The organism is Paenibacillus solani, assembly GCF_050475945.1.
Classification (GTDB): Bacteria; Bacillota; Bacilli; order Paenibacillales; family Paenibacillaceae; genus Paenibacillus_AQ; species Paenibacillus_AQ solani_A.
In genome coordinates this window covers 1-57,289 of the sequence record NZ_JBCMXJ010000020.1, presented here as the reverse complement: position 1 = coordinate 57,289, position 57,289 = coordinate 1, and the positions used below count along the sequence as shown (strand labels likewise).

At 48.1% G+C, this 57,289-nt stretch carries 61 protein-coding genes and 1 riboswitch (1 of these 62 cut by a window edge); of the genes, 50 read left to right on the top strand and 11 right to left on the bottom strand.

Translation table 11 applies throughout. The features are described 5' to 3' along the window. Together ABEQ74_RS25305 and ABEQ74_RS25300 are read left to right on the top strand one after the other, a co-directional pair. A protein-coding gene (locus tag ABEQ74_RS25305; protein ID WP_430124994.1) for a YcdB/YcdC domain-containing protein crosses the window boundary here: on the top strand, nt 1-1,661 show its 3' portion. It extends 715 nt beyond the left edge of the window; only the last 1,661 of its 2,376 coding nucleotides appear in the window; the start codon falls outside the window, past its left edge; its stop codon occupies nt 1,659-1,661. Between the two features lie 105 nt (nt 1,662-1,766). After that, the gene (locus tag ABEQ74_RS25300) at nt 1,767-2,909 is read left to right on the top strand and encodes a transglutaminase domain-containing protein (RefSeq protein ID WP_430124993.1); all 1,143 of its coding nucleotides are present in this window, start codon (nt 1,767-1,769) and stop codon (nt 2,907-2,909) included. Between the two features lie 80 nt (nt 2,910-2,989). On the opposite strand, the gene ABEQ74_RS25295 is transcribed toward ABEQ74_RS25300, so the two are convergent. Together ABEQ74_RS25295 and ABEQ74_RS25290 are read right to left on the bottom strand one after the other, a co-directional pair. Next, a complete protein-coding gene (locus ABEQ74_RS25295; RefSeq protein WP_430125134.1) occupies nt 2,990-4,381 on the bottom strand; it encodes an amino acid permease in 1,392 nt (463 codons plus the stop codon). Between the two features lie 173 nt (nt 4,382-4,554). Beyond that, nucleotides 4,555-4,733: riboswitch (Lysine riboswitch) on the bottom strand. Between the two features lie 113 nt (nt 4,734-4,846). Beyond that, complete coding sequence (locus ABEQ74_RS25290; RefSeq protein WP_430124991.1) at nt 4,847-5,977, bottom strand: virulence factor; 1,131 nt, start codon at nt 5,975-5,977, stop codon at nt 4,847-4,849. A gap of 357 nt (nt 5,978-6,334) precedes the next feature. Between ABEQ74_RS25290 and ABEQ74_RS25285 the strand changes: the two genes are divergently transcribed. From ABEQ74_RS25285 to ABEQ74_RS25265, 5 genes are all read left to right on the top strand, one after another. Further along, nucleotides 6,335-7,687, top strand: coding sequence for a cytochrome ubiquinol oxidase subunit I (locus ABEQ74_RS25285; protein ID WP_430124990.1), 1,353 nt, complete (start codon nt 6,335-6,337; stop codon nt 7,685-7,687). Continuing rightward, nucleotides 7,684-8,715, top strand: a complete 1,032-nt coding sequence (locus ABEQ74_RS25280; protein WP_430124989.1) for a cytochrome d ubiquinol oxidase subunit II — start codon at nt 7,684-7,686, stop codon at nt 8,713-8,715. The genes ABEQ74_RS25285 and ABEQ74_RS25280 overlap by 4 nt, the downstream gene beginning before the upstream one ends. 5 nt (nt 8,716-8,720) lie before the next feature. Then, nucleotides 8,721-8,822: a cytochrome bd oxidase small subunit CydS gene (gene cydS / locus ABEQ74_RS25275; protein WP_423212936.1), complete on the top strand. Its 102-nt coding sequence runs from the start codon at nt 8,721-8,723 to the stop codon at nt 8,820-8,822. Between the two features lie 129 nt (nt 8,823-8,951). Continuing rightward, nucleotides 8,952-9,983 carry an MBL fold metallo-hydrolase gene (locus ABEQ74_RS25270; protein WP_430124988.1) on the top strand — a complete coding sequence of 344 codons (1,032 nt, stop codon included), beginning with the start codon at nt 8,952-8,954 and terminating at the stop codon, nt 9,981-9,983. 172 nt (nt 9,984-10,155) lie between these two features. Next, nucleotides 10,156-11,781 carry an ABC-F family ATP-binding cassette domain-containing protein gene (locus ABEQ74_RS25265; protein WP_430124987.1) on the top strand — a complete coding sequence of 542 codons (1,626 nt, stop codon included), beginning with the start codon at nt 10,156-10,158 and terminating at the stop codon, nt 11,779-11,781. An 88-nt stretch (nt 11,782-11,869) separates the two neighbouring features. Here ABEQ74_RS25265 and ABEQ74_RS25260 read toward each other — a convergent pair whose 3' ends face one another. Then, complete coding sequence (locus ABEQ74_RS25260; RefSeq protein ID WP_430124986.1) at nt 11,870-12,058, bottom strand: hypothetical protein; 189 nt, start codon at nt 12,056-12,058, stop codon at nt 11,870-11,872. Nucleotides 12,059-12,285: 227 nt separating this feature from the next. On the opposite strand from ABEQ74_RS25260, the gene ABEQ74_RS25255 reads away from it, so the two are divergent. Then, entirely contained in the window at nt 12,286-13,155 is an 870-nt protein-coding gene (locus ABEQ74_RS25255) for a cation diffusion facilitator family transporter (protein WP_430125133.1), read from the top strand. Between the two features lie 123 nt (nt 13,156-13,278). On the opposite strand, the gene ABEQ74_RS25250 is transcribed toward ABEQ74_RS25255, so the two are convergent. After that, nucleotides 13,279-13,668, bottom strand: coding sequence for a hypothetical protein (locus ABEQ74_RS25250; RefSeq protein ID WP_430124985.1), 390 nt, complete (start codon nt 13,666-13,668; stop codon nt 13,279-13,281). Nucleotides 13,669-13,854: 186 nt separating this feature from the next. On the opposite strand from ABEQ74_RS25250, the gene ABEQ74_RS25245 reads away from it, so the two are divergent. From ABEQ74_RS25245 to ABEQ74_RS25235, 3 genes are all read left to right on the top strand, one after another. Next, a complete protein-coding gene (locus tag ABEQ74_RS25245; protein WP_430124984.1) occupies nt 13,855-14,433 on the top strand; it encodes a hypothetical protein in 579 nt (192 codons plus the stop codon). A 249-nt stretch (nt 14,434-14,682) separates the two neighbouring features. Further along, nucleotides 14,683-15,165, top strand: a complete 483-nt coding sequence (locus ABEQ74_RS25240) for a MarR family winged helix-turn-helix transcriptional regulator (protein ID WP_430124983.1) — start codon at nt 14,683-14,685, stop codon at nt 15,163-15,165. Nucleotides 15,166-15,196: 31 nt separating this feature from the next. Then, on the top strand, nt 15,197-16,702 hold the full coding sequence (locus ABEQ74_RS25235; RefSeq protein ID WP_430124982.1) for a DHA2 family efflux MFS transporter permease subunit: 1,506 nt from the start codon (nt 15,197-15,199) through the stop codon (nt 16,700-16,702). Between the two features lie 106 nt (nt 16,703-16,808). Here ABEQ74_RS25235 and ABEQ74_RS25230 read toward each other — a convergent pair whose 3' ends face one another. After that, the gene (locus ABEQ74_RS25230; RefSeq protein WP_082361058.1) at nt 16,809-16,973 is read right to left on the bottom strand and encodes a DUF1328 domain-containing protein; all 165 of its coding nucleotides are present in this window, start codon (nt 16,971-16,973) and stop codon (nt 16,809-16,811) included. A gap of 276 nt (nt 16,974-17,249) precedes the next feature. On the opposite strand from ABEQ74_RS25230, the gene ABEQ74_RS25225 reads away from it, so the two are divergent. From ABEQ74_RS25225 to ABEQ74_RS25175, 11 genes are all read left to right on the top strand, one after another. After that, on the top strand, nt 17,250-17,777 hold the full coding sequence (locus ABEQ74_RS25225) for a DUF948 domain-containing protein (RefSeq protein WP_430124981.1): 528 nt from the start codon (nt 17,250-17,252) through the stop codon (nt 17,775-17,777). 47 nt (nt 17,778-17,824) lie between these two features. Beyond that, nucleotides 17,825-18,358 (top strand): hypothetical protein, encoded by a 534-nt coding sequence (locus tag ABEQ74_RS25220; RefSeq protein ID WP_430124980.1) that lies wholly within the window; start codon nt 17,825-17,827, stop codon nt 18,356-18,358. Between the two features lie 88 nt (nt 18,359-18,446). After that, nucleotides 18,447-18,788 carry a general stress protein gene (locus ABEQ74_RS25215; RefSeq protein ID WP_430124979.1) on the top strand — a complete coding sequence of 114 codons (342 nt, stop codon included), beginning with the start codon at nt 18,447-18,449 and terminating at the stop codon, nt 18,786-18,788. Nucleotides 18,789-19,030: 242 nt separating this feature from the next. Next, nucleotides 19,031-20,206, top strand: coding sequence for a PP2C family protein-serine/threonine phosphatase (locus ABEQ74_RS25210; protein WP_430124978.1), 1,176 nt, complete (start codon nt 19,031-19,033; stop codon nt 20,204-20,206). Next, complete coding sequence (locus ABEQ74_RS25205; RefSeq protein WP_430124977.1) at nt 20,203-23,862, top strand: response regulator; 3,660 nt, start codon at nt 20,203-20,205, stop codon at nt 23,860-23,862. Before ABEQ74_RS25210 ends, ABEQ74_RS25205 begins: the two co-directional genes overlap by 4 nt. A gap of 59 nt (nt 23,863-23,921) precedes the next feature. Further along, nucleotides 23,922-24,797 (top strand): CheR family methyltransferase, encoded by an 876-nt coding sequence (locus ABEQ74_RS25200; RefSeq protein WP_430124976.1) that lies wholly within the window; start codon nt 23,922-23,924, stop codon nt 24,795-24,797. Between the two features lie 20 nt (nt 24,798-24,817). Then, nucleotides 24,818-26,497 carry a response regulator gene (locus tag ABEQ74_RS25195; RefSeq protein ID WP_430124975.1) on the top strand — a complete coding sequence of 560 codons (1,680 nt, stop codon included), beginning with the start codon at nt 24,818-24,820 and terminating at the stop codon, nt 26,495-26,497. A 108-nt stretch (nt 26,498-26,605) separates the two neighbouring features. After that, the gene (locus ABEQ74_RS25190) at nt 26,606-26,929 is read left to right on the top strand and encodes an STAS domain-containing protein (RefSeq protein ID WP_053491478.1); all 324 of its coding nucleotides are present in this window, start codon (nt 26,606-26,608) and stop codon (nt 26,927-26,929) included. 33 nt (nt 26,930-26,962) lie between these two features. Further along, nucleotides 26,963-27,412, top strand: coding sequence for an anti-sigma B factor RsbW (rsbW, locus tag ABEQ74_RS25185; RefSeq protein WP_430124974.1), 450 nt, complete (start codon nt 26,963-26,965; stop codon nt 27,410-27,412). Then, a complete protein-coding gene (locus ABEQ74_RS25180; RefSeq protein ID WP_430124973.1) occupies nt 27,409-28,179 on the top strand; it encodes a sigma-70 family RNA polymerase sigma factor in 771 nt (256 codons plus the stop codon). The genes rsbW and ABEQ74_RS25180 overlap by 4 nt, the downstream gene beginning before the upstream one ends. Nucleotides 28,180-28,301: 122 nt before the next feature. Beyond that, complete coding sequence (locus tag ABEQ74_RS25175) at nt 28,302-29,282, top strand: magnesium transporter CorA family protein (protein ID WP_430124972.1); 981 nt, start codon at nt 28,302-28,304, stop codon at nt 29,280-29,282. 76 nt (nt 29,283-29,358) lie between these two features. On the opposite strand, the gene ABEQ74_RS25170 is transcribed toward ABEQ74_RS25175, so the two are convergent. From ABEQ74_RS25170 to ABEQ74_RS25160, 3 genes are all read right to left on the bottom strand, one after another. Continuing rightward, nucleotides 29,359-29,799: a DUF5665 domain-containing protein gene (locus ABEQ74_RS25170; protein WP_430124970.1), complete on the bottom strand. Its 441-nt coding sequence runs from the start codon at nt 29,797-29,799 to the stop codon at nt 29,359-29,361. Between the two features lie 129 nt (nt 29,800-29,928). Next, entirely contained in the window at nt 29,929-30,339 is a 411-nt protein-coding gene (locus ABEQ74_RS25165) for a YtxH domain-containing protein (protein ID WP_430124969.1), read from the bottom strand. Nucleotides 30,340-30,388: 49 nt separating this feature from the next. Continuing rightward, entirely contained in the window at nt 30,389-30,646 is a 258-nt protein-coding gene (locus ABEQ74_RS25160; protein ID WP_053491484.1) for a GlsB/YeaQ/YmgE family stress response membrane protein, read from the bottom strand. Nucleotides 30,647-30,940: 294 nt separating this feature from the next. On the opposite strand from ABEQ74_RS25160, the gene ABEQ74_RS25155 reads away from it, so the two are divergent. Both ABEQ74_RS25155 and ABEQ74_RS25150 read left to right on the top strand, forming a co-directional pair. Then, nucleotides 30,941-31,945 (top strand): asparaginase, encoded by a 1,005-nt coding sequence (locus ABEQ74_RS25155; protein WP_430124968.1) that lies wholly within the window; start codon nt 30,941-30,943, stop codon nt 31,943-31,945. Between the two features lie 65 nt (nt 31,946-32,010). Then, complete coding sequence (locus ABEQ74_RS25150) at nt 32,011-32,730, top strand: pirin family protein (RefSeq protein ID WP_430124967.1); 720 nt, start codon at nt 32,011-32,013, stop codon at nt 32,728-32,730. A gap of 100 nt (nt 32,731-32,830) precedes the next feature. Here ABEQ74_RS25150 and ABEQ74_RS25145 read toward each other — a convergent pair whose 3' ends face one another. After that, a complete protein-coding gene (locus tag ABEQ74_RS25145) occupies nt 32,831-33,058 on the bottom strand; it encodes a DUF1128 domain-containing protein (protein WP_430125132.1) in 228 nt (75 codons plus the stop codon). Between the two features lie 180 nt (nt 33,059-33,238). On the opposite strand from ABEQ74_RS25145, the gene yyaC reads away from it, so the two are divergent. The 5 genes from yyaC to ABEQ74_RS25120 all read left to right on the top strand — a co-directional run bounded on the left by yyaC (nt 33,239) and on the right by ABEQ74_RS25120 (nt 39,512). Continuing rightward, nucleotides 33,239-33,778 carry a spore protease YyaC gene (gene yyaC / locus ABEQ74_RS25140; protein ID WP_430124966.1) on the top strand — a complete coding sequence of 180 codons (540 nt, stop codon included), beginning with the start codon at nt 33,239-33,241 and terminating at the stop codon, nt 33,776-33,778. Nucleotides 33,779-33,889: 111 nt separating this feature from the next. Beyond that, entirely contained in the window at nt 33,890-34,672 is a 783-nt protein-coding gene (locus ABEQ74_RS25135) for an alpha/beta fold hydrolase (RefSeq protein ID WP_430124965.1), read from the top strand. A gap of 314 nt (nt 34,673-34,986) precedes the next feature. Then, complete coding sequence (locus ABEQ74_RS25130) at nt 34,987-35,658, top strand: DUF6483 family protein (protein WP_430124964.1); 672 nt, start codon at nt 34,987-34,989, stop codon at nt 35,656-35,658. Nucleotides 35,659-35,703: 45 nt separating this feature from the next. Next, nucleotides 35,704-36,882, top strand: coding sequence for a class I SAM-dependent methyltransferase (locus ABEQ74_RS25125; RefSeq protein WP_430124963.1), 1,179 nt, complete (start codon nt 35,704-35,706; stop codon nt 36,880-36,882). Nucleotides 36,883-37,268: 386 nt separating this feature from the next. Beyond that, complete coding sequence (locus tag ABEQ74_RS25120) at nt 37,269-39,512, top strand: O-antigen ligase family protein (RefSeq protein WP_430124962.1); 2,244 nt, start codon at nt 37,269-37,271, stop codon at nt 39,510-39,512. Here the strand turns inward: ABEQ74_RS25120 and ABEQ74_RS25115 are convergent. Further along, on the bottom strand, nt 39,453-39,767 hold the full coding sequence (locus ABEQ74_RS25115; protein WP_430124961.1) for a hypothetical protein: 315 nt from the start codon (nt 39,765-39,767) through the stop codon (nt 39,453-39,455). The two genes, ABEQ74_RS25120 and ABEQ74_RS25115, sit on opposite strands and share 60 nt — an antisense overlap. Nucleotides 39,768-39,922: 155 nt before the next feature. On the opposite strand from ABEQ74_RS25115, the gene ABEQ74_RS25110 reads away from it, so the two are divergent. The 20 genes from ABEQ74_RS25110 to ABEQ74_RS25015 all read left to right on the top strand — a co-directional run bounded on the left by ABEQ74_RS25110 (nt 39,923) and on the right by ABEQ74_RS25015 (nt 55,293). After that, entirely contained in the window at nt 39,923-40,534 is a 612-nt protein-coding gene (locus tag ABEQ74_RS25110; RefSeq protein WP_430124960.1) for a DedA family protein, read from the top strand. Between the two features lie 3 nt (nt 40,535-40,537). Continuing rightward, nucleotides 40,538-41,104: a thioredoxin family protein gene (locus ABEQ74_RS25105; protein WP_430124959.1), complete on the top strand. Its 567-nt coding sequence runs from the start codon at nt 40,538-40,540 to the stop codon at nt 41,102-41,104. Between the two features lie 2 nt (nt 41,105-41,106). Beyond that, nucleotides 41,107-41,745, top strand: coding sequence for an MBL fold metallo-hydrolase (locus tag ABEQ74_RS25100; RefSeq protein ID WP_430124957.1), 639 nt, complete (start codon nt 41,107-41,109; stop codon nt 41,743-41,745). A gap of 175 nt (nt 41,746-41,920) precedes the next feature. Then, a complete protein-coding gene (locus tag ABEQ74_RS25095) occupies nt 41,921-42,112 on the top strand; it encodes a hypothetical protein (protein ID WP_430124956.1) in 192 nt (63 codons plus the stop codon). A 237-nt stretch (nt 42,113-42,349) separates the two neighbouring features. Next, entirely contained in the window at nt 42,350-42,907 is a 558-nt protein-coding gene (sigY, locus tag ABEQ74_RS25090) for an RNA polymerase sigma factor SigY (protein WP_430125131.1), read from the top strand. Beyond that, nucleotides 42,891-43,235 carry a YxlC family protein gene (locus ABEQ74_RS25085; protein WP_430124954.1) on the top strand — a complete coding sequence of 115 codons (345 nt, stop codon included), beginning with the start codon at nt 42,891-42,893 and terminating at the stop codon, nt 43,233-43,235. Before sigY ends, ABEQ74_RS25085 begins: the two co-directional genes overlap by 17 nt. Then, entirely contained in the window at nt 43,232-43,441 is a 210-nt protein-coding gene (locus ABEQ74_RS25080) for a hypothetical protein (protein WP_430124953.1), read from the top strand. Before ABEQ74_RS25085 ends, ABEQ74_RS25080 begins: the two co-directional genes overlap by 4 nt. Nucleotides 43,442-43,479: 38 nt before the next feature. Next, nucleotides 43,480-43,680, top strand: a complete 201-nt coding sequence (locus tag ABEQ74_RS25075; protein WP_423212937.1) for a PLDc N-terminal domain-containing protein — start codon at nt 43,480-43,482, stop codon at nt 43,678-43,680. Then, nucleotides 43,677-44,600, top strand: coding sequence for an ATP-binding cassette domain-containing protein (locus tag ABEQ74_RS25070; protein ID WP_430124952.1), 924 nt, complete (start codon nt 43,677-43,679; stop codon nt 44,598-44,600). Before ABEQ74_RS25075 ends, ABEQ74_RS25070 begins: the two co-directional genes overlap by 4 nt. Next, nucleotides 44,597-45,373: an ABC transporter permease gene (locus tag ABEQ74_RS25065; protein WP_430124951.1), complete on the top strand. Its 777-nt coding sequence runs from the start codon at nt 44,597-44,599 to the stop codon at nt 45,371-45,373. The genes ABEQ74_RS25070 and ABEQ74_RS25065 overlap by 4 nt, the downstream gene beginning before the upstream one ends. Before the next feature lie 176 nt (nt 45,374-45,549). Beyond that, the gene (locus tag ABEQ74_RS25060) at nt 45,550-45,930 is read left to right on the top strand and encodes a hypothetical protein (protein WP_053491503.1); all 381 of its coding nucleotides are present in this window, start codon (nt 45,550-45,552) and stop codon (nt 45,928-45,930) included. A 175-nt stretch (nt 45,931-46,105) separates the two neighbouring features. Continuing rightward, complete coding sequence (gene gatC / locus ABEQ74_RS25055; protein WP_430124950.1) at nt 46,106-46,393, top strand: Asp-tRNA(Asn)/Glu-tRNA(Gln) amidotransferase subunit GatC; 288 nt, start codon at nt 46,106-46,108, stop codon at nt 46,391-46,393. Nucleotides 46,394-46,413: 20 nt separating this feature from the next. After that, complete coding sequence (gatA, locus tag ABEQ74_RS25050) at nt 46,414-47,871, top strand: Asp-tRNA(Asn)/Glu-tRNA(Gln) amidotransferase subunit GatA (protein ID WP_430124949.1); 1,458 nt, start codon at nt 46,414-46,416, stop codon at nt 47,869-47,871. A 30-nt stretch (nt 47,872-47,901) separates the two neighbouring features. Next, complete coding sequence (gatB, locus tag ABEQ74_RS25045; protein ID WP_430124947.1) at nt 47,902-49,341, top strand: Asp-tRNA(Asn)/Glu-tRNA(Gln) amidotransferase subunit GatB; 1,440 nt, start codon at nt 47,902-47,904, stop codon at nt 49,339-49,341. A gap of 213 nt (nt 49,342-49,554) precedes the next feature. Beyond that, complete coding sequence (locus tag ABEQ74_RS25040; RefSeq protein ID WP_430124946.1) at nt 49,555-50,010, top strand: GNAT family N-acetyltransferase; 456 nt, start codon at nt 49,555-49,557, stop codon at nt 50,008-50,010. A gap of 54 nt (nt 50,011-50,064) precedes the next feature. Then, nucleotides 50,065-50,778 (top strand): MgtC/SapB family protein, encoded by a 714-nt coding sequence (locus ABEQ74_RS25035; protein ID WP_430124945.1) that lies wholly within the window; start codon nt 50,065-50,067, stop codon nt 50,776-50,778. A gap of 194 nt (nt 50,779-50,972) precedes the next feature. Continuing rightward, a complete protein-coding gene (locus ABEQ74_RS25030) occupies nt 50,973-51,581 on the top strand; it encodes a hypothetical protein (RefSeq protein ID WP_430124944.1) in 609 nt (202 codons plus the stop codon). A 54-nt stretch (nt 51,582-51,635) separates the two neighbouring features. Further along, nucleotides 51,636-52,955 (top strand): DUF4097 family beta strand repeat-containing protein, encoded by a 1,320-nt coding sequence (locus ABEQ74_RS25025; protein ID WP_430124943.1) that lies wholly within the window; start codon nt 51,636-51,638, stop codon nt 52,953-52,955. Nucleotides 52,956-53,042: 87 nt separating this feature from the next. After that, nucleotides 53,043-53,462, top strand: coding sequence for a peroxide-responsive transcriptional repressor PerR (gene perR, locus ABEQ74_RS25020; protein WP_053491511.1), 420 nt, complete (start codon nt 53,043-53,045; stop codon nt 53,460-53,462). A gap of 118 nt (nt 53,463-53,580) precedes the next feature. Further along, nucleotides 53,581-55,293, top strand: coding sequence for a glycosyl hydrolase family 18 protein (locus ABEQ74_RS25015; protein WP_430124941.1), 1,713 nt, complete (start codon nt 53,581-53,583; stop codon nt 55,291-55,293). Between the two features lie 245 nt (nt 55,294-55,538). Here the strand turns inward: ABEQ74_RS25015 and ABEQ74_RS25010 are convergent, their stop codons facing one another. Beyond that, a complete protein-coding gene (locus ABEQ74_RS25010; protein WP_053491513.1) occupies nt 55,539-55,904 on the bottom strand; it encodes a DUF2614 family zinc ribbon-containing protein in 366 nt (121 codons plus the stop codon). Between the two features lie 186 nt (nt 55,905-56,090). Here ABEQ74_RS25010 and ABEQ74_RS25005 point away from each other — a divergent pair, with 186 nt between their 5' ends. Continuing rightward, entirely contained in the window at nt 56,091-56,972 is an 882-nt protein-coding gene (locus ABEQ74_RS25005) for a nucleotidyltransferase-like protein (RefSeq protein WP_430124940.1), read from the top strand. Nucleotides 56,973-57,289 lie beyond the last annotated feature (317 nt).

Below are 57,289 nucleotides of genomic sequence, written 5' to 3'. Positions count from 1 at the left end.
AATTCCCTTCTTCTACCCCAAAATGGGATGAGGCCGCCATTCGTAAAGTGTTTGAAGAGCAGTTTAAAGTAACTCTGGCATATGTACCTGACAGTTTATATAACAACGCAAAGGGAAATTATTTCCTGGGATACATACCTAATGAGCAATCGGGTCTTTCTCTGGATGCCAATACAGGCAAATTTTTGAGCTTCTCAGGCGAGGATAGTGAAATTGTCTCGGTTGAGAATGGCGCGATTCCACCATCCTTGGAAGGTTTTAAGCCTAATGCCAGCTCAGCTGCGTCCGGTGAAGGGGCCGCCAAATTGGTGGAATCGCAGATCAAACTTCCCGCCGGCCTGAAGATAGAGTCTAAGATGCTGGGTACAAGATGGAATAACAGCGCGATTAAGACGTGGAATATAAGATGGGGCGAACCCAACCCTTCAGTCATGGGCGGAGGAGAGATGGTATCTGCTGAGGTAGATGCCAAGACTGGACAGATATATTCCTTCAACCGATATCGCTTTGATCGCAGCGTAGCAGCCGAGGTGAAGAATTCCATCTCGCAGCAGGATGCGCAAACACTGGCCTTTGAAACGGTGTCAAAACTGGTGCCAAATGCAGCGGAAGAATGGAAACTGACGTCGGTTGATAAGCTCGGCAAGAACGATCAACCTCTTCAGTATCAATTCACGTTCCAGCGGTATATCGGCGATATCCTCGTTATGGGTGATACATTGAGCCTTATGATTGAAGGGAATGGCCAAATCCTGAGCTTTAGTGTGAACTCAGATGCTGTCCCGTCCAAGCTGCCATCTGATGTGAAACCGGCGTTCAGCGCAGAGCAGGCGAGAAGTAAATATTTGCAAGAGATTGACTTGAAGCTGAAATACGGATACTACGGCACTTATTATGGTTCTTATTACGGGGGTTACGTATCGAGCGCTAGCGGAGATATGAAGCCTGAGATTAAATTAATTTATTATCCGACACATAAAAAAGGGGCGTTCGGCGGCATTTCGGTACCACTTGATGCCAAGAGCGGAGTATGGCGCGACATCTTACCGGAAATGAGAAATAAAGATATACCGGCAGTGATCGATACAGCAGGCCACCCGGCCGAGGCGGCTCTCAATGATCTGGTGAAATACCAGGTACTGGTTCCGGATAAGGATGGAAAGGTATATCCGGATCGTCAGATAACCCTTGGCGAATGGTATCAGTTTGTGGCTGCTTCGGTAAACCCATCCTATGAGCAAATATACGGGAGATCGACCATGGATCCCTATGCAGGACTGCAGCCGGACCATCCTTATTATCAAGCCGTTCAGACGCTGATTGCGCAGAACTGGATTCCATATGATCCGGAAAGCCCACTGCAGTTGGACCGTAAGCTGACAAGGGATGAGCTGGCAAGCTCGCTGACGCGTATTCTGAATTATGAGAAGCTCTCCAAAGCCTTTATTCTTCCGACGGATGTTCAGGGAGTATCCGATGCGGAGACTATTACGAACAAAGGTGCAGCATTGATTGCCCTCAAGCTGGGGCTTATCCCGGCAGTGGATGGCAAGTTCTTGCCGGAGCGCGAAGTAACACGTGCTGAAGCCGCAGAGGTTCTGGTCCGGATGTCGAAGCTGGCGGGAAGAAGCGATTCCTTCCTGTCCTCTTATTTTTACTAGTCGGTTATTCGTGCCCGGTCGACAAAACTAGAATGCTAAAGCCCTAAGGTTATATGTTACAATGGTGGTGCATACGGATGAGGAAGATGAAGGGCGGGTGTACCGATGAAACGAAGCCGAGGAAAGATCATTAAATTACTGTTCATAGGGACCTTGGCGGTAACCGTTGCAGCAGTACCTGAACCGGCTAATCTCAGTGATGTCTATGCCACTTCCAACAAAGCGGTTGTGAAGTCAGTGAGTGCGATACAGCAGAAACTGCTGACAGCGATGAGCGACAGACAATCGACGGTCCGTTTTGTTTATCAGGGCGAGACCAAGTCGCTGAAATCCCAACTGAAGGATGCGCTTGATCAGGCGATGGCCAGCGATCCTTATATTCACTATACGATCGCAAGTTATAGCTACGACTACCGTGGAACTTCCAGTTCTGCCAATGTCACCGTTCGGCTTAGTTACCGCGAAACTGCAGAACAGACCGATTATGTGAATCATCATACCGAGAGCATTCTAAAGCGAATCATCAAGCCATCCATGAACGATCATGAGAAGGTAAAAGCCATCCATGATTGGGTTGTCCTCAATCTGAAGTATGATACAACACTAACGAAATATACAGCCTACGACGGGCTTTACACCGGCAGCACGGTATGCCAGGGATATTCCCTTTTAACGTATAAGCTGCTCAAGGAAGCAGGAATCCAGAACAAGATTGTAGAGGGCACGGCGTATGCCTCTGACAATCCAAAGGGCCAGCAGCATGCTTGGAATCTGGTTCTCCTGGACGGCAAATGGTATCATTTGGACACCACATGGGATGATCCTGTACCGGATCGTGATAACGAGGTATCCTATACGTATTATCTACGAACGGATGAGCAGATGGGGCGCGATCATACCTGGATAAAGTCGTATCCGAAAGCAGATACCCTCTATCGAAACACGCTGGCTAATCTGGCTGTGAAAGACCGTGCCAGAGCTGGAATTTATGAAGAGATTAAGCGAGATCTGGAGTATCAACTGTATGACAGCCGGTCCATTGTCAGCTCTTATGGACAGCTCCAGCCGCTGGTCAAAGCAGCAAAGACAGCAGGCGATAAGAAGCTGGTGTTCAGATTTGACGGCAGTGAAAAAGAGCTCGTGAATGTGCTGCAGCAATTGCAGCTGAAGAGCAATCTGGGTGCCATTCAATACTATCACCAGGTATTTGAGAATACGGGCGATCTGAGAGTGCAGATCATATGGTAAACTCTTAAACGCATATCAAAAACAGCTTCCCCTGATGCCTGGGCATCCAAGGGAAGCTGTTTTATGTTTGACCGCGAGTTTTATTTGGAATTTGTACTCAAATCGCATTCGTTCAAAGGCACAACACGGCTTTTCTTTACCAACCGGTAGCCAAACCAGATGGAGAGGAACAGCGGAATGCTAATATAAGTGGCAATGATTGTTAACCAATCGATCTCCCCGCTGAAATTGCCTTGACCGATAATGGCCACAAGACAGAGTAGGAACGCAAAGAGGGGACCGAAGGGGAACCAGCGCGCACGAAACGGTAGATCCTTCAAGTCTTTGCCCTGGGCAACATAGGCTTTACGGAAGCGGTAGTGACTTACAGCAATCGCCAGCCAATTAATAAACCCACACATCCCGGAGGCATTCAGGAGCCAGACATAAACCACGCCATCTCCGAAGAAGGAGGCCAGGAATGCCAGCATACCTACGGCAGAGGTGACGATCAAGGCCGCAACGGGAACCCCGCGGCTATTCAGGCCACTCAGCCATTTCGGGGCCATTCCCTGCTTTGCCATGGCATAGAGCACACGAGTTGAGGCATACATTCCCGAGTTGCCCGCCGATAGCACGGAGCTAAGAATGACCGCATTCATGACGGAAGCGGCAAACGCTAGCCCGGCCTTCTCAAAGACAAGTGTGAAGGGACTGACTCCGATGTTATCGACCCCGGATTGAAGCAAGCTTGGGTGGGTGTATGGGATCAGCATACCGATGACAAAAATAGCAAAAATATAGAAGATCAAGATGCGCCAGAAGACCTGGCGAATGGCTTTGGGTACATGCTCTTTCGGATTCTCGCTTTCGCCTGCGGCAACCCCGATCAGCTCGGTTCCCTGGAAAGAGAAGCCCGCGGCCATAAACACGCCAACGAGTGCGAAGAATCCGCCATGCACGGGCCCATCGCCAAGGTTAAAGTTGCTGAAGCCGACGGCTTCGCCGCCCAGGATGCCGAATATCATCATGATGCCGATGATAAGGAAGATGATGACCGTTGCTACTTTAATGATGGCAAACCAATATTCCGATTCGCCGTATCCTTTGGCTGATAGAAAGTTTAAACCGAACATGATCCCCAGAAACAGCAAGCTCCATAAGAAAGACGGGCTGTCTGGAAACCAGAACTTAATAATAACTGTTGCAGCCGCAAGCTCAGCAGCGATGGTAACAGCCCAGTTATACCAGAAGTTCCAGCCGACAGCAAAACCGAAGGCCGGACTGATAAACCGTGATGCATAGGTACTAAATGAACCGGAATCCGGCAGATATGTGGCAAGCTCGCCCAAGCTGGTCATTAGGAAGTAAACCATAAGGCCTACGGCGGCATAGGCAATTAAGGCTCCGCCCGCACCCGCAGAGGCGATGGCGGTTCCGCTTGCCAGAAACAGACCTGTGCCAATCGACCCGCCAAGGGCGATCATCGTCATATGACGGGCTTTGAAGCTCTGTTTCAGAGAAGCGGCTGGTGCTTTTTTGCGATTCAAGATCGAACACTCCTTCTGTTGATTAAGAAATGAAATTTGTAATATATATCCTGCAGAAAAAAAGACCGCAGGTTTTGTACCTGCGGTCTTTATCTGTTAACCGCATCATTACCCTCCATGAAGATAGCTCAACACGGGAAGCTCCCGTGACAGTTCCGTCTCTTTCGACAACGGCCCCAGCACAGGATACAAGAGTATACCCTGCACTTCGGCATTCAAGCCTTTCATTGCGCTTCATCGGCTTCTCTTCGCCTTGGCACAATTACTGATCCTGTTTGCAACCTCTACCTCATCTTGGAATGATGAGGCTATCTGTATATTCAATTTAATAAGAGATTTTCCCAGTATAGAACACATGATAGGCCAGAAGCAATGGATAATTTTTACGGTTGCCCCGTTGAAATCGGATTAAGAGTGATTTCGTTTGGCCATCTGCTGCCATACGGTTCCAGCAGCCTCTTCGCCGGATTCGATACGTTCGAGCGCCATTCGAGCTTGCAGGCTAACCTCAAATTCCGGATCATTGGCCGCTTCTTCAAGAGCAGGCCGTGCTTCTTCGGTACCGACTTCGTACAGGAAGCGGGCGGCACGCCAGCGTACAATCTTGCTGCTGTCCTTCAAAGACTCCATCATCACCGGGGTAGCGGCGGCATCGCCGATATCGGACAGCGTATCGCCCGCCGTTCGGCGTACAGCAGGTGTTTCGTCACGCATCGCTTCATATAAGAGCTCCATCGCTTCCGGGGTGTGAAGATCGCCCAGGTATACGACGACGAGCCGGCGGATCTGCATCTTGGGATCATGAAGCGCTTGGCGCAGAAGCGGGATATGCCGCTCGGTAGGCTCCAAAGCATCCAATGCGGCATAGCGTACACGCCAATCCTCATCCTGCATCGCAGCTTCGGTTTCCTCGTCGGTCAGCTTGCGGCGCTGCTCCACGAAATCCTCATCGCTGGCACCGTGCGCTATCGCCTGGGCGACAACCTTATCGAGTCGCTCCTGTGGGAATGCCGCTTCCAGCTCTTGCTCTACATCCCTAGCAATGTCGGCCAGCTGGCCATAACGTACGCCGTACTCCTTGAGCTTGCGTTCTTTGATAAGCGACGAGGTACCCACGGCCGATATAGCTTTCGTGAAGCGCTCGGACAGGGCGATGCGCTCCTCCTGGTTTCCACTTTTAACACGAATTTGCATCGGAATATTACGGAAGTATTGTACGAATACTTGAGCCTCGCCAAACGGAAGATCACCCTCATTTTCTTTTAGACCCGTAGCAAGTCCTTCCTGACCGAATATTTCCTGTACTGCACCCAGAATGGAGGGCCAGTCCGCATTCCCTTTACGGTCAAGCGCGATAAAATCAAGGGTATGAAAGACGCTCTTCACGCCTGGAATATGGAGCAACTGCTTGATCCAGGGAGGAGCCGATCGTTCATTTTCTAACGTATATGTTCTGCGTATCCCGGACTCCAGGGTCTCATCAAGGTGAAGCATCATGGAGTTCGGGCTCGGGGTGGGTTCAATGAATGTAATTTTCATGATATTGTCTCGCCTCCTTATCCTCTTATTGTACCTCTTTTCCCGGAAGGAACAAACATGCTGTATAAGGATTCTCTTTAAAATAATCGGATGTTGGATAAAAAGGGGATCATATTGTAAAAACTGATAGTGGTTGGGTGGATTCTATGATGTAAAAGCACCGGATTCGCACCAAAAACGGCTCTCACCACAAGAATTGATAGACATAGGGAGGCTTCGCTATCAGATGTACAGGAAGCAGGAGACAAGGCTTGCAATCCTATGCTTTATTGCTGCGCTCATTATGCTGTACGGCGCCGTAAAAGGTTATCTGCGCTATGTTGAATATTTCGGATAAAACACCAAGGAGTGAACGTCATGTCTTCACTGGACCCGGTCCTTATGAGCCGGATGTTAACCGGCCTGACCCTGTTCGTACATATTGTTCTTGCAACGATCGGCGTTGGGATTCCGATTATGCTGGCTTTGGCAGAGTGGAGAGGAATCCGGACGGGAGATAACCATTATACATTGCTAGCCAGACGCTGGGCTCGAGGGTACGTGATTACGGTAGCCGTCGGTGTTGTGACAGGTACGGCTATCGGCTTGCAGCTCAGCCTGCTATGGCCCACTTTTATGCGGGTAGCTGGTAAAGCCATTGCGCTGCCGCTGTTTATGGAGACCTTTGCTTTTTTTGTGGAGGCGATCTTTCTTGGCATTTATCTTTATACATGGGATCGTTTCAGGAATAAATGGACCCATTTGCTGCTGCTTATTCCCGTTGCTATCGGCTCCTCCGCATCCGCGTTCTTTATAACGAGCATGAATGCCTTTATGAACCAGCCCCAGGGCTTTGAGCTGGTGGATGGGGTGTTTACGAATGTGAATCCGTTTGTTGCCATGTTCAATCCGGCAACGCCGACCAAGGTGAGTCATGTGCTGGCATCTGCTTATACGACAAGCGCCGCGTCCTTGGCCAGCATTGCAGCGTTTAACCTGCTTCGGGGAAGAAACCATATCTATTTTAGAAAAGCCCTGAAGATCACTGTCGTCTCTACCTTTGTCTTTGCTGTAGCCACGGTAATGATCGGAGATTTCTCAGGCAAGTTTTTGGCCAGGTATCAGCCCGAGAAACTGGCGGCCGCGGAGTGGCATTTTGAGACGATGACTGAAGCTCCGCTCATCTACGGAGGTTTTCTCGATGAGACTAATAATATTAAATATGCGCTGAAAATCCCTTATGCGCTCAGTATATTGGCGGGGAATAATCCCCATAAAGAGGTCATTGGGCTGAATGAATTTCCGGAGGATGAAAGGCCGCCTATGTCGGTGCATTATTTTTTTGATTTGAAGGTAACCAGCGGTGCCGTGATCGTGCTGATTCCGCTGCTCTATATGTTTCGCAAGAAACTTCCTGGCAAAAAGCCCTACCCGAAATGGCTGCTGATCAGTATATTGGCTTTGGGGCCTCTATCGATGTCAGCCATATGGCTGGGCTGGTTCCTTGCCGAGATTGGGAGGCAGCCGTGGATTGTGCGGGGATATATGAAGGTATCGGATGCGGCAACCACTTCAACAAGCGTCGGCTGGATGCTGGTGCTGTTTATCATCTTGTATCTGGTGCTCTCCGTATCTGCAATCCGTGTGCTTAGCCAACTGTTCCGGAATAAGAGCGCTGAAGAGGAAATTCGGACGCTGGGACTCGACATCGAAGGAGGAGACCGCAAATGAGTTATGCCATGGTGGCGATCACCGTCCTGTGGACGTTTCTGTTTGGATATTTGCTGGTGGCCTCGATCGACTTCGGTGCCGGATTTTTCAGTTTTTACAGCGTGCTTACAGGACATGAGAATAAAATCCATAATATTATCCAGCGATATTTATCTCCAGTATGGGAAGTGACTAACGTATTTCTGATTTTTTTTGTGGTTGGATTGGTCGGTTTTTTTCCCGATGCGGCATTTTATTATGGCACTGCGCTTCTTGTACCCGGCAGCTTAGCTCTTGTCCTGCTGGCCATTCGGGGTGCTTACTACGCTTATCACACGTATGGCAGTCAGACCGGGAACAACAAGATTTATATGGGGCTGTATGGAGCAACGGGGCTGCTGATTCCCGCTGCTTTATCGACCATATTGGCGATCTCGGAAGGCGGCATTATCTATATGGACAACGGAAGAGTCATGCTGCACTGGAATACCTTCTTTACAAATCCCTACACGTGGTCGGTCATACTTCTGGCTCTAGTCAGCGTCTTGTACATCTCGGCCATGTTCTTATCCTATTACGCGCAGCGTGCTGGGGATGAGGTCGCCTTCGGCGTGGTTCGCGGCTATGCGCTTGGATGGAGCTTACCAACAATTCTTGCTTCACTGTTCGCTTTTTTTCAGATCAACCAGCAGAATCCTGTGCATTTTGGGCAGATGCTGGATATTGCCTGGATGTTCATCGCGTCGTTTCTCTGCTTTGTGGTGGCGGTGTATCTACTATGGAAACGCATCCGGCTCGGCATAGCATTCATCATGGTTATGCTCCAATTTGCCTTTGCCTGGTATGGATATGGGCGCTCACATCTGCCGTATATCCTCTATGATTACATTCATATTCAGGAGAGTATTACCAATGATACGATGGCGATTGCCTTGATCACTGCCTTTATTCTGGGGTTATGCGTATTGGTTCCATCTCTGATTCTACTGATGCGTCTGTTTCTGTTCGATGCCAACTACATTCGCGGCAAATCCGCCAAGAAGGGGTGAGGCAAGTGGAGGACTTCGACATTTATATAGCGCCACTGCTAACCGTATTGGCAGCTGTCGTGTTTATGGCGATCTACGTCGTCAAGTATAAAGATCCTTCAGATTGATTCAGCTGCTTAGAAGGAAATTCATTGTTTCGTCAGGAATCAAACGGTGTAAAAAGAACAACAAAGCAGCAAAGTTGAGCGGATAGGTATATAAAGGGTAAAATACAGGTAACGGAAGGAGGATGCTGCATGCCAAAAATTCGCTATAACAATATCGATAACGTCAGCACAGACAAAACGCTTAAACAGTTCAAGCAGTGGCGCGACGAACGTCGTCAGAAGAAGAAGGATTATTCTTACTGCATTCCGAACCTGACGCCGGATCTTCAGTATTTGCATAGCAACCGGCACGAAACCTCTGTTACCTGGATCGGGCACGCAACGTTCTTCATCCAATATGAAGGCATGAATATTGTAACCGATCCCGTATGGGCGAAGAGAATGGCTTTCAATAAGCGTCTTGGAGAACCAGGGCTTCCTATTCATGAGATTCCCCCGATTGATGTGATCTTGATTTCGCATTCTCACTATGACCATATGCATGTTTCCTCGATTCGTAAACTGTATCGTGAGGGGACGACTATCATTGTACCGGTTGGTTTGCGGCGCAAAATGATCAGTAAAGGCTTTCGCCGTGTGATTGAGCTGCAATGGTGGGAATCGGCAACGATCAAGGATGTGAAATTCTCCTTTGTGCCGACACAGCATTGGACACGGCGTACGCCGTTTGATACGAACACCTCGCATTGGGGAGGGTTTGTGATGGAGCCTTTGCTGCAGGAAGCGGCTACGGAATCGGATCCTTCGGACGATGCGAAATGCTCAATCGATGCTTCCGCAGAGGAGGGCCCCCGGCTGCTGCCACCGAATTTGTATTTTGCCGGAGACAGCGGGTATTTCGAAGGCTTCAAGCTGATAGGTGAACGCTTTAACATTCACCTTGCCTTGATGCCGATTGGGGCATACGAACCGGAATGGTTCATGACCTCACAGCATGTCAATCCGGAAGAGGCGCTGCAGGCGTTCCTGGACGTGAAAGCCGAGACGATGATTCCGATGCACTACGGCACGTTCAAATTGGCTGATGACACAGCCAGGGAAGCTTTGGACCGGATGGAAGCGGAACGACAGCGGCTGGGTATCGCCAAGGAACGAATTCGCGTATTAAAATATGGAGAAACTTTCAAAGTTCAGCCGGAGTGCCGCAGTGCTGAATCTTAGATTATACGATGAATGACATGAGCCTCCTGTACTATCGCCATTTCATAAATGGCACGCGCAGGAGGTTATATTTGTTTAAAACCGTTTTATATGTGGCGGAAGCTTCGATAACGGTCGTACTTATGCTATAATGTGCTGAAACACCAAAAGTGATAAAGGATGGTAATGCTTAATGATCAGTACAAGCGGCGTAACGCTCCGCTATGGCAAACGAGCACTATTTGAAGATGTCAATATAAAATTCAACCCCGGCAATTGCTATGGACTCATCGGCGCAAACGGGGCGGGCAAGTCTACATTCCTGAAGATCCTCTCCGGTGAAATAGAGCCTAACCAAGGTGAGGTTCATATGACACCGAACGAACGGATGGCGGTTCTGAAGCAGAACCACTATGAATACGACCAATATCCGGTCCTTGAGACCGTTATTATGGGTCATGGTCGTCTGTATAACATTATGAAGGAGAAGGATGCGCTTTATGCTAAATCCGATTTCTCTGAAGAAGACGGCATGCGTGCGGGCGAACTAGAAGGCGAATTCGCCGAGCTGAACGGATGGGATGCAGAGCCGGATGCGGCTGCGCTCCTGATTGGCCTGGGTATTCCACGTGAGCTGCACGACAAGAAAATGGCAGAGCTGAGCGGTAACGAGAAGGTACGCGTACTCTTGGCGCAAGCTTTGTTTGGCCGGCCGCATAACCTGCTGCTTGATGAGCCTACCAACCACTTGGACCTCGAATCGATTCAATGGCTCGAGAACTTCCTGATGGATTATGAAGGCACCGTTATCGTGGTATCTCATGACCGTCACTTCTTGAACAAGGTATGTACCCATATTGCGGACATCGACTTTGGTAAAATCCAGTTGTATGTCGGCAACTACGATTTCTGGTATGAATCCAGTCAACTGGCTCTTGCTCTCCAGCGCGAGTCGAACAAGAAGAAGGAAGAGAAGATCAAGGAGCTTCAAGCCTTCATTCATCGTTTCTCCGCGAATGCCTCGAAATCCAAGCAGGCGACTTCCCGGAAGAAGCAGCTCGATAAAATTACGCTGGACGATATTCGTCCTTCTAACCGGAAATATCCGTTTCTCAACTTCAAGCCTGAACGTGAAGCTGGCAAGCAGCTGCTGACAGTTGATGGCATCACGAAGAGCGTAGAAGGCGAGAAAGTGCTGGATAACGTGAATTTTGTGGTTAATAAAGGTGACAAGATTGCATTTGTCGGGCCGAACGGTTTGCCAAAAACAACCCTGTTCCAGGTTATTACCGGGGAAACCGAAGCGGAAGCCGGTGAATACAGCTGGGGCGTAACCACGACTCAAGCGTACTTCCCGAAAGACAATTCGGCTTATTTTGACGGAGTCGATCTGAACCTTGTGGAGTGGCTGCGTCAATATTCCAAGGATCAGGATGAAACTTTCCTGCGCGGATTCCTTGGCCGCATGCTGTTCTCGGGCGAAGAAGCGCTCAAGAAAGCTAGCGTATTGTCCGGTGGCGAGAAGGTTCGCTGCATGCTGGCAAAAATGATGCTCAATGGCGCGAACGTATTGATTTTCGATGAGCCGACGAACCACTTGGATCTGGAATCCATTACGGCACTCAACAACGGACTCATCGATTTTGATGGAACGATTCTGTTTACCTCCCATGACCATCAATTCATTCAAACGATTGCTAATCGGATTATCGAGATAACGCCTAACGGTATCATCGACCGCAGCATGAGTTATGATGAGTATCTTGAGAATGAAGAGATCAAGGGACTTCGCGAGAGCATGTACGCTGTGCAAGTTTAAGTTCACCATAACAATAAAAAAATGCTGCACCTTCTTCATAAATGGAAAGGTGCAGCATTTTTTGCGTTTTGCGTTCTACGTAAGGACTCTACGAACCGCCGGTACGACGACGCTGATTGTTTGGTTTTTTGTTATTTTGACTCTTCATTCTTTGCGTTGAAGTGCCTTGGAATTGCCCCGGCTTATTTCCGCCTGCATTTTGCTGCTTCTTTTGCTCCAATTTTTGCCGGATGGCATCAGCTAAATTTACTTTTCGCGTTTCATTATTCTCGGGCATAGCCTCACCCTCCTCCTCGCGATCATCTTGTCCTCATTTTATTCGTTTTTAAATCGCCCGGCAAGGGTAACAATGGTTAATACCATTTTCTCCGAGTTAGGGTTCTTTGACGCAAAGCCAATTATGTTTCTCTGGACCCACACGATCAGCCTTTGCTAGGATATAAAATATGGATAATGTTGGTATTATTTAAAAGCTGCCGGGGAGTAAACAAAGGAGAGACTTGTATAGTGAATGCCTATGATAACATCAAGCAAGGGGAACGCGGGGCATGGATCAGCATTGCAGCATATCTCGTGTTGTCATCGTTTAAAATAGGTAGCGGATATTTATTCGCGTCCAGTGCGCTGCTCGCCGATGGGTTTAACAACCTGACGGATATCGTAGCCTCGCTAGCCGTATTAATCGGCTTGCGGATTTCTCAGAAACCGCCGGATTCCGATCATGCTTATGGACATTTAAGAGCAGAAACCATTGCGGCTCTGGTCGCATCGTTTATTATGGCGGTTGTAGGTATCCAGGTACTGGTCGAGGCCATTCGTTCGTTTTTTGAAGGTGCTAAAGAAGTGCCAAATTTATGGTCTGCAGGCGTAGCCGCGGTCTGTGCGGTTGCTATGCTGGGTGTATATCGTTACAATCGGAACCTTGCACGGAGAATAGATAATCAGGCATTGATGGCAGCAGCCAAGGATAACTTATCGGATGCTCTGGTCAGTGTAGGAGCAGCTGTTGGTATTATCGGCGCCCAATTTGGCCTGCCATGGCTGGATACAGCTGCAGCGGTAGCGGTAGGAGTTATCATTTGTAGAACGGCCTGGGAGATATTCAGAGATTGCACCTATAGTCTAACCGATGGATTTGATGAAGATCGTTTATCAGACTTGCGCGGTACGATCGCCCGGACTCCCGGTGTTGAAGGAATCAAGGATCTGAAGGCCAGAATCCATGGCAATCATGTGTTGGTGGATGTCGTCATCGAGGTGGATCCAAAGATCAGTGTTCTGGAGGGGCATCGAATTAGCGACCGTATCGAAGAACAGATGGAGAAGCTTCACAATATATTGAGTGTACACATCCATGTGGAGCCTAAGGAGTGAATATGATCAGATCGCAGAACCCAATACGGTTACGTATAACAATGGCAGGCCAAGATTCTCTTGACCTGCCATTTAATATGCAAGGCTACGTATTGGATCATAGAATCCGGAAGCCATTTAAGATTACTCTACATAAATCCAAGCTTTACCGAGCCATGTATAAACTTCAACCCATTCTCCGCCAAGAACGACATCATAACGAACATCGGTCGTGTCGATTTTTTGTGGAGCCAAAGCACCCAGCTTTTCGCCGTTTGGAGCGTTATAGAAATAAGTTACTTTGGTCAGCTCAATCATCGGTGTAGGTACCAATACCACATCATGAGGTTTGATAACAGGCTCATCCGTCACGATAGGCAACGCTCCGGAAGTATCGGTTACGACACCGGAAGTATCAGTTACGGCTCCGTTAACGGGCTCCGCTACAGTTCCTTCAACCGGATCTGCGCTGGCTACGGCGGTCAGGGATAGTGCGAGTGCTAGGGCTGCAGTAATGCTAAATGTTTTTTTCATAGATAATTTCCTCCTTGGGACTGTAGTATGATTCGACATTATCGTAATAACCACGATTTGGATGTTATGAACCAAGAAAGCTGGATAGATTTCTCATATCGTGACAAGTTTCCCGGATTCCTATATACTTTGGAGATGGATAAACCCTTGTGGTTGCAAGGTTATCCTTGGGAGGAGGAGCTGTAGATGGTACGCCGAAAAAAAAGAACCGGACGTATCCTGTTAGGGATCATTGTCCTTCTGCTTGTGGTGATCGGTGCGGCGCTCTGGTTTGTTTATCCTACGCAATCGCTGGACATGCGTTACCGTTCCGTTGACTTCAAGGACAAGTTAATGACGATGGTGACAAACCGGGATACCCGCATGCTGCTAAGCACGGAGGAAGTCGGAGAACTCAGCAAGAAGAACATGGTCAAATATATGAACACCCACGACTTAGGCGTTGACATTACGGGAGCTGACTTCGTGATGAATGGGACCATGATGACGGCTAATATGAACGGAAAATGGGGGATCGTGCCCTTTGGTGCTGTATTACGCTTTCAAATGTCAGCGGAGGGAAGCTATCTTCACTTAACTCATGAATCCACGACGATCCGTGGTGTGGATATACCTCTTAAATTGTTCCGGCTAGATCCTATCAAAATATCGCTTAAGGATTATTTGCCGGACCTGGTAACCGTGAAGAAGGTTAAGTTTCTATCCGATGGCCTAGAATTGAACTTTACGATGGATTGGATGTCCATTCCGTCCCTTTTCAAATAAGCTAGGAAATAGGCTAAAGACTCAGACAAGCACGTCTTGTCTCAGTCTTTTTTTGTTTTTATTAGTGATGTTATTGTTTTCTGAAAATAAATATGAAAAAATACATATGTAAATATTGACACTGTAATCTTCGCACACTATAATCAATAATTGTTTAGTTTTTAATGTTTTAGCACTAAAGTATTTAAAAAGGTGGAAAGAGAAATGTCCTCAATGTGTATTGGGCTTTAAAAGGAGTGGAATAAATACATGTCCATGCGGAATGAAATTCTAGAGTTAGAGATGCTATTTAAGAAAATGGTTCGGACCGTACAGAATGAGTGGCAGAAGGAGGGGTTTCCGAAATTAGGCAGAACCGATTATACCGCATTGGAAAAGCTCTACGAGCTGGGTGCTTTGAGGTTATCGGATTTGGCAGATGCTCTTCATGTGACTTGCGGCGCTGTGACAGGCATATCCGATAAATTGATCGAGGGCGGGTTCGCAGTCAGGGTTAGGGATCAGACAGACCGGAGGGTCGTCCATTTGGAAATTACGCCAATCGGGCGCAGTCTGATTGAACAGCTTGCCAACAAACGTGCCGAGTTAAGCGATTTATTATATGGATTTCTTACTGATGAAGAGGTCAGCCAGTTAAGCAATCTGTATCGAAAAATTTTGACGAATGTTGAGCATATCCGAAATTCGAAATCCACTAATAGCCAACAGGATATAGACAGGAATTGGTTTTGAAATTACTTAAGAAAGAGAGTGAAAGCCACATATGAGTACCCATTCTATTGCTCGCGCTGCTGAGCCTGTTAAGAAAGGTCCGATTATTGCTGCATTAATGATTGGTGCCTTTGTTGCTATACTTAACCAGACTTTGATGAATGTTGCTCTTCCAAGCATCATGGATAGTCTGAGTATCAAGCCGACGGTAGCCCAGTGGCTTACGACCGGATTTATGCTGGTGAACGGAGTTTTGATTCCTGTTACCGCCTATTTAATTGCTCGTTTCTCTACAAGACAGCTGTTCATTAGTGCGATGACACTGTTTACAATAGGCACCCTGCTGTGTGCCATTAGCCCGAACTTTGCCTTCCTACTCACCGGACGGCTCGTCCAGGCTTCCGGTGCAGGTATTCTTATGCCGCTCATGACTGTTGTGTTCCTGAATATTTTCCCTATTGAGAATCGCGGGAAGGCGATGGGTATGATGGGGATTGCCATGATATTTGCGCCTGCTATCGGACCTACGCTTTCAGGATATATTGTGGAGCACTATGATTGGCGTGTGTTATTTTACATGATTTTGCCGTTCTCCATCATTGCGACATTAATCGGAGTTTTCTTCCTGAAAAATGTGACCGAGGTCAGCAGACCCAAGCTGGATATGATTGCAGTAATTTTGTCTACGCTGGGTTTTGGCGGTTTGCTGTATGGGTTCAGTGATGCGGGAAATGACGGGTGGTCAAGCAAGACGGTTATTATATCCCTGGCCATTGGCGTCATCGCACTTATCCTGTTTGTATTGCGTGAAATGAAAACTGACAAACCGATGCTGGAGTTCCGAATTTTTAAATACAATATGTTTACACTAACAACGCTTATTAATGTCATCGTTACGATGGCTATGTACTCCGGCATGATCTTGCTGCCGATTTATCTCCAGCAGATTCGTGGGTTTACACCGGTGGAATCCGGACTTCTTATGCTGCCTGGAGCTATTCTGATGGGGATCATGTCACCGATTACCGGAGCAATCTTCGATAAAGTCGGCGCTAGATGGCTTGCCGTTATCGGTCTAGGCATTACTGTCATTACGACTTGGGAATTCAGTAATTTGACGGAGACGGTATCTTACACTCAGATGATGGTGATCTATACGGCCCGCATGTTCGGGATGTCGATGCTTATGATGCCAATCCAGACCGCCGGTCTGAATCAGCTGCCACGGGCTATGAATGCCCATGGTACGGCTATGTCGAATACACTTCGGATGATATCGGGCTCGATCGGAACAGCCATCCTAGTTACGGTCATGTCGACCCAAGCGGAGAACAAGGGGGCAGCCTTGCTGAAGTCAGGATTGTTTGATCCGCAGAATCAGGCTGACATGCTAAAGCTTGGTCATGAAGCGACGATATATGGTATTAATTATGCTTTTGTGATCGCTACATGGATCAGTGTCGTTTCCTTGATCCTCGCATTCTTTATTAAGAAGACGAAACCCGCTATAGAGCAGAAGTCTTCTTTGGATAAGAAGGCTGTGGCAAAGAACGTCTAGCCTGTTTTACAAATCTTGCTGGCATAGAAAAGGGTGTCCTGTCCGTTGATGAACGGACAGGACACCCTTTTCTTATTTTATGTTCTATGTGCGGGCTTTAGCTGCTTCACATACTTCGTCTGCGTCCGGTAAAGAGCGAGATTACAAACAGGACAACGAAGATAAAGAACAGTACCTTCGCAATTCCGGCTGCAGCCTCAACGATACCGAAGAAACCGAAGATTCCTGCAATCAATGCGATAACCAGAAAAATTACGGACCATTTTAACATCCTATTCACCCTGCTTTCTTCTTCAATATGATTTGGATATACATGAAAGTGCATAAAGATCTAAGAAGTGAATACACCCAAGCTTGAAGATAGATTGGGAGCCATCGGCTGTTGTCTTTATCGCCCTTCGTAGTGTTCTTTAACCGGGGTGGCAAGGGATGAAACAAGCTGGAAAACAGTGGTTCAGCTGGCATGGGATCCTTTGTTTCGGGAACTGGGGGATCGGGTAACTATTGCGTAACGTAAACCAATACCACGTGAAAGTGAGGAACATGTATGCTAACACAAATCAGTGTTGCCATTATTGCTTTGGCATTTGCGGTTCTTGTTTTCTTCTTGATTAAAACATTAAAGGCCGCGACGCAATCGCTCGAGAAGGTAACTTCGACACTCCAGGAAGTTCAGAAAACGGTGGACGAATTGACCTACGAGCTAAAGCAGACTATTCGAAATACGAACGATATTACGGTGGATGTACAGCATAAGATGAAACAGATTGATCCGGTGATGGACACCGTCAAGAATCTGGGCGAAGCTTTAAGCGAAGTCACCTATGCAGTGAAACAAGTATCCTCCGGTATGGTTAGCAAGTTCAAGCAATCCCGCATCGAGCAGAAGAAAGAACAGCCTGTTCGCACTGAGATTCCTTTGACGGCTTCGGAACGCACGTTCCAGTCTTATGATGGGGTATATAACCATAATACGGAACCAGCACAGGAGAAGAGCCGCAGTAGAAACTGGCTAGGGTACGTGGATACAGCAGTTGGCCTGTGGAACAGCTTCCGCCGCCAGAAAGCCAGATAACCAAAGTCCATGACGTATAGCTCTGCAAGAAGATAGGAGGAAGTCGCATGTGGAATGTCACTCTGTTGATGGTAGGGCTTTTGATGTTCTCCGGAGGTGGAGGTGCTGTGGAAGAGGCACAGCATACTGCCGGGTTGTCGCAGCTGCCTATTATTCATACCGCTTCGGAAGTTGGACAAGCTCACACTGGTGATAACTCTTTGAAGAGCTATGGGGCCTTAAACGGGATATCGCTCACCGATCACAAGCGTGAAGTGATCCGGAAGCTGGGACAACCCGAACGCATTGAACATGAGAAACTAAGCGGAATTGCCATATTTCATTATAAAGAGATGGAAGTAGGGGTGCGGAACGGGTACACGGAATATGTACATGTAGACTCTAACGCCTCATCATTTCAATTGGAAAACCAGCGTATAAGTATGACGCCTGCTCAGGTTCGGGCAACTCTGGGACAGCCATATTTTAAAGCGGAAGACGGAGATGTTTACCTTGAGGATCATAATGCGCTTAAGGTATATATCGATCCGGACTCCGGCCAGATTACAGGAATCGATTTATTTTTTGATTATAGCCAATAGAAGTTGTTTCAACTCAGAATATTCTGGTTAATAACCATTGGACTATAACCTAAATTTGAATATTTACACGATTAGGGGAGGTTTTAAAATGAATTTATCTAATGCAAAGTCTTATGCAAAAGTTGTTGAGAATGGTACGCAAGCCGTTCAGGAAGTAGAGAATCTTAGACAGTCCGGTTACGATCATGATCGTATCTTTGTTATAGCCCATGATTCGGATAAAACGAGCCGGATTGCAGAGGCATCTGATGCCAACAATGTAGGCATCAAGGAAGAAGGCGTATTTGACGCTATTGCAAATTTATTCCGCTCCCGTGGTGACGAGCTTCGCGCCAAAATCGAATCGCTCGGATTTACGGAAGCTGAAGCGGGATTTTACGAGAAGCAGCTCGATCTTGGCAAAGTACTCGTTATAGCCAAGAAAGATTAATCTAACTGCCTTAAGGCTGAATTAGCAGCAGAGATTATAGACTTAAAACATAGATAAGGAATGAGACAGGTAAAGTCTCATTCCTTATCTATGTTTTAAAAAGGATGTTCCATAAACCTTATAAAAGTGGAATATTCAAGATTCAGATCCTTTTTCTATGGCACTGAACGATAGCCTTATTATAGTATAATAGTAGGAAAAGGATTTCTATCGCATAAACCGTAACGTTAAAGGAGAGGGAAATGAGAATATTAATCGTAGACGACAATCCGACTAACGTCATCATTATTCGAGAAATCTTGAAAAAAGAGAACTATCATAACACCCTATCTGCATCTTCCGCCCTAGAAATGCTGGAGCATCTGGGTATAGGAAATCAGAATGAGGACATGCAGCCCCGCCGAGCGGACGTCGATCTGGTTCTTCTCGATATGATGATGCCTGAGATGGATGGGATCGAAGCCTGCCGGATTGTTCAACAATATGAGCATTTGAAAGATATACCGATTATTATGGTCACTGCAGTTGGAGATTCCAAAAAGCTGGCAGAAGCCCTGGATGCAGGAGCTGTTGATTACGTGACGAAGCCGATTAACAAGGTGGAGCTGATGGCACGCATACGACTTGCGCTCCGTTTGAAGCATGAGAAGGATTGGCATATTGAGAGAGAACAGCGGGTCCAGGCTGAGTTGAAGCTTGCTGCCATGGTTCAAAGTGCAGTGCTAAGCTCACCAATTGAAGATGATCAACTAGAGATTCATGCGCTGTATCAGCCCTCGGCAGAGCTTGCCGGAGACTTGTATGCATGGTACCCGCTGGGTGAAGGCCGGTATGGTGTGATTCTGCTGGACATGATGGGACATGGGATTACTTCGTCCCTATTTTGCATGTTCATTGCTTCGGTTTTGAAAGACACGGTCACAACCTATGTCGAGCCTGAGAAGGTGGTACAGGAATTGAATCGCAGATTCAATCAGTTGAATCTAGGCGAACAGTTGATACAGTACTACTTTACAGCCATCTATCTTGTAGTAGACACCCGTCTGAAGCGAGTGGATTATGTCAATGCGGGACATCCCCCGGCTTTGTTCTTCCAAGATAACGGAGAGATCATGACATTGGATCAGGGATGCTGTCCTGTGGGCCTATTCGACCGCATCGAAGATATGGAGCCAAGAAGCTTTCCATATGAAGGAGAAGGACATTTGGTCATGTACACGGATGGCTTGCTGGAACTGATTAATGGAGGACATGATGAGAAGCTCAATCACTTGAAAGAACATATGAGCGGCCATCATTGCTGGAGAGAAGAAGAAATGAAAGAGCTGTATTTTGTAGATGATCCATCGCAGGAGCGGGAGGACGATAAGTGCCTGGTTTGGATATCTCTTAAAAAAGGAGAGGGAACCAATCAATGAAGCTTAAAAGCAAGTTAGTGATCGGCTTTACGACTCTACTGGCCGTCATGCTGGTTCTAACCCTCATTGGGTATGATCGGATCAGCTACATGAACAGCCAGATGGATACCATATTTCAGGATCGCTATCAAAAAGTACGCAACTCCAGTGGAATGCGTGGAGAAGTCAACAATATGGCACGCGAGCTTACGAATATGATCTTGAGCAACGATGAAACTACGTTTGCCGTATCGAAACAAGAAATCGAAACGATGACCAAGCAAGCGGAAGATTATTTTACTGCGATTAAGGAGAGCATAAGCGCTGCTGAGGAGCAGCAATTGCTGGTCCGGATCGAACGTGCAGTAAATGAATATCTCGTTTACCAAAACAAAACATTGGAGCTGCTCGCTTCCAATGATATTGATGGTGCTAACTCACTGCGGAACTCGACTGGGCAAGCGGCCCAGGAAGAGATGCTGACTAGTCTGAACGAGCTCAGCGGCTACCAGAATCAGAAGATAAATGATGATATACAGTCGGCTAAAGTAGCCTATGACCGGTCTGTTCAGGTGTTTATATATCTGATGGCTGGCGGGTTATTAGTAGGGATGCTGGTCATCCTGTGGATTCTTCCAAGTATTTCTCGGGGCATAAATGTGGTCTCCATGATGCTGAAGAGCTTCGGGGAAGGCAGATTGAAAGCAATTAGCCGTATTAAAGTTACGTCCAAGGATGAATTGGGTGAAGTGGCTCGTGTATTCAAGAAGCTATCCGAAGACATCATTGAGAAGCAGCGTATCGAGGAAACCTATCTTCAGGCACAGCGTGATCAGTCCTGGCTGAACTCCAACATGGCCAGAGTTACGGAACTGCTGGAAGGCATTAATTCCCTTGAAGAGGTGGCACAGCGTTTCATCAGTGAGTTTACTCCCGTTATGGGAGCACATTACGGAGCTCTGTATATTCGTCAAGAAGACAAGCATCCGAACAAGCTAGAGATGAAGGGCTCCTACGCCCATGAGGGCGGTGAAGAGCCTAAGACGGCCTTCATGATCGGAGAAGGGCTCGTAGGCCAAGTTGCTCTGGACAAGAAGCCGATTACTTTGAAAAGCCCGCCGGAGGATTATGTAAAGATACAATCCGCGTGGGGATCATCCAAGCCGACTACCATCATGATCTATCCGATCCTGTTTGAGGATGAAGTTCTCGGTGTTGTGGAGCTGGCAGCATTTGAGGAAACCACAACCTTGGAGGAGCAGCTGCTCGCGCAGCTTAGCCAATCTCTTGGCATCATTCTGAATAATATTACAGGCCGTCTGCGGGTTGAGCAGCTGCTGCGCGAATCGCAGGCCATGACGGAAGAGCTGCAGGTTCAGTCGGAAGAACTGCAAACTCAGCAAGAGGAGCTTCGTCGTTCCAACGAGAACTTGGAGGAGCAGACCAATGCCCTCAAACGCTCTGAGGACCTGCTGCAGCGTCAACAGGAAGAACTGGAGCACTATAATACCGAGCTTGTAGCCAAGACACGGGCGCTTGAGGAGCAGGTACAGGAAGTAGAAGAGAAGAACGATGAGATTGAAAAAGCACGGGGGCAGCTTGAGCAGCAAGCTAAACAATTATCGATTACAACGAAGTACAAGTCAGAGTTCATGGCGAATATGTCTCATGAATTGCGAACCCCTCTTAACAGCCTGTTGATATTATCGCAGCTGCTCTCAGAGAATAAGGATGGCAATTTGAGCGCCAAGCAAATTGAATATGCACAAACCATCTATATGTCCGGCTCGGACCTGCTCAAGATGATTGATGAAATTCTTGATTTGTCCAAAGTAGATGCAGGGAAGATGGAGATCAATTATGAAGATGTTCAGCTGTCGGATATTGAATCCTTTGTGGAACAGAATTTTGCCGCATTGGCATCTCGCAAGAATATAGATCTTAAAATACACATTGATAAGGATATTCCGCCAAGCATCGTAACGGATGGCCATCGTGTGAAGCAAATTCTGCGTAATCTGTTATCAAATGCCTTCAAGTTTACGAATAGCGGCTCCGTTGAGCTGCATGTAGAGAAGGGCGACAAAGAACGGGTTCCGGCTTATTTGAATGATGAAGCTGAATATGTGGCTTTCTCTATCAAAGATACTGGGATCGGTATTCCGGCTGATAAAACAGATCTGATCTTTGAAGCTTTCCAACAGGTAGATGGTACAACCAGCCGTAAATACGGCGGTACTGGGCTTGGTCTGTCGATCAGCCGTGAGCTCTCCCGCTTGCTGGGCGGTGGCATTCTGGTGGAATCAGAAGAAGGCAAGGGAAGCTGCTTTACACTTTATCTGCCTGCCAGTCATCCAGCAATGGCTGAGAGCAAACAGGAAGCAGCCGCTACAGTAGAAACGCCGCCTGCAAGTCATATGATTGTTCCGAAGGCCAAGACGATCAGTAATGAAGCTCCGTCCATCGTACAAGTGGAAGACGATCGGAACCAATTGGGACCTACGGATAAAATCTTGCTTATCATTGAGGATGACGTAAAGTTTGCCAGAATCCTTTTGGATATGGCCAGAAGCCGCGGTTTCAAAGCGTTGGTTGCACTTCAAGGGGATGTCGGTTTGGAGATGGCGAAATCATATAGGCCTGATGCCATTATTCTCGATATTCAGCTTCCAGTCATTGACGGCTGGTCTGTAATGGGCGAGCTGAAGAGCTCTGCGGTTACACGTCATATTCCCGTACATGTCATCTCTGTTGTGGATGAAGTGAAGCAAGGAATGATGATGGGAGCAATTGCATATTTGAAGAAACCTTCATCCAGAGAAGCGCTGGAGGATGCATTTACGCATATTGAGTCGTATGCAGAGAAATCGATGAAACATCTCCTAATCGTAGAGGACGATGATGTTCAGCGAAATTCCATCATTGAATTGATTGGTCATGATGATGTGTCGATTACCGCTGCATCCACCGGGGAAGAGGCGCTTCGCGAACTGCATAAACAGCGATATGATTGCATGGTGCTTGACCTGATGCTAACGGACATGACAGGTTTTGAGCTGCTGGATCAGATTCGGGACGATGAGAACTTGGTAGACTTGCCTATTATTATATATACCGGTAAGGATCTCGATTCGAAAGAAGAATTGCAGCTTCGTAAATATGCTGAGTCCATCATCATAAAAGACGTCAAATCACCAGAACGGCTCTTGGATGAAACTACGCTCTTCCTGCATCGGGTAGAAGCCGATTTGCCGGAGGACAAACGTAAAATTTTGCAAAAGCTGCATAACAAGGAAGAGCTGTTTGAGGGTAAGAAGATCCTGCTTGTCGATGATGATATTCGTAATGTGTTTGCCCTTTCCAGTGTGCTGGAGGGATATAATATGGAAGTTGTTTTCGCTGAGAATGGCCGGGAAGCCATTGAGATGCTTCAGGAAAATCCGGACTTTGATCTCGTATTAATGGACATGATGATGCCGGAAATGGACGGTTATGAGGCGATGCGTCGATTGCGCGAAATGCCGGAATTCCAGAAACTACCAATTATTGCGTTGACGGCCAAAGCGATGAAAGAAGACCGGGCGAAGTGTATAGAAGCTGGCGCTTCCGATTACATGAAAAAGCCGATTCAGACGGAGCAACTTCTTTCGCTCATGAGGGTTTGGTTGTATTCGTAAGCCGCTTTTATGGGTAAAGTACAAGTAGCAAATAACACTCGGAAAGCGGTGTAAACGTAATGCCATCTGGTGACCATACTGAAGAGGAACTGTTATTAATAGACGATAGTGATAGTGAGCGAGAGCTGGAGCAGATTGAGATTGAACTTCTTTTAGAAGGAATTCACCGATTTTATGGTTACGATTTTCGTAATTATGCGTTGCCATCATTGAGACGGAGGATCTGGCACCATGTGCATGCCGAAGGCGTATCCACGATCTCTGCACTTCAGGATAAAGTACTACACGACCGATCTTGTTTTGAGCGGCTTATATATAATCTATCGATTCCGGTCACGGAAATGTTCAGGGACCCGAATTTATTTCTCACTTTCAGAAAGACGGTTGTTCCGCTGCTTCGCACGTATCCCTATATACGGATCTGGCATGCGGGATGTTCGACCGGTGAGGAAGTGTATTCCATGGCGATATTGCTTCATGAAGAAGGATTGTATGAAAAATCCCGGATATATGCGACTGACATGAATTCGCGTTCTCTCCAGCAAGCCAAGGAGGGTGTGTTCGACATCAAACGCATGAAGCAATATACTAAAAACTACCTGGAGGCGGGCGGGACTCGCTCGTTCTCCGAATACTATACAGCGAAGTATAATTCAGTTATTTTTCAACCGTTTTTGAAGAAAAATATGATATTTGCCGAGCATAATTTGGCGACCGACCGTTCTTTTAACGAGTTCAACGTAATTTTTTGCCGTAATGTCATGATTTATTTTAATGACCAGCTGCGGGACCACGTTCATGGATTATTTCACGAGAGTTTGAGCCATTTCGGTATTCTTGTCCTGGGTGCTAAAGAGTCCATACATTTTACGGGGTATAGTGAAGCATACGAGACTCTGGACCGGGTTGAGAAAATATACCGGAAGATTAAATAGAAGTATTGTAGGAGGAACTTATGGGGTTTCACGAACCGATTCATATTTTATTGGTAGATGACCGCCCTGAAAACTTACTTGCACTCGAAGCTGTTCTGGATAGTGAGCAATACACGCTTATTAAAGCAACTTCAGGAGAAGAGGCATTGCGCTATCTTCTGAAGTATGATTTTGCCGTGATTGTTCTCGATGTGCAGATGCCTGGCATGGACGGTATCGAAACAGCCAGGCTGATCAAGGCGAGAGACAAGACGAAGGATATTCCGATTATTTTCATTTCTGCGAACAGCAAGGATGCGGAGCACCTGTTTGCAGGATACTCTGCGGGAGCAATCGATTATATGGTCAAACCCTTTATCCCTCAAATTTTGAAATCCAAGATCGAGGGTTTTGTCGATATGTATCAAACCAATAACAGGCTAAAGATCCAGTCTATGCAATTGCATCAGAAGACACAGGAGCTTGAAAAGACGAATCGTGAGCTTGTGCAGGCCAAAGAAGAAGCAGAGATTGCGGCTAAGGCCAAAACGGAATTTCTGGCTATGATGAGTCATGAGATCCGTACCCCGATGAATGGTGTAATCGGTATGATAGATTTATTGATGGATAGTGATCTTCAGGAAGAACAACGTGAGTACGCAACGATTATCCGCAATAGCGCAGATGCTTTGGTTAATATCATTAATGACATCCTGGATTTCTCCAAGATGGAGTCCGGTAAAATGGAGCTCGAGGAGTATCCATTTGAGCTCAATTCATGTGTTCAGGAAGTGTTTGGTTTGTTCTCTGGGGAAGCCTCCAAGAAGAATTTGGATTTGTCTTATTACATTGAAGATCGAATTCCCGCGATGGTATACGGTGACATGGGACGTCTCCGGCAAGTATTAGTGAATTTGGTCTCTAATGCTGTGAAGTTTACGAACGAGGGAGGCGTATACTTGGTCGTTTCGCTGGCCAAAACCGAAGAAGACCGATTAACCCTCGAGTTCACTGTAAAGGATACGGGGATTGGCATCTCATCGGAAAAAATTGATCGGCTGTTCAAGCCGTTTTCACAACTGGATTCTTCGATGACCAGACGTTATGGGGGAACAGGTCTAGGACTTGCCATCTGTAAATCGCTCGTCCAGATGATGGGCGGTGAAATCGAGGTTGAATCCAAGGAAGGACAGGGAGCCACCTTCATATTTACGATCTGTGTTCATACGCATCAGCAAGAAGATCTGCGTCTTTACGAAGAGGATCGCTCCGATAAATACAGACTGCAGGGAGAGAGGCAGCCGAATATCCTGATTGTGGATGATCATCCGATTAATCGTAAGTTAATGGACAGTATGCTGGAAAAGATGGGGCTCAAAGCAGACTTGGCAGAAGACGGCAAACAGGCGGTTGAAATGGTTGCGGGACCTAAAGTTTACGATATGATCTTTATGGATCTACAGATGCCCGTTATGGATGGATTAGAAGCAACTCGCCAGATCCGGCAGATGAAGCCGGAGGGGGAAGCTCCTGTATTGGTTGCCATGACGGCCAACGTGATGGATGGGATCCAAAAGCGTTGTTTCGATGCAGGCATGAATGATTATATTAGCAAGCCTGTCAAAATCAGCTGTGTGAAGCGTCTGATTTCTCGTTTTTCGCCTGTAGAATCAAAAGAATGGAGCGATACCCATGGTGCGGTTCGCATAATTAACGGCTAACTAGTGATCTTCCAAATATTAGCGAGGCGCTGCCTTCCTCAAAGCTGTTTCAATAAGCAAGATAACGGGTTATGTAAAGAGAAAACAAATTATTGGGAGAGAGTGTCTATGAATACAAAAACAAATGATAAGTTCAATGCGAAGACTCAGTTGAATGAGGGTGTATGCACTGTGTTTTTGAGCGGTGAACTTGATCTGTCCGTCGCTCCAGATTTCCGATTGGTGATGGAACCTCTTGTTGGCAATTCTGAAGTAGACTTGATCGTCAACATGAAAGACATGACATATATTGATAGCACGGGCATTGGTATTCTTCTATCGATCCTGAAAGCCAGACATGGCATGGAGGCGCGCTTTGCAGTTGAGGAAGTACCGCCACAAATTCAAAAGCTGTTTGATATGACGGGCATTGCGAAGTTTTTTCAGTCGTAAGAAGAATCTCCAATAGGAAAGGATCGAAAGAGAATGAATTCAGATGTACAGAGAGTAACCCTTAATTTGCCTGCCAGTGCGGAATATGTAGATATCGTTAGACTGAATTTATATGGAATAGCCTCTAAGATGGGCTTTTCCTATGAAGAAATTGAAGATATGAAGGTTGCGGTGTCCGAGGCCTGCAACAACTCCGTTTTATATGCTTACAGTCAGGAAGGCGGAATGGTAGAGGTATTGTTTCAAGTGACTCCCGATTCGCTATCCATTACGGTCAGAGACGAAGGGGAGAGTTTCGACAGTGTGGGTGCAGTAGGCGATCGTTCACTTCATGACAAAGATCTCAGCGAGGTCCAAATCGGAGGACTTGGCTTCTATCTGATGGAGGCGCTTATGGACGAGGTGAGCGTAACAAACCAGACAGGGAAGGGAACTGAAGTTACGCTTACAAAGCGGCTCGCAAGAAGCGAGGAGCGAGTATGAGTGATAAGGTAACCCCCCAAGAGTCAAGAGATGAAGCAGTAGAGCTAATACAACAATACCAGCAGACCAAGGATAACGAGATTGCGACCGTGCTGATTAAGAAGTACGAACCAATGGTCAAGATGGCTGCTGGGAAAATTGCCCGAAATCGTCCAGATCTCTATGAAGATTTATATCAGGTTGGACAAATGGCACTGATCCGCCTGCTTCAGCAATATGACATCAGCCTTGGTATACCGTTCGAGCCGTATGCCATGAAGAGCATGATTGGACATATGAAGAACTTCCTTCGAGATAAATCTTGGTACATTCAAGTTCCAAGACGGATCAAGGAAAAAGGAGCTTTAGTCCAGCAAGCGATTGATGAATTAATGGTTAAGCTCGAAAGATCTCCAGACGTGAATGAAATTGCGGAATACCTGGATCTTTCTGTTGAGGAAACGGTTGAAGTTTTAGCGGGACGGGAATGCTATCATTATGTATCGCTGGACTCACCGTTGTCTCAGGAAGAGACGGGGGCTACGCTTGGAGAGCTGATCAGCTCGGAGGTAAATGATTTTGATTCTGTCGAGAAGCGTATGGATCTTCAGCAAGCGATGAGCCAGTTGAAGGAGCAAGAACAGAAAGTGTTGTTGCTGGCATTTCAGGAGGGACAGTCTCAGAGGGCTATCGCTCAGAGGTTAGGAGTATCACAAATGAGTGTCTCGCGTATCCAAAAGCGGGCAACCGAAAAATTGAAGCAGATCATGTCCAATTCTTCTTACTGATATGGACAAGCCTCGTAGAGACAGACGTATGGACGCATAAGGCGCGCTTCCTCCATCATGGGAAAGCGCGCCTTTTTGGTACCCAATTATTCGGAATCTTGGAAAGGAGTTGTATCGAAATCATGACGGGGTCAAACAGGACGGAAAGTCGGAATATCCATGAATTTCCAAAAGGGTGGGAGTGGTACGATGTTCAGATAGATCATTGGCAGTCCTCTACGATTGAAGAGCTTCGGATACAATATCCTTATACAGCCGAATGGTTTGATCTGGCATCCTCGTTAGAGGAACGTAATTATTTATCTGTCCGGTTCAGAGACGGGGTAGAAGCCGTCATGATGGGGACCATGATCTATAAAGTGATGGGTGCCACTGCCGACAACTATAAGTCGGAACAATTCTACTTTTATATAGACAATAATGTGCTGATTACGATCAATTTGGATGAGCATACACGCAGCGTAATGACTAATTCGGAGAGGTTCTCAATGCTTAATCAATGTCAAAGACCTATAGATGGCATGTTTGTATTAGCGAGAGCAATTCTGCATTATTACCATACCGGCATGGATCATTTTGAGCATAACTTGAGGCTTGTTGAAAGTGAGATGCGCGTCCATAACCGCAAATCCTTAATGGATGACATTCTGTCTGCACGATTTGAGTTGTTGGATTGGAGCAATTTGTTTATTCCTTTTCAGGAACTCATCGCTGCTTCCAAGGAAGGATATCACGGGGAGCTGGATCATAGTCCTTCGTTCCAACAGCTCCAGCATCGAGTAGAACGACTGGGTAAGCTGATGCACCACTATGAGCGTGAAATCGATACGCTGGTATCCATAGATGATGCCATATCGGCATTTCGTGGGAATGAAATTATGAAGACACTCACAATCTTAACTGTCATATTCACGCCGGCCACGGTCATTGGCGCGATATGGGGAATGAATTTTGAGAATTTGCCTGCTATTCGAACCTTCTGGGGATTTACGGCCATCAGCGGCTTAACGATCCTGTGGACCGGAGGCATGTACCTATGGATGCGTGCGAAGGGATGGACAGGGGATCTTCTTCGGGTGAAGGCCAAAAATAAGAACCTTTAAATATGCAAAAGACAGCTGTTTAGCAGCAAACTCTAGCCCGGTAACCTGTTAAAGGGACCGGGCCTATAATATGCCATCATTTTTTAGTTTGCTCTACATATCCCTGGAGATCTGAGATGAAATCACCGATCATTGGTACATTGACAAAGAAGCTGAGAATGTAACCAAGAAGAGCAAGCACAAGTGCAGTACCGACCGTTAGCCCTAAACCGCGGGCGAGTCCGGCCGAGAGGTTGGCGATGATGCGTTTCTTGGGGTTCATATAATTATCGATCATGTCTTTCATTTCGGATTTTTCCAGTGTGGCAGCAATTTTATCCAGGCGGGTATTCAGCTTTCTTACTTCATGTCTAAGCTCAAAAGGATGTTCTTGAACTTCCTTCACCTCGCGGGCGTGCCTGTCCGTGTTCGAATGGTTGGAATCGACGTTTGCCCGTTGTTCCTCACCTCGTCTGGGCAGACTCCCACTTCGGTTTGCGAAGGTGGAGCCGCTGTTATATGGGTTGGCTTTACTCATGAGATATCCCCGCTTTCTAGGCTAATGGCCCGTTCATTTCCAGGAATCCATATCAATAATTACACGGATTCTCACGACCTGGCACAAAAATAGCCAGCTGTGTCAGCTGGCTATTCGTGACTTCACGAATTAAACATTCGTTGTCGATTTCATTTCACGGCTGACATCAGAAGAGGTGTCCATTGCTTTGTCTTTTACATCCTTGGAAGCATTTGATACCTCATTCGAAACATCTGCCGATGCTTCCTTAACGCTCGACATAATGTTTTGACGGCCTTCATTAACGGTTGCCATGACATCAGAGGCTTTGCTGCCTACGGTCTTGGCGAGTTCGGAAGCCTTATCCCCAACGGTAGAAGCAACTTCCTTGGATTTTTCTGTAACTTTGGTCAGCTTTTCAGATAAATCTCCACGCAATTCGTGACCTGGTTTTGGAGCGAACAACAGCGCTGCCGCTGCCCCTACCAAAGCACCGATAAAAGCACCTTTGAAGAATGTGGAACCGCTTTGTACTGGATATTCTTGTTCTGTGTTATTCATAACATTCACTCCTTTAATATAATATAAAGATGAATATAAACACGAGAATTTAGGCTGTGCGTCTAAACAACTTGGCAACAAGACCGAGCAGGAATACGAAAATGGCTGTACCTATAATAGCGGGCACAATGGCAAATTCGCCAATAACCGGGCCCCACGCTCCAAATAGCCAAGGTCCGAGCCAAGCGCCTACGAAACCTGCGATCATGGATCCGATAATTCCACCCGGCATTTCATGACCAGCCAGCGCATCCCCGATAATACCGATGATGATTGCCATCACGATGCTGATAATGATTCCCCACATACGATCGCCTCCTTTTCAGAGCAATGTCTTTCAAGTGGGCTTGCTTATCTCGTAATTAAACGTAAGGCCACATCGTGAAACAGGAGGAGCAGGAAACAGTAAACAAAATCAAATGTCCACCCCCTATGGAACTTGCCATGCTGTTATTCACGGATTTTTGTACTATACTGTATACAGATTCTTACTCACACAAGAATAAGGAATGATATGAATTGCCTGGTAAGAGAAGGATTATTCCGAGGGATTTAAAGGAATAATGCAGGCATAGACGGATATAGAAGGAGTTACACAAGCATGGACACTGTACTGGTAAAAGAATATCGGGCGAACATCGTGGAGTGCGTCCATAACGGACATATATGTATTGTAGATGAACAAGGAAACGTTCAGGCGTATGCAGGAGACCCGGATTACATCGTATTTACGCGATCCTCGGCAAAACCGCTGCAAGCGATCCCTTCGATTCGTGGTGGGCTGGCTGATCAATACGGGCTAACGAATGAGGAGATTGCCGTGATGACAGCATCGCATCGGGCAGAACCCGTACATATCGAAATTTTGAAACGTATGGCCAACAAGGTGAACATCAGCGAATCTTACATGGTTTGTGCTCCCAGCTGGCCCCTGGACGAGGAGAGCAAAGAACGGCTGCTGCGGGCGGGGAAAGAGAAGAGCAAATGGTATCATAACTGCTCCGGCAAGCATTATGGCATGCTGGCATACTGTTCGATGGCCGAATATCCGCTCATCGGATATGACCATCCCGACCATCCTCTGCAGCAGGAGATTCTCCGAACGGTAACCGACTTGGCTGGACTGGCACCCGGTGACATCCAATTAGGGACCGACGGTTGCGGTTTACCCGTATTTGCCCTGCCGCTTCGTGCATTAGCAACAGCTTACATGAAGCTCGCAGTTCCGGAACGGATAGAGGATAAGCCGACACGGGATGCGGTTATCCGTATTACGGAAGCTATGAATGCCGCTCCCTATATGGTAGCGGGCAAACAGAAAGTGGATACGCTCCTGTTGGAAGACTCTAATATCGTCGCGAAGGGCGGCTTCAAAGGGGTGTATTGCTTCGGACTGAAGAAGGAGCGGCTGGGGATTTCATTCAAGATAGCGGATGGCTCGGAAGAAGAATGGGGCTGGATTGCAGAATCCATATTAGAGCAAATCGGATATAGCAATAAGAGCACCATCGAACGTCTGAAGTCTGCTTATCCCAAGGATTTAATTAATGACGAAGGTCTTAAAGTAGGCAATACGGAAACCGTATTTACGCTAACCCGCTTTTAAAGAACGCTGATTAGAGCGGAAACCGCCGGGGTATTGATTAGTAAAAACGGCGGAGGTGACCGGACATGATTAAAATCATGACGGCGGCGGAAAGACATACTACCCATGAAGACGGTATTCATAGTGAATTTAGCTTTTCTTTTGGTGATTATATAGATCCACACAATGAACATTTTGGAAGTCTGCTGGCACATAATGAATATACCCTTCAACCTATGGAAGGATTTGACCGCAGATTTCATCATGATCTGGTGATTGTCCATCTTGTGCTGGAAGGCACGTTAACGTATGAGGATGATACAGGGAAACAGGCGGATTTGACACCGGGAATGATTCATGTGTTGAATACAGGCTCGGGCGTGTATCATGCGGAACGTAATACTTCCGCTTCCGAAGCAGTGCGCTATCTTGAGATGTGGTTTTTACCTGCTGAACCGGGCTTGGAGACGAGTCACTATCAGGAAGTTTATACGGAAGAGGAGCGATTAAACAGACTGCTCCCGCTCCTCGGCTCAAGCCGCGGGGAGCTGAGTTCCCCGCAGTCGCTGGATATGGTTATGTATAGCAGCGTGCTGGAGACAGGAGAAGTGCTCGAATACAGTCTGGCCGAGGACCGAAGAATGCACGTATATGTGACCAGCGGTCATATCGAAATTTCCTCGGACGACGGGGTATTTGATGTTAAGGCCGGAGATGCGGCGCGGATCCATCGCCGCCATAATCTTACGTTTAAGGGAAACTCAAGTGAGGGAAGCTCGGAAGTCATCCTGATTGACATGCCGTAGCGGATCAAAGACAGCCCCCGGAAGTTCGCAAGCTATGCGAACTTCCGGGGGCTGTGCTCTTTCAACCGAGTTATTAGCCATAAGGTCGGATCTATCAGTTTTACCGATTTCCACGGAGCTGTCCGAGCTCGGACACGACAGCCTCCACCTCTGATATGCTGAGGTTTTGTTTATTCATGACCATATCATACAAATCATAAATATCATCATATTGGTTAACTGAAAAGGCAGAGGCTTGCATTGCAGCCCCGGTGGCCATCCGAAGCTTGCTCTTAATCTGCTCAATCATATACTCGACATTTTCTTGAGATTTATTGCTCAAATCCATTATTACTAACACCATCCTCTCCTAGGCGGATTACGATATTCATCCCTGTATTGTACCATGTAATTGTACGGCCCGACCAATTCTTTTGCCATCAGGGTTAGGGTTAGGTTAAAATCAATGAAAACCAATTAACGTGTCAGAGGATGACAGCAGCGGATGAAATGAAAGAGGAGGTCCGTCATGAGCGAGCAAGTCGGTAAAACACCAAGCGTGCATGCTGCCAAAATCAAAATGTCGGGCTGCGAACTAACAGATTTTTTTCATATGATTGCCCAGCAGCATGCACTGGACAGTATAGTGTTCTTATGTATAGGGACCGACCGATCTACTGGAGATGCACTCGGGCCGCTGACAGGAAGCAGGCTTAAGAAATACGGCTTTCCTCATGTGATCGGGACTTTGCCCGAGCCTTGCGACGCTTTGAACCTCGAGACGAAATTGAGCGGGATACCCGAGGATAAAATTATTATTGCTATCGATGCTTGTCTTGGGCAACCTTCTTCTGTCGGCTATTTTTTTGCAAGTGAAGGGGCGCTGACGCCCGCTCAATCCGTCGGAGGGAAGCTTCCGGCAGTAGGAGATTACAGCGTGGCAGCAGTGGTGAACGTCCATGGCCCGAAGCCTTACTGGACCCTCCAGGTGACGTCTCTTTACGAGGTGATGGGGATGGCGGAGCAATTAGCGAACATAGCCGCTTCAGCCTTTGGCCTTAGGGCGTAGGGACATGCGTTTCAGTCAGAGCTGTTTTGTTTAATAATAGATCATTCTTTATAAAATAATGGGTGCACATCTTTACGTGCACACCCGCTGAATAGAAAGAAGGGTATCGCGATGGAAAAAGTACAATGCAACGGCAGCACAATTTGCTATGTTGATCAGGGACAAGGCGAGCCGCTCATTTTGCTTCACGGCTTCTGCGGAAGCTCAGCCTATTGGGAGCAGCTGCTGCCATTTCTTTCAGGCTTCAGGGTTATTGTGCCGGATCTCCGTGGCCATGGGCGGTCTGACGCACCGATGGGATCTTATACCATAGAACAGATGGCAGACGATGTATTGTTATTAATGGATGAGCTTGAAATCCCGAAGGCAGCAATGCTCGGCCATTCCCTTGGAGGATATATAACGCTCTCATTTGTCCAGCGCTACGCTTCTCGTTTGAGCGGCTTCGGTCTGATTCATTCCACTGCGTACCCGGATTCCGAAGAAGCGAAGGAGAAACGGGTGAAGGCCGTCAGCACCATTCAAGGGGAAGGCATTACTGCTTTTGTTGATGGATTGGTACCTGGCTTATTTGCTCCGGATACGAACCCACAATGTATTCAACGGGCGAAGGAGATCGGCTATTTGACACCTCCACAGGGAGCGATCGGGGCGGCGCTGGCGATGCGTGAGCGTCCGGACCGACGTGACGTCCTTTCAGCATCTGTATTACCTACCCTGCTTGTTGCGGGAGATCAGGACGGTTTGATTCCGGCCGAGCGTACTTTTACGACAGACCATGAGAATGTAACTCAAGTCGTGATTGAGGGTGCAGGACATATGAGCATGATGGAGCAGCCTGAAAAACTCGGTGAAGTGATTACTTCTTTTATGAGACAGCTTGAGTATGAATAAAGGCAGGACCATTGTCGCATCTTGTATAATAAACGGATACCTCTCCTGAAGAGGTATCCGTTTATTCATTTTGGGAACTTGAATTCTGGAGTCTTGAGAACAGATATCGAGAATGGGTAGGACCGGGGCCCACTGGAATTCTGGTTCCGAATAGCCTACAATTTAAACGTGCCGAATCGGTTTCTTGCATACATGGCTTTCTAATCGCAAGAAGATCACAGAGGAAACGCGGTAATCATTCGGGTTTCTTGGCCCAAAGAATATGGGCACATCAACATCAGCATCCGTTATGGGTGCCGACTGGGGGCGAGCGAATGTTTCGCAGGGATTATCTCGTGCGGCTAATTGAGGATATGACACAGATGATTGCCAAGGTATTTTCGCTTAAGCAGGAGCGCAAACACACGGAAGCTCTATGGGAGCTGGATGAGCTGTTCAAACGGCAGTTTCGGTTGAATTCAGAACTGCTTCGTTCCCTGTCTGCTGCTGATATTGAACAGTTATTTCGTAATCATGGTTATCTGGAAGCGGACAAGCTGCAGACTGCCACAAGACTCTTGGAAGAGGAAGCATCGTTGCTGCTTGAGCTGGAACGAGAAGAAGAAGCGATTATGCTCTACATCAAAGTATTTCAGTTATATTTGAAGTCAGCCCTGCAAGGGGCAGACATGAAGCTGATCGGGCTCGAGGAACGGATCGGCATGGTGAAGGAGCAATTGAAGTCGTATGCTTTGCCCGAAACGGCACAGCGGGATTACTATGCCTACGCGGAGCAGCAGGGTATATATGCAGAAGCCGAGAATATGCTGTACCAGCTGCTGGATAACGGTTATATGGAATATGATGAGGCAACCTCTTTTTATGAAAGATTATTGCTGAAGCTGCCAGAGGATCTGGCAAGGGGCGGGCTTCCGCTGGAGGAGGTTCACGAAGGCATCGACGATCTTAACCGCCGTTGTCTACATCTAACGGAGGGGGATAAGTAGCATATCCTTCGTAATCAACGTATCGACTAACATAAAGAAAGTGAGATGTACCTTTTGGATGCATTAAGAAAATTGATTCACACCATCATGGAAGAAGGCACTTTAATCACGGCTACGTTAAGCCAGCTCCGCAAGCGGGAAGGCATGACGTACAGCAAGGTTACGGTCAAGCCAGTCGAGCTCAAGAACAACAAGCTGCATTATCAGTTCGCCTATTACTCCGGAACGAAAGTTACCCATCAGAATGTGCCTGCAGACGAGGCCGAGGCGGTACTTATCGACATGTTCGAGAACGTATTCCGCCAAGCCATGATGTATACACCGGAAGCGGACTATCAGGTGCTGATCTCGAAAAAATACAAGGTTTCGATTCTGACCAAATCCGCCACCAAACAGAAGACGGACTTGTCTCATAATCGGAAAAAAACATATATTCTGGAAGAGGGAGAGCCGGTTCCGTTTCTGGTGGAGCTCGGCATCATGAGCGAAGAAGGCAAAGTATTTGCCCGCAGATACGATAAATTCAAGCAGATCAACCGATTCCTGGAGATGGTTGAAGATGTCCTCCCCCATTTGCCGGAGGATCGCCCGCTCACGATCGTTGATTTTGGCTGTGGTAAATCGTACCTCACCTTCGCTTTGTATCACTATTTGGCGATTACTGCGCGCAGAAAACTGAATATTGTCGGATTGGATCTCAAGGCAGATGTCATCGAACACTGCAGTATGCTGGCGAAAAAACTGAACTACTCCCAATTGCGGTTTCTTGTCGGCGACATTGCAGAATATGACGAGCTGGAGCAGGTGGACATGGTAGTTACACTCCATGCATGTGATACGGCGACGGATGCGGCACTGGAAAAAGCGGTTCGGTGGGGAGCTTCCGTTATTCTATCGGTGCCTTGCTGTCAGCACGAGCTGTTCTCCCAAGTCCAGAGTCCTGTTATGGAGCCTTTGTTGTCCCATGGCATTCTGAAGGAACGCTTCTCGGCTTTGGCTACGGATGCTATTCGGGCCAAGCTCCTTGACTTGATGGGGTATAAGACGCAGCTGCTGGAGTTTATTGATATGGAGCATACACCGAAAAATATATTGATCCGGGCAGTCAGCGGTTCTGCTGGGGATCTGGATAAGCTGTGGCAGGAATATACGGCCTTCCGCGACTTTTTAAGCGCCTCGCCATATCTTGAGCGGGCGTGCAAGGACCTGCTGCCGGATACGTAGATTTGTATGAAACAGACCGAATTGGCGGTGAACGTGTGAATGTGACACGTTCACCGTCTTTTTTATTGTGGTATTCCAACGTTATTCGGGGCGATTGTTGCTAGGGAGCACCTGCAGGAACAATTCCAATCAACTCATGCTGACCTTCCCCCTTAAACATGCCGCCGACGCGTGAAATGACCTCTGATGGTTGCCCCCGGTGCTGTGCCTGGGCCGTCTTTTATCCATTGGTGATATGACCGACCGTGCATCGCTTGGAGAATATGAGGGTACTCCTTTGACCACAATGATTAGTAGATGATTTTAACGACGAACGAAGGGCCGTTGATGGAGCGTCATGGGGGACGGGCATTATGCACATTTTCTGGGGATGGGAGGATTGGTTCATGGATCAGAAGATCCTGTATCGGTATGGCGGAATGATGCTGATTGCTCTGATGCTTGTAGCAGCAATGCGAAGCGGCATGTTTTTTGCCGGGGATGTATATGGAATGGGAGCGGGCTTTGGACTCCTTCTTCTGATTATGATCACAATGGAGTGGCTTCTTCATAAGATCCAGACCCGGAAAATGAACAGCACTGCATCGACATTATTGCCTGGTTGGATTCTACTGGATGATAAGAGACTGCGGATGCTAATAGGCTGCATCTGTGGAATGATGCTCCTGTATGTTCTCCATGGAATCGGAGAACCGCTCTCACTTACAGGCACGATGAAAGAGATCATTCGATGGGGGAGTTATGGCTCCTTTGCCGTTATGGCCTGGCGTATATGCCGTACGGCCGAGGGCCTCCGTATGATGCAGGCGGGCTGGCATCTGATGGGCGCGGTGCTGTGCGGCAGCGCACTGCTTGCCGTATATGGGCTGCTCGCGCTGCCGTATGGGATCTATCTTACGGCGGATGCGGATATCAGCGCAACGGGCGCGAGGCTTGGCGGTCTGCTTCAGTACCCGAACACGTTCGGGGCTGTAATGGCCGCCTTTTTGCTCGAGCGGCTGTTCGCGCTCCCGTCCGTCCTGCGGAACCGGACGGGCACGCTCCGCGCAGCAGCGGCACTGCTGCCGCTGCTGCCTTACACCGCCGCGCTGCTCCTGACGGAGTCGCGCGGCGCCTGGCTCGCGGCCGCTATTGCCTGCGCGGCCGGCTTCGCCAAGGAGCGGCATGCTGTCGCGCCGCTCCTTGTGGCTGCCGCCGCGCCTGTGGCGAGCGCGGCACTGCTGTACCGCCAGCTGGCTGAGGCCAGGCTGGCGCCAGCCGTGCTGCCCGGCCTGCTGTGGCTGGCCGGGCTTTGGGCCGGCGGCGTCCTCGCCGGCCTGCTGCTGTGCCGCTGGCGGCACAGCGAGAGCCCTGGGCGGGGCTATGCCGCGCCAGGGGCCGTGGGTGCTGCGGCGCTGCTGGCAGCCGCAGCCATAGCAATGATCCTGCATCAAGTGCAGGATCGGGCCCTGGGCGGCGCGGCAACGCTGAGCGCGCGCCGCCTGTTATACAGCGACGCCTGGCAGCTGGCCCGGTCGTCGCTGTGGCTGGGACGCGGTGGGGAAACGTGGCGGCAATCCTATCTTGCCATTCAATCCCAGCCTTACGTAGGCGCTGAGGTGCACAGCGGATATATGAATATCCTGTTGGATACGGGAATCATCGGGCTGCTGCTTGTCCTTGTTCTGGTCAGCATGATGATTGCGAGGCTCATGGCTGTGAGCTCACCGCTCCTCCCTGCTGCCCTCGTGCTGATCGGACATGCGGCTGTGGATTTTGACTGGAGCTTTGGGCTGTTATGGCTGCTGCTGTTGTGGCTTGTCGTGCTGGGACTGGCTTTGTCCTCCTCTGGTCAGGAGGCGCAGGCTGGACCTCATCGCAGGCTGCATGAAGCTAGAAGAGGCAAACGGCCTACACTGGTGAAGAAGCGACTAGCCGTTTATGCGAGGAAACGAAGAGATCGGTCATTAATGCCATGGCAGCCGCTGAGAGGTCTGGCGATCCTTTTGCTGGCAAGCTGGGTTCTGCTCGCAGCCGTACTTGGTATCAGCGAGGGCGAAGCGCGTCTGGCCGTCTCCGAGCCCGCAGGGCGGCAGATTGCTCTCCTTCGCTCCTCGCTAAAGTGGAATCCTGCGAACACCGAGGCGGCCCTGCACTTAGCGGATTGGCTTTCCCCAAGTCAGCGAATTCCCATGCTGATGAACAGCATGGAGTATTCGCCTGAACACCCCGGCTTAAGCTGGAAGCTGGCTGAAGCGTATTCGCTTAAAGGCGCATCGGAGGAAGCGGCCGCTTGGTATCAAAGAGCCATTGATCGAGATCGGTTTAATACAGTCAAGCAAACCCGAGCGGTACTGAGGCTGGCTTCCCTCGCTAACTGGCACCGGACGGCAGGCGAGATTGCCCGCGCAGAAGAAGCAGCCCGGTCCGGCTTGGAACTCCTCGAGCGTTATCGTTCCCTTGCGATGGCTCTCTTTGAGACCGACTTTCTTCGAAATGATCGAGGTTTTGAACTGTCATCCCTTGCCGTCCGCCAGGCTGGCCGCTTAGAAGAAATGCTGAAGAAGCGGAGTGGAAGAAGCGAGGGGATGCTAACCGCCGAAGGCATCCCTGAAGGCGGAGGCCAACTGACGCTCCGGAACCTGCCATAACTCGGCAAGTTCAGAGCAGACGTCTTTTTCCCACCAGTCGCACAAAAGCTTCTTGTTGCTATAGTTTTCGTGAATCCAAATTAAGTTGCCTATGACTTTCCGATAATACAATTCCTCGCCCTGCTTTAACGTTTCGGGAGGAAGGTACAGCTTTAGACGCTTGGTCGTACGATATAATTCTTTACTGCAGGCCCGCCGAATACCGCGCGGGGAGGGCGGCTTGCTGCCCGGATGCTTGGCATGGGGAGAACGCATGTTATGGCTCACTCCTTTGTATCACCATATGTTCCGGCAGGGGCGATAGTCACCGTCCTGTTTAGAATTGGGCGCAGTAGAAGGCATGTCCCGGGCTGTGTTAGAATAGGCTAGTACAAGAAAATGTACGCAGTAGGGGAAAGCGAGGGACAGGCGTGGAATTCTTATACGATGCGATAGGCCGACTGTTTGAATGGATCCAGCAGCTGGGCTATTTCGGAATTATGCTCGGCTTAATGGTCGAGGTGATCCCAAGCGAGATCGTACTTGCATATGGTGGATATCTGGTATCCTTAGGTGAAGTTAACTTTATTGGAGCCATGATCTTTGGTACCGTTGGCGGCGTGCTTGCGCAATTGTTTATTTATTGGATTGGTCGATACGGCGGTAGACCATTCCTGGAGAAGTACGGAAAGTACATACTGATTAAGAAAAAGCATATCGATTACGCCGAGAATTGGTTCAGCAAATACGGTACTGGCGTTATATTCACAGCACGCTTCGTACCGGTAGTAAGGCATGCGATTTCAATACCAGCCGGCATATCCAAAATGCCTGTGGGAAAGTTTACGCTCTTGACCACTCTTGCCGTTATTCCGTGGACTGCATTATTCCTGTACCTTGGAATGCTTCTGGGTGATCAATGGGAGCATATCGACGAGAAGGCAGGGCCTTACGTACGCGAAATTCTGCTGGGCGCGTTGGCCGTCATGATTCTTTATTTTTTGATAAAATGGATAAAATCAGCGAAGGCGAGGTCGAAATAACAAATGAGTATGAATATGGCTAATCATTTGGGTACAGGCATATCTCCGCAGCAATTCATGGACGGTATGCAGAAGAACCAGGAGACTTTTAAAGCAGGGTACGAGCAGTTTGCATGGCAGCATGAAGAGGATAAGGAATTCTTCGAAAGCTTGAATTTCCGGGATGACCTGCGGGTTCTTATTCTGGCAGCGGACTGGTGCGGTGATGTGGCGCGAAACATACCCGTCGTATTCCGAGCGATGGAGGCGGCTGGGATGGAGACGGAAGTGTTGATTATGGAAGAGAATCTGGATGTCATGGATCAGTTTCTGACAATGGGCGGCCGCTCTGTGCCTGTGGTCATCATTTCGGATACCGGGGGTCATGTACTTGGCACATGGGGCCCGCGCCCTGCTCACATTCAAAAGTTCATGGTTGAGTTCAAACAGAACAACCCGGATCGGGAAGCGCCAGACTACCAGGATAACCTGGCGGTCACACGTCAGCACATTATTCAAGCTTACGGGGAAGGGTATGAGTTTCACGCTGCCATCATTAAGGAACTGCGCGAACTCTTCTCAGGGTTCTAATTATGACACTTCATATCGAGACATTTAATCTAGGTCCTCTTCAAACAAATGCATATTTATTGACAGGGCCTGTAGAAGGCAAGGCTGTCATTATTGATCCCGGCATGAATCCAGGGCCGCTGCTTAAGCGAATTGCCGATCTGGAGATTGAAGCCATCCTGCTGACCCATGCACATTTCGATCATATGGGCGGCGTTGAAGAAATCCGCAAATTGAAGGGCTGTCCGGTCTATCTGCATTCTTTGGAGAGTGAATGGCTGACCAGTCCGAAGCTTAACGGCTCGCTGATGTGGCCTCAGGTCACCGAACCGTTGTCCGCTGAACCGGCAGAGTATGATTTGGCGGATGGCCTTGAATTGCAGCTGATTGGTCATACCTTCAAGGTTTTCCATACTCCTGGTCACTCGCCGGGAAGCGTGAGCTTTCTGAGCGGCAATGATCTGTTCTCTGGAGACGTTCTGTTCCGTTTAGGTGTTGGACGCACGGATCTGCCAGGCGGACGTGAACGTGATTTGATTCATTCCATTCAGAATACGCTGTACAACTTTCCGGATGAGGTGGTGGTTTATCCCGGACATGGCCCCCGGACAACAATAGGCTATGAAAAACAGCGTAATCCTTACGTCCCCTCAGGCCGTTAAATTACATCCGACATAAATCGGGAATAGGTATGGACAAATATAGACAACATTGATACAATACGGTTAATTAAATGTTACCCATTGCGAAGCACGCAGACTGTGGAATTGATCCCGGTTTGCGTTCTTTTATTTTATGGGATGTTTTTGGTATGGACGTGATTAGGGGGAAGGGCTAGTGAGAAAGGATCATCTATCGCTGTTAAACGGGATTGCTGCAGGAAACGAAGAGGTGGAGCGACAACCCGAGTCCAATCAGCAGATTGGAACAGATATATCTTCTGTTGTCTGGGACAGGCTGGTGAAGGAAGAAGCGATTATGCAGCAGCCATGGCACCATCGGCTGCAGTTTATCCGATTTAATCAATAGAGACTAGCGTACCGAACTGACACCCTTAGGAAAGAGATCTTTCGTTCTATTGGAGAAAGCAGCCGCATGATTGGCTGCTTTCTTTGTTTTAGGCAGATTTCACGATGAAATATAATTCTAGCAGCAGGAAGGCTCACATGGATTCCATCCTCTGGTGCAGAATAAAAAAATAATATTATTCTCTTTGAACGATAGGATATCGTTATTCGTATTAGAGATGGAAGACGAAAGAAGGTGATGGTTTCAATCATGATCCCTGATGAAGAGGAATTGATACGACAAGCACAGCAAGGGGATGCTGCTGCCATGGCGCTGCTATTTAAGCAGCATTATTCCTTTCTTTATAAATATTTGCTGAAAGTAACGATGGACCCGATGGTTGCGGAGGACACCGCGCAGGATACGATCGTTCGATGCATGGAGAATATGAACCGATACAACGGAACCTCATCCTTCTCCTCCTGGATGATTACGATTGCTACCCGATTGTTTATCGATAGTGCCCGGCGAAAGAAACGGGAGAAGAAGTGGCTGGAACAGGAGGCGGTTCAGTCGGCCAGGCGGATGCGCTGGCAGATGGAGCGGCGGGGAGAGGACTGGACGGACATGCTGGATGGATTATCCCGCTTATCCGAGGATCATCGGATTGCCATCCTGCTGAAGCATTATTACGGCTACAGCTACGATGAAATTGGGACGATGCTTGGCATTCCCGAGGGAACGGTGAAATCACGAACGGCTTATGGCATCAAACAGTTGCGAAAGGAGATGTATGAACATGGTCAAAAGGCCTGAACATGAGCATGAGGATGAACAATGGATAGAAGGGTTAACCCAGGAGATGAAACGCGTCGATCAATTGTTTGATGATGTACCTTCTCCCTCCTTGGAAGGATTGCACACGTTGGCCGTTCACACCTTGGAGCGAAAGCGGCGACGGATGAAATTCGAGCTGGTGCTCTTTCTTCTGATTGCACTCTTCATCGTTGGTGGCGCAATGCTCGCTGCCCTGTCCGCACCGATTATCCTTCTGTTTATCCATGTGTTTGGCATGGTCACGGGGGGAACGATCCTGATATTCTCCAAAAGCCTGAGATCGGCCGGAAAGAAGGGGAGCCGATGAATGAAGTGAACGAAACCCCGCTGGGTGTAATTATTGTTGCTTTTGTGCTTGTGCTCATCCAAGGGACATGGCTTTTCTTGGATGCAAGGAAGCGAGAGCTTGGCAAGATGGCTTGGTTCTGGGGAATATGGGGCTCGACTACGATGCCGCTGCCGCTGCTTCTTTACTGGATATTTGTTATTCGTAAGGACCACCACAAATCTTGAGTTCTATCATTATAGTTTGAAACATAGGGGGAGTTACCATGGATATCAATATCAATTGGGGATTAATCTGGCCGATCATTGCCTTGCAGGCGATTCTCGCCGTAACGGGGTTTATCTCTCTGTATAAAGCAGAGCCTGCAAGCATTCGTGGATCGAAATGGATGTGGGTGTTCATTATCCTGCTGGGGAATATTCTTGGCAGCGTTGCTTATTTTGTGGCAGGGAGGCGGGAAGCTTGACAGACAAACTCCTTAGCATTCACGAATTGACCAAAAATATAGGAAGCATCACGCCAGTCAAGGGTATTTCCTTTGAATTGCAGCGTGGAAGCTGTACTGCTCTGCTTGGACCGAATGGTGCTGGTAAAACGACTACACTGCGCATGCTGGCGGGATTAATACCGCAAACCCGGGGTGAGATCCGATATGGCTCCGGCAATGCGAATACAAAAGACTGGCGTAACCGGATCGGTTACTTGCCTCAGTACCCCAAGTTTTATAGCTGGATGTCGGGCATGGAATACTTGTCTTTCAGCGCCAAACTGTCTGGGTTGTCGGGAAGAGAAGCTGTTAAGCGGAGCCGGGACGTCATTGAAATGGTAGGGCTGGAGCAAGCGGCTAAACGCCGAATATCCGGTTACTCCGGCGGAATGAAGCAGCGGCTTGGTATTGCTCAGGCGCTTGTGCATGAGCCGGAGCTGATCATGCTGGATGAGCCGGTATCGGCGCTTGATCCGATTGGACGCCGTGAGGTTATGGACCTGCTATTTCGCCTGCGCGGAGAAGTCACCGTTTTGTTCTCTACCCATGTGCTTCACGATGCGGAAGAGATTTGCGATGACATGGTGCTAATGGTAGATGGAGAAATTGCCGAGAAGGGCTCGCTTAGCGAACTTCGCACGAAATACCGCCAGCCGGTCCTAACCATTGAGGTAGAGCCGGGTGAGCGGGAGGTTGCTTGGCTTGAAAGTCTTGCGGGTCGTCCTTTTATACATGAGATCGAGCTGGGTAAACGCGGCGCCAAGCTGATGGTGACCGATATGGCGGCTGCGCGCACTGCGTTAATCAAGGAGCTTGCCGATAGCGGAATCGAATTGCTTCGTTTTGAAGCCGGTACGTCTTCGCTCGAGGATATGTTTATGAAGGTGGTGAGTTCATGAAGTCTTTCTGGATTTATTATCAAAAAGAAATGACCGAAGCAAGCCGGACTTATAAATGGATTTGGGTTCCCGCAATCTTTTTGCTGCTTGGCATCATGCAGCCGGTATCCACGTACTATTTGCCGGAGATTCTTTCCATGGCCGGGGAAATGCCGCCGGAAGCAGCCGCATTATTCACCGTTCCATCCGCTGAGAGCGTTATGGCTTCGACCTTGGGCCAATTCAACATCATCGGCCTGCTGGTGCTTGTCCTGGCGGGAATGAACACGGTAGCAGGGGAGCGGTCCACCGGTACGGCTGAGCTTGTACTCGCCCGCTCCGTATCCACGATTCCCATGATGACTGCCAAATGGGCCGCCATGATAACGTTGATGGTTGTTTCCTTTGCGCTTGGGCTTGGCGGCGCTGCTTATTATACGTATCAGCTCATCGGTCCATTGAATTGGACAGCGGTTATCGGTGGCGCTGGCTTATACGCCGTATGGCTGGCCTGGATCGTAACGCTCTTATTGCCGCTGGGTGCCATCCTTCGCGGGCCAGCTGCGGCTTTCATCAGCCTGGCGGTTGCTGGCGCGCTTTCGCTCTTATCCAGTTTGCTGCCCTCCCACGTTCAATGGAGTCCGGGCCGGTTAGGCGGCATGGCTGCGGAGCAAATTCTTGGCTCAGGGAGCAGCGCCTGGTCACCAATACTCGTTGCCATACTGATCATGGCGGTATCCATTATCGTTGCCGCGAGGCTTCTCAGAAGGAGTCCTTTATCCCCGCAATCCTAGTTTCCATGGGAGTTTCAGGTTTTCTCTGATTCACATGGACATCTCTATCTTTTTTTAGTAGACTATGAGAATAGAAAAACGACTATCGGGCGAACATTTCGTCAGACAGGCCTCATATAGCGGAAGTTTTTCTTGCGAGATACTTGAAAAAGGATAGACCACTCAGGAGGTAGACGATGCTGCGTTTAGGGGAAAAGATTACAATCGTTGCGGATGCCTTTGAGCAGAATCTTCCAATCGGTCAATACGGTTATATCATTGCCTATGACCGTAATCCGGACAATGCGTTTGATTACGTCATTCGGATTCCCAGCCTCAACCGTAATTTTTTTGTTCCGGCAGATGATATTGAGCTGGAATCGATCGTGTTGAAACAGGAAGCCGAGCGGGTCGAACGGGAAGCGCTCATCGATTTCGCCCTGTCGACATATAATGAGAAGCTGTTTCGTCTTGTGATGAACGGCGAGTTAGAAAGTGTTGAAGAGGAAGAAGAAACAAAGGAAGCAATGTCCCAGGCGGATTTCATCAAACAAGTGAATCTTCGAGCTTGGATTTAGAAGAGTCGGCTGAGGCCGACTCTTTTTTGAAGTGGCAGGAAACGACAGGTATGAAGCTGAAGGCTTCAGTTCGATTGGATTGAATCTTCCATGCTTCTACAATATAATGAAAAAAGTTATCGAGACAGACTTTACCCCTTTAACTGGATGGGGGCATGAAGGAGGACGTAAAGCTATGAGCATTACCGATAAGGATGTTCAGCATGTAGCGAAGCTGGCCCGTTTAAATCTGACGCCTGAAGAAGAGCAGATGTTTACAGACCAACTGAATGCGATTTTACAATATGCCGAGAAGTTGAATGAATTGGATACTGAAGGTGTGGAGCCGACTACACACGTGCTTCACCTTAGCAATGTCATGAGAGAAGATGAAGTGCGCGCAAGCTTGCCTATTGAGAAAGTACTGCTTAATGCACCGGACGAAGAAGACGACCAAATTAAAGTACCAGCTGTCTTGGAATAGCCTGAAGGGAGGATACACACTTGAGTCTGTTTGATTACAAGTTATCGGAGATACATAATAAGCTGCAGAATAAGGAGCTTTCTGTAACCGATTTGGTTGACCAAGCTTTTACTCGTATATCTGAACGTGAGGATCGGGTGAAGGCATTTATTACGTTGGACGAGGAAGGTGCGCGTGCATCTGCCAAGACCCTGGATGACAAGCTTGCTGCAGGAGATACCCGTGGATTGCTGTTCGGGCTTCCTGTCGGAATCAAGGATAATATCGTGACAGAAGGACTCCGCACGACATGTGCAAGTCAGTTTTTGTCCAATTTCACGCCGGTTTACGATGCGACAGTTGTCGGTAAACTGCGGGCAGCCGATACGGTGACGATCGGTAAGCTGAACATGGATGAGTTCGCTATGGGCGGCTCCAATGAGAACTCCAGCTACTATCCTGTGCGCAACCCATGGGATTTAGACCGGGTGCCTGGTGGATCAAGCGGCGGCTCTGCCGCAGCTGTAGCTGCAGGCGAAGCTTACTTTGCGCTGGGTTCGGATACAGGCGGTTCCATCAGACAGCCAGCATCTTATTGCGGTGTTGTGGGATTGAAACCGACCTATGGCCTTGTATCCCGGTTTGGCCTTGTTGCCTTTGCATCGTCGCTGGATCAGATCGGACCTTTGACGAAAAATGTAGAGGATTCCGCGTATGTCCTGCAAGCTATTGCCGGTTATGATCCCATGGATTCGACATCCGCCAAAGTGGACGTGCCGGACTATTTGAGTGCATTATCGGGAGATGTGTCCGGTCTTCGCATTGCGGTGCCTAAGGAATACCTTGGCGAGGGCGTTGACGCCCAAGTGAAGGAAACGGTTCTGAACGCACTGAAGGTGCTCGAAGCACAGGGAGCTACCTGGGATGAAGTTTCCCTGCCGCATACTGAATACGCGGTAGCAACGTACTATTTGCTCGCTTCTTCTGAGGCTTCCTCGAACCTGGCCCGTTTTGACGGCGTGCGCTATGGTGTTCGTTCCGACAATGCTGGCAGTCTGATCGACCTGTATCATGAATCCCGTAGCCAAGGCTTCGGTGATGAGGTGAAACGCCGCATCATGCTGGGGACTTATGCACTTAGCTCTGGATATTACGATGCCTATTATTTGAAGGCGCAGAAAGCCCGTACGCTCATCAAGCAAGATTTCAACAAAGTGTTCGAGCAATATGATGTCATCATCGGACCTACCGCTCCGACTACGGCGTTTAAGCTGGGAGCCCAGGTGGACAATCCGCTGACGATGTACTTAAATGATATCCTGACGATTCCTGTCAGCTTGGCAGGTGTGCCGGCAGTCAGTGTTCCTTGCGGATTTGCGGATGGAATGCCAGTAGGTATGCAAATTATCGGCAAAGCTTTTGATGAGTCGACCGTACTGCGCGTCGCGCATGCCTATGAGCAAAATACTGAACACCATAAACGGCGCCCTGAGCTATAAACCGGCGGCAGAGAAGGAGGGAAACAATCGATGTCTACATCCAAATATGAAACGGTTATCGGACTGGAAGTGCACGTAGAACTGCATACCAACTCCAAAATATTTTGCGGCTGCTCCACGGCGTTTGGAGCTCCGCCGAACACCCATACATGTCCCATCTGCTTGGGCCATCCCGGCGTACTGCCTGTATTAAACCGTCAGGCCGTGGAATACGCCATGAAGGCTGCCATGGCGCTGAACTGTACCATCGGTGATGTCAGCAAGTTCGACCGCAAGAACTATTTCTATCCTGATTCTCCGAAAGCATATCAGATTTCCCAGTACGATCAGCCGATCGGTGAACATGGCTGGATCGATATTGAGGTGGACGGCAAGACGAAGCGAATCGGGATTACCCGTCTCCATCTGGAAGAAGACGCCGGTAAACTCACGCATGTGGATGGCGGATATGCTTCCTTGGTGGATTTTAACCGCGTAGGAACACCGCTTGTTGAGATCGTGTCCGAACCGGAGATCTCATCACCGGAGGAAGCCAAAGCTTATCTGGAGAAAATACGTGCAATTATGCAATACTGTGACGTTTCCGATGTGAAGATGGAAGAGGGCTCGCTTCGCTGCGACGCCAACATCAGCCTTCGTCCATGGGGACAGGAGGAATTCGGTACCAAGGCCGAGCTGAAGAACATGAACTCTTTCCGCGGCGTACAGCGCGGTTTGGAATATGAGCAGTTCCGGCAAGCGGAGATTCTCGACGAGGGCGGCGTGATCGTACAGGAAACCCGCCGCTGGGACGAAGCGCAGGCGAAGACCCTCTCCATGCGCGGGAAGGAGCAGGCGCACGACTACCGTTATTTCCCGGACCCGGATTTGGTATCGGTGCATATCAGCGAGGAATGGAAAGAAGCGATTCGTGCAACGATTCCTGAGCTGCCAGATGCCCGTAAGGTCCGTTATGCTTCCGAGTACGGCCTGCCGGACTATGATGCGGCGGTCATTACGTCGTCCAAGCTGCTCGCCGACTTTTTCGAGGACAGCTTGAACTATACGAAGGATGCCAAATCGGTATCCAACTGGATTATGGGTGATTTGCTGGGCTATTTGAACTCGAATAATCTGGAACTGGCTGAAGTGAAGATCACGGGTCAAGGCTTAGGTGAGATGATCGGATTGATCGAGAAGGGAACCATTAGCAGCAAAATCGCGAAAACCGTCTTCAAGGAGATGCTGGAAAGCGGCAAGCTGCCTGCCCAAATCGTTGAAGAGAAAGGCCTTGTCCAAATCAGCGATGAAGGTGCGATCAAGAGCATCGTTGAACAGGTGGTTGCGAACAATCCGCAATCCGTCGAAGACTATAAGGCAGGCAAACAGAAAGCGATCGGTTTCCTTGTTGGTCAAGTCATGAAAGAGAGTAAGGGTAAAGCAAACCCGGCGCTGGCCAACAAACTGTTGGTTGAGGTGCTGAACGGTTAAGCACGAGGTCAGCAGATTCCCGAATTTTTTTGCAGTCAGAGGGAGCTTGTCCCAATAGGGGCAAGTTCCTTTTTAAGATATCAGGAAGTATGAACTCCGGAAGGAGTGCTGCCTGATATCGCAAGGAAAACTACCACTAAACGCGGTCTGTCTTCTTTGAGAGTACGCCGATGATGTTTTTCTTACAATGATAAGGATAAGGAGTTGAAACAGATGATTAGCAAACTATCCTTGGAGGATAGAGATACCGTCCAGCAGATATGGAGTCTGCAGCATATGGCGTACCCTTTGGAAGCCGAACGGATCGGGTTCTTGGAAATTCCTCCGCTTCAGGATACCTTCGATATGATCCGTTTGTGCGGCGAAACCTTTTTTGGTTATGTAAATGAAGAAGGTGATATCATCGGGGCCATTGCAATAGAACCGGAACAGAAACAGGTCACCATATCACGGATGATGGTTCATCCTGGTCATTTTCGCAAAGGAATCGCAGGGATCTTAATTCAACATGTCTTGGAATCTTATAAGGAGGCACCGAAATTCGTGGTCTCGACAGGTACGCTTAATACACCAGCGGTAAACTTGTATGAGAAGTTTGGATTTGTGAAGGATCATGTGTTTGAAGTGGCTCCGGGCGTAGAATTAACGGAATTTCATCTAAATTTATAATGTATGTTAAAGGCAGCACGGACAAGAAGCCGACATGAGGGGAGTACCGTTTTTTTGAATAATCCTTGGGTTATAGATAATGTATCTATTTTATTAAGATTGCTGCTGGCGCTGCTGCTCGGTGGCTTGATCGGGTTTGAGCGAGAACGATCCAACCATGCTGCTGGTTTGCGCACGCATATATTGGTATGCTTGGGTTCTACACTGATTATGCTGTTATCCATCTACGGTTTTTCTGATTTTGTTGATGAAATTAACGTTCGAATCGATCCTGCGCGTCTGGCTACAGCCGTCATCACGGGGATCGGTTTCTTGGGAGCCGGTACCATTCTATTCACAGGTAAATCGATTACCGGATTAACTACAGCTGCTTCCATTTGGGTCGTAGGCGCGGTGGGACTCGCGGTCGGTGCCGGGTTTTATTTTGCCTCGATCGCATCCACAGTGCTTATCCTTCTGAATCTGGTTGTCTTCAATAAACTGGAGCAGCGATACATTCGGGGCAGCAAGCTACATTTAATCACCATCCATGCATCAAATACGCCCAATATTTTGGATGATATCTCGGCTCTGCTGGAGGAACAGGAATTCGTCATTAAAAAGCTCATCGTAAACGAACGCAGTAGTGCAGTATACGGAGAGCTTCAGCCACCGGTACTAGGACTTGAAATCGCACTTCATGTATTAACCGATCGCAAATTCGAACCGCTCGATATCACACGAAAATTGCGGAGAATCGGGCAAGTAACGATGGTTACGGCTGAATAAAGATATGGCATAATCTATGACCTCAAACGGCAATTGCTGATTCACTGGCTGTGCCGTTTTTTTGTGCTTTGCAAGTGTTGCGGATCACGTACCAGTTTTTTGCCAGTTACTTCGACTCCCCATTGGGGTACTATCAAAGAAAACCAACGTATACTACGCCAGTTCCTGGATGTTTTCGAAGGAGGCGAGAGCTTGTGAATCCAATACCCGAATCGCAAACTACAGTAAATAAGAAAAAAAGACATACAGTGCGTATGAAACGCCATCCTGGCCTGCAACGGAAAAAAAGAAAAATCTATGCCCTTCTACTCGCTGCACTTATTCCAGGCATGGGTCATCTGTACCTGGGTATGTATCGTAAGGGAATTACCTTTATTATGTTGTTGTTGTTGGATACATCGGCGCTGTTATATTTCTCATCCATCGGAATGCAGATCAATGTACCGCTGCTCGTTGTATTGGGGCTGCTGATTCCAGTAGCTTATTTCTATAATGTGTATGATGTGCTGCAGGCTGCTGAATATATTATGTCCCGCAGAAGACGTGGCGAGGTTGTCGCTGCTGCCGGTGAGGGACATAGGCCGAGCTACCTCTTCCGGAACGAGCGGGGGATTACTTTTGGCTTAATGCTGGTCGTGAGCGGTACACTGCTCATTTTGTTTCACCAGAAGCCTCCATGGCTGCAGGTGTGGATTCGCGATTATGGCGCGGAAGCCTCGGCTATAGGTTTGATCGTGATCGGAATCTGGGCTGGAATTCGGGAAATTCTCAGACATCGAAGAGGAAAGGAAAAGCCCTTATAGTGGATGTCCGCGAATATGAGGTGAGTCGCATGAACAGGCGGGGGGAGGAGACGGATGAAATATAAAATCAGAGTCGGACGATACACTGCAGCCTTATTGCTGATTATTACAGGCGTTCTATTGCTGCTGGACGAGTGGAGAGGCACGGATTATGTATTCATGCTGCAGAGATGGTGGCCGCTGCTGTTTATACTGCTCGGTATCGAATATCTGGTACGGTATACAGGGTCTCGCCTGTTGGGCAGACGGGCGGAGTTTAGGTTTCGCCCGGACATCAAGGGGATATTGCTTGCCGTGGCTGTCACGGCATCTGTATTTGTGATCTCTGAGCAGGAGCATTTTCTCCATCTCTGGAACCGGGTAAGTCTGAATCTGACGGCTGCGGGAGTGGATTACAGTGAGGCTGAAGGCTATCGATTTCAAAAGCCTGATTTAACTATTCCCGTCGACCTAGATACCGAACGCATCATCGTTGACCAATTAAACGGGGATATCTTCATCACGCGGGAGAATGTCGACGAAATAGAGGTACAAGCACAGGTATGGGTAGACCGCGAGCAGTCCGGTATAGCGGAAGCGATTGCCGAGCAGTCAACAATCGAGATCAGTGAAGGCAAGACGATCACGATACGGTCCAAGGGAAAGGCCTATGGAGAATCGGGTAAACGCCAGCCCCGAATGAATTTGAAAATCGCCGTTCCGGATGATCGCAGGTTTAACTTTGAAGTCCGAACAATGAATGGCGCTATTTCGTTGAACCGTGTTGAAGCCATTGAGAATATTTCACTGGAAAGCGGCAATGGCCCCATCACGATGGACCGTATATACGGTAATGTTACGGGCAAAACATTAAATGGTGAGATTACGGCAAGAGGCGTTATAGGCAATATCAAAATGTCTACGAACCGTGGGAATGTGCTCGCCGTTGACGTTACGGGAGAAACGGATTTGACCACGCAAGTGGGGAATATGACGGTGAAACGGACGACGGATAATATTCGGGTTCAAACAAGGAATGGCAATATCCTGATTAGTGGCGCAGAGTCACAGCTAAATGCGGAATCGCTTAATGGTGCGGTGGCAGTACGATCATCGCGTATCGGAGGCGACTGGAATGTTTATAGTGCGGTTGGTGAGATGAACCTTCATATTCCGCTGGAGGGTGATTATAAGCTGGAAGGGACGATTAGCTACGGTAGAATTCTAACCACATTGCCCAATCTCCTGATCGAGCAGAAAACCATCACCGGTGAAGCTGGTTCAGCTGAGCATACCATTCGTATTGAAGGGAACAGCAATCTGAATATCTATCGAAGCTATCCGGAACAGGAGGAAAGACGGAACCCTGGGGACTGGACGCCTTTGCCAGATTGACAAAAATCCAAGAGACGCCGTACAATAAAACGTAAGAGTAGTAGATATTGTATGAAAATTAGTCAAAATTGAAGGCGGTGGGCAACCATGGGAACGTCCGTACAGCATGCGCTGGAACAACTAAAAACGACCGGTGTCCGAATCACGCCGCAACGCCATGCCATTTTAACGTATCTCGTGGAATCAATGGGCCATCCGACAGCGGATGACATTTATCGGGCTCTGGAGCCTAACTTTCCTAGCATGAGCGTAGCCACAGTATATAACAACTTAAAAATGTTTATTGAATCCGGCATGGTGCGTGAATTGACTTATGGAGACAACTCGAGTCGTTTTGATGCGAATGTATCGGATCATCATCATATTATATGTCAAAGTTGTGGTAAAATTGAGGATTTCAGCTATCCTTCCCTTGAGGATGTTGGCGTACAGGCTGAGAGAAGCACCGGGTTCGAAGTGAAGGGATTAAGAATGGAGCTCTATGGGCTCTGCAAGTCTTGCCAATAGACGACACCGGTGGTTATAGATAACGTGGGGAATGAATCATTCCACACGTTTTTATTTTTAAAGGCTTCTTTTTCGAAACGGGAGTTTAGCGACGGGCGAGAGGAAATGGGGGAGTATTTTGGCAAGGAGAAGATATCGGCGTCAAAAGAGGCGCTCGAGGGGCGCTTTTTATCTGGGTTTGATGTTGTTAGCGATTGGGGTTTGGTGGGTGGTCACCACAGTGCTGCCAAGCGAGACCTATACGGTACCAGACTGGAAAGGGCTGGATAAGCCTATATTTGTTCAAGGTGAACTGAAATCGGAGCCTGCCCGGGGTGCGGGAGAAGCATTGTTGCTGCCCATCACGGTAATCCAGGAGAGCGTGGATGAGAATATTCGTTATGAGCAGGAGACGGAGTCGGTGATCATAACAACTCCTGAATCGGTTCTGCGATTGAAGATAGGGAATACGAAAGGTGAATTGAACGGCAAGGAAACCACGATACCACATGCGCCTGAGCTTATTGACGGTATTGCCTACGTTCCGATTAAGCCGCTTAAGCAGTATTATGGTGTGGTTGTTCATGAGAATTCAGTTACAGGTGCCATCATTCTGATGCGTGCCGGGGATTCGATTCAGCTTGCAGAAGCAGCACCAGCCAAGCCTGAGGATACGGTAGATCTGCGTGAGAACCCGGAGAAGAAGTCATCTATTATACTGGATATGCCTGTCGGTGAGCGATTGCGTGTGTGGCGGGAAGAAGAGGATTGGCTGTATGTCCAGGCTGATAATGGTTATGCCGGGTATGTTCTTAAGCAGCGGACAAAGCTTGGAGAAGTGAAGGAAATTCCGCTTCTAGGGCAGACTCCTTCACGTGCAGAATTGGAATGGAAGGACAAGTCAGTCAATCTGGTATGGGAAGCCGTATACAGCAAAAATCCGAGTACCGAACAAATCGGCAAATTGCCGGGAGTCAACGTGGTCAGTCCAACCTGGTTCCACATTGTGGATGAGGAAGGCAATGTCGAATCCAAAGCTTCTACGCAATATGTAAGCTGGGCTCATCATCGAAATATGGAAGTCTGGGGGCTCATGGATAACAGTTTTGATCCTGAAATAACGACCGCAGCATTGTCTACCTTTGATAGGAGATCTCACATCATTAAGCAGATGCTGACGTACGCTAAACAATATAAACTCGACGGTATCAATCTTGATTTTGAGAATGTGCATACTAAGGATAAGGATCATGTCGTTCAATTCGTGAGGGAGTTGAAGCCGCTTGCCAAAGCGAGAGGGTTGATTGTATCCATTGACGTGACGCCAAAATCGAACAGCGAGATGTGGTCGCTCTTTCTGGATCGGAAGAGGCTTGGAGAAACCGTCGATTACATGATGGTAATGGCCTATGACGAGCACTGGGCTTCCAGTCCAAAAGCAGGATCGGTATCTTCGCTGCCATGGGCTGAGCAATCGGTAAGGCGGATACTTGATGAGGATGCGGTTCCTTCCTCCAAGCTGGTGTTGGGCATACCCTTATATACGCGGGTTTGGACGGAGACAAGCGAAGCGGGTGAGAGTAAAGTATCCTCCAAAGCCATTGGGATGGAGAAGCTGCAGAATCTGCTGGAAGAACAGAAGGTGAAGGGAAAGCTGGATGCCAGTACGGGACAGAACTATGTGCAATTCACAGAGGACGAGTCCGTCATTAAAATCTGGATGGAGGATGCGATCTCTCTTCAATCCCGGGTAAACATGGCCAAAAAGCTGGAGCTTGGCGGCATTGCTTCCTGGAACCGAAGCCTGGCCATTCCGGAGACCTGGGAAGTTCTGAAGACGATTCATGATTAACGCATAGCATTCGTACTTATAGCCATTCTTATTAGATGAATGTGTAGAAACATACTGAACAAAAGACAATTCACATCATTAAGGCAGTTATGGCGTTTCGAATAGTTCTGTTTTGCTGGAACTTGATGCTTTGCTGCCTGTAATCTATATATAACAAGAACCCGGTTATCTTCGCGATAACCGGGTTCTTTGTACGTTTATTCATCTAACCTAATGTGCAACCTATTTACACAAGCTCTTGAAGCTTACGCTTTGGTCTGCTGGGCTTCGAGTTCTTCTGCCGTGATATTGGCCTGGCTTGGATCGAGAGTCAAGATCGTATGGCAGAACATGCAGCGGTCGGTCTTACCCAACATTTTGGTTAATTTACTGCATTCGGGACACTGAATTTGCACAGCGCTTGTGGACAGCATCCCTGCCCAGAAGTAAATGCCGAGACTTCCCATCATCATAATGAGACCAAATACCAGTCCAATTCCGGCAAATATTTTGCCAGCTTGTCCGAAGAATACGATTCCGGCTGTGCCAAGCACCATAAGTCCCATACCGAGCATCGTCAGCAGCAATCCCCAAGTACGGAAGGCATTGATTTTTGCGTTCTTAAAGATCATAGCTCACAATCCCCTGTCCATTTAAGTATTCGTTTGTACAGCAACGTGAAACTAATAAAAAAATTGATATTCAACTGTCTTCTAATGAAGAACTTATCTCCTAAAAGAAGGAACTAACAATAGATACGTAGAAATACATTATAACTGAAATGGCTGAAATTCGCCAAGGAATGTATGGAGGGAAACGTGGAATTAGCCAACTTTTCTTTTTATTATGGAAATACGGTGGATGAGCAAGCGATTGGAGCTCTGGCATACCGGAATTCAGCGAAAACGATGCAGGGCTCACTTATTCATGACTTTGAGGTCAATATAGCTGTAGTGTACGAGGGAACACCCGATGAGCCTCCGATCCAACATTCGATTGTAAACGGGGAACGATGCCAGGTTATCAGTGTAGGGTTGGACGATTTGCATAGGGAGCTCCTGAGTGGCACGCATAAAATATTGATCAAATGCCTCCTCGAAGGAGATATCATAAAAGACAGTCAAGATCGTCTATCTAATCTGCGCAGAGACTTTTTAAGGTTTGCGGAACCGTTCCGAGAGCAGAAACTGTTCATTGGTTTCGCTCATTTTCTGCAAAAGTATGTGGATGCAAAGACACTCTTACAAGATGATCGGGTACTGGATGCTTATCATACATTATTAGAAGGCCTTCATTATTGGGCAGGTCTTGAACTGATTGAACGGGGGATTCATCCGGAATCGGCCGTCTGGGAGCAAATCACAGGATTAAACACACCTGTACGAAAATTATATGAGGAGCTTACAATCAGTACGGAAACACTTGGTCAACGAGTGGAACTGGCTCTGCTGGCCTATGAGTTTTCTATGATATCCAAATTGGAGAGTTCCTCAGCATTACTAATTCGAGTCTTGAGAAGTCGTCGGCATCCATGGACCGTCCAAGAGCTAACACTTCACCCTGAGCTGGCGCCTGTGTCCCGAGAGCTGCCAATCGTCATGCGAAAACTGATATATCGAGGACTTGTGAAGGAATTGCCGATGTGGAGGGATTCCCGTTCACATGGTACTGAAACGATTCGCTATTGCATGGATTTATGAAGAAGGACGGAAGTCCTTCTTTATTTGTATCTACATGAAAGCCTGGAAAATGTCTTATCATATCTGTTATATGAAGCTTCGTAGGAAGTTGGTAAATAAATTGCTGAATAGTGTTGACGAGCCCTTATACTCTGTGATACATTATAACTCGCCCCTTCGAAAGGGACTTTGATAATTCGGTTAAGAAAATGTCGAATTAAAAAGTTTTCAAAAAAAAGTTCTTGACGAAACGATGGGCAACATGATATATTATAAAAGTCGCCGCTGAGATGCGGACGGCAAGCAAGAAACGAAGGTTGATCTTTGAAAACTGAACA

Coding starts and splice junctions, on each gene's coding strand:
- ABEQ74_RS25230 (WP_082361058.1), bottom strand. CDS start 16,973: ATGTTAAAATGGTCCGTAATTTTTCTGGTTATCGCATTGATTGCAGGA.
- ABEQ74_RS25170 (WP_430124970.1), bottom strand. CDS start 29,799: ATGAGTAAAGCCAACCCATATAACAGCGGCTCCACCTTCGCAAACCGA.
- ABEQ74_RS25080 (WP_430124953.1), top strand. CDS start 43,232: ATGAATGAAGTGAACGAAACCCCGCTGGGTGTAATTATTGTTGCTTTT.
- perR (WP_053491511.1), top strand. CDS start 53,043: ATGGGAACGTCCGTACAGCATGCGCTGGAACAACTAAAAACGACCGGT.
- ABEQ74_RS25235 (WP_430124982.1), top strand. CDS start 15,197: ATGAGTACCCATTCTATTGCTCGCGCTGCTGAGCCTGTTAAGAAAGGT.
- ABEQ74_RS25200 (WP_430124976.1), top strand. CDS start 23,922: ATGCCATCTGGTGACCATACTGAAGAGGAACTGTTATTAATAGACGAT.
- gatB (WP_430124947.1), top strand. CDS start 47,902: ATGTCTACATCCAAATATGAAACGGTTATCGGACTGGAAGTGCACGTA.
- rsbW (WP_430124974.1), top strand. CDS start 26,963: ATGAATTCAGATGTACAGAGAGTAACCCTTAATTTGCCTGCCAGTGCG.
- ABEQ74_RS25120 (WP_430124962.1), top strand. CDS start 37,269: ATGGATCAGAAGATCCTGTATCGGTATGGCGGAATGATGCTGATTGCT.
- ABEQ74_RS25210 (WP_430124978.1), top strand. CDS start 19,031: ATGAGAATATTAATCGTAGACGACAATCCGACTAACGTCATCATTATT.
- ABEQ74_RS25285 (WP_430124990.1), top strand. CDS start 6,335: ATGTCTTCACTGGACCCGGTCCTTATGAGCCGGATGTTAACCGGCCTG.
- ABEQ74_RS25100 (WP_430124957.1), top strand. CDS start 41,107: ATGACACTTCATATCGAGACATTTAATCTAGGTCCTCTTCAAACAAAT.
- ABEQ74_RS25145 (WP_430125132.1), bottom strand. CDS start 33,058: ATGGATTTGAGCAATAAATCTCAAGAAAATGTCGAGTATATGATTGAG.
- ABEQ74_RS25075 (WP_423212937.1), top strand. CDS start 43,480: ATGGATATCAATATCAATTGGGGATTAATCTGGCCGATCATTGCCTTG.
- yyaC (WP_430124966.1), top strand. CDS start 33,239: ATGAGCGAGCAAGTCGGTAAAACACCAAGCGTGCATGCTGCCAAAATC.
- ABEQ74_RS25220 (WP_430124980.1), top strand. CDS start 17,825: ATGTGGAATGTCACTCTGTTGATGGTAGGGCTTTTGATGTTCTCCGGA.
- ABEQ74_RS25295 (WP_430125134.1), bottom strand. CDS start 4,381: ATGACGATGATCGCCCTTGGCGGGTCGATTGGCACAGGTCTGTTTCTG.
- ABEQ74_RS25010 (WP_053491513.1), bottom strand. CDS start 55,904: ATGATCTTTAAGAACGCAAAAATCAATGCCTTCCGTACTTGGGGATTG.
- ABEQ74_RS25025 (WP_430124943.1), top strand. CDS start 51,636: ATGAAATATAAAATCAGAGTCGGACGATACACTGCAGCCTTATTGCTG.
- ABEQ74_RS25215 (WP_430124979.1), top strand. CDS start 18,447: ATGAATTTATCTAATGCAAAGTCTTATGCAAAAGTTGTTGAGAATGGT.
- ABEQ74_RS25040 (WP_430124946.1), top strand. CDS start 49,555: ATGATTAGCAAACTATCCTTGGAGGATAGAGATACCGTCCAGCAGATA.
- ABEQ74_RS25240 (WP_430124983.1), top strand. CDS start 14,683: ATGTCCATGCGGAATGAAATTCTAGAGTTAGAGATGCTATTTAAGAAA.
- ABEQ74_RS25180 (WP_430124973.1), top strand. CDS start 27,409: ATGAGTGATAAGGTAACCCCCCAAGAGTCAAGAGATGAAGCAGTAGAG.
- ABEQ74_RS25135 (WP_430124965.1), top strand. CDS start 33,890: ATGGAAAAAGTACAATGCAACGGCAGCACAATTTGCTATGTTGATCAG.
- gatC (WP_430124950.1), top strand. CDS start 46,106: ATGAGCATTACCGATAAGGATGTTCAGCATGTAGCGAAGCTGGCCCGT.
- ABEQ74_RS25195 (WP_430124975.1), top strand. CDS start 24,818: ATGGGGTTTCACGAACCGATTCATATTTTATTGGTAGATGACCGCCCT.
- ABEQ74_RS25085 (WP_430124954.1), top strand. CDS start 42,891: ATGGTCAAAAGGCCTGAACATGAGCATGAGGATGAACAATGGATAGAA.
- ABEQ74_RS25300 (WP_430124993.1), top strand. CDS start 1,767: ATGAAACGAAGCCGAGGAAAGATCATTAAATTACTGTTCATAGGGACC.
- ABEQ74_RS25205 (WP_430124977.1), top strand. CDS start 20,203: ATGAAGCTTAAAAGCAAGTTAGTGATCGGCTTTACGACTCTACTGGCC.
- ABEQ74_RS25270 (WP_430124988.1), top strand. CDS start 8,952: ATGCCAAAAATTCGCTATAACAATATCGATAACGTCAGCACAGACAAA.
- ABEQ74_RS25280 (WP_430124989.1), top strand. CDS start 7,684: ATGAGTTATGCCATGGTGGCGATCACCGTCCTGTGGACGTTTCTGTTT.
- ABEQ74_RS25130 (WP_430124964.1), top strand. CDS start 34,987: ATGTTTCGCAGGGATTATCTCGTGCGGCTAATTGAGGATATGACACAG.
- ABEQ74_RS25225 (WP_430124981.1), top strand. CDS start 17,250: ATGCTAACACAAATCAGTGTTGCCATTATTGCTTTGGCATTTGCGGTT.
- ABEQ74_RS25060 (WP_053491503.1), top strand. CDS start 45,550: ATGCTGCGTTTAGGGGAAAAGATTACAATCGTTGCGGATGCCTTTGAG.
- ABEQ74_RS25260 (WP_430124986.1), bottom strand. CDS start 12,058: ATGCCCGAGAATAATGAAACGCGAAAAGTAAATTTAGCTGATGCCATC.
- ABEQ74_RS25165 (WP_430124969.1), bottom strand. CDS start 30,339: ATGAATAACACAGAACAAGAATATCCAGTACAAAGCGGTTCCACATTC.
- ABEQ74_RS25065 (WP_430124951.1), top strand. CDS start 44,597: ATGAAGTCTTTCTGGATTTATTATCAAAAAGAAATGACCGAAGCAAGC.
- ABEQ74_RS25125 (WP_430124963.1), top strand. CDS start 35,704: ATGTACCTTTTGGATGCATTAAGAAAATTGATTCACACCATCATGGAA.
- sigY (WP_430125131.1), top strand. CDS start 42,350: ATGGTTTCAATCATGATCCCTGATGAAGAGGAATTGATACGACAAGCA.
- ABEQ74_RS25250 (WP_430124985.1), bottom strand. CDS start 13,668: ATGAAAAAAACATTTAGCATTACTGCAGCCCTAGCACTCGCACTATCC.
- ABEQ74_RS25245 (WP_430124984.1), top strand. CDS start 13,855: ATGGTACGCCGAAAAAAAAGAACCGGACGTATCCTGTTAGGGATCATT.
- ABEQ74_RS25160 (WP_053491484.1), bottom strand. CDS start 30,646: ATGTGGGGAATCATTATCAGCATCGTGATGGCAATCATCATCGGTATT.
- ABEQ74_RS25115 (WP_430124961.1), bottom strand. CDS start 39,767: ATGCGTTCTCCCCATGCCAAGCATCCGGGCAGCAAGCCGCCCTCCCCG.
- ABEQ74_RS25175 (WP_430124972.1), top strand. CDS start 28,302: ATGACGGGGTCAAACAGGACGGAAAGTCGGAATATCCATGAATTTCCA.
- ABEQ74_RS25150 (WP_430124967.1), top strand. CDS start 32,011: ATGATTAAAATCATGACGGCGGCGGAAAGACATACTACCCATGAAGAC.
- ABEQ74_RS25190 (WP_053491478.1), top strand. CDS start 26,606: ATGAATACAAAAACAAATGATAAGTTCAATGCGAAGACTCAGTTGAAT.
- ABEQ74_RS25155 (WP_430124968.1), top strand. CDS start 30,941: ATGGACACTGTACTGGTAAAAGAATATCGGGCGAACATCGTGGAGTGC.
- ABEQ74_RS25105 (WP_430124959.1), top strand. CDS start 40,538: ATGAGTATGAATATGGCTAATCATTTGGGTACAGGCATATCTCCGCAG.
- ABEQ74_RS25265 (WP_430124987.1), top strand. CDS start 10,156: ATGATCAGTACAAGCGGCGTAACGCTCCGCTATGGCAAACGAGCACTA.
- ABEQ74_RS25290 (WP_430124991.1), bottom strand. CDS start 5,977: ATGAAAATTACATTCATTGAACCCACCCCGAGCCCGAACTCCATGATG.